The sequence below is a fragment of the Rhizobium pisi genome, from assembly GCF_003938655.1.
In the GTDB taxonomy this organism is placed as follows: Bacteria; Pseudomonadota; Alphaproteobacteria; order Rhizobiales; family Rhizobiaceae; genus Rhizobium; species Rhizobium pisi.
In genome coordinates this window covers 1-57276 of the sequence record NZ_RJJT01000018.1, presented here as the reverse complement: position 1 = coordinate 57276, position 57276 = coordinate 1, and the positions used below count along the sequence as shown (strand labels likewise).

Sequence of the window (57276 nt, the reverse complement as noted above, 5' to 3'; positions counted from 1 at the left end):
CTGGCGGCCAGATGTTCCTCGACGGCCGGCCGTACCGGCCGAAAAACCCTGGTGAAGCGATCGCCGCAGGTGTCGCCATGGCCGCCGAAGACCGTCATTGTTCCTCGCTGATGCCGCCGGCATGGCCGGGCCATTCGCTATCGGCGACGATCAGCCTGCCGCATCTTGGCAAATGGTATCCCAGTGGTTTCCTTGTCGGCGGGCGTGAAAGACGCGAGGCCGAACAGGCAATCGCCCGTCTCGGCATCAAGGCGGCCGGTCCCCTCGCCTCGGTCTGGTCGCTCTCCGGCGGCAACCAGCAGAAGGCGGTGATCGCGCGCTGGGAGGCGGAGCCGAGCCGGCTGCTGCTACTCGACGAACCCTTCCAGGGCGTCGACGTCGGCGCCCGTCACGATATCATCCGGGCAATCCGCGCTCGCACCGACCGGGCGACGCTGATTGCGACCTCCGATCCGGAGGAGGCCTATGAAGTGGCCGACCGCATCCTCGTCATCGACCACCACGTGTTGAGGCCGGCGGCAGACGGCGTCGCTTTTCATTCTGCCATCCAGGGAATATCTGCATGACGACGGTCGATAACGACACCCTTCCACAGGCAAGCGCCCGGCCAAAGGCACTGCAGCAATCAGGCAGCAGCCGTCTCGCCGCCCTCGGAGCGTTCCTCCGGGCTGGCGCGGTGTTTATCCTGCTTGCGGCTCTCGTCGTCGGCTTCACCATCGCCGAGCCCGCCTTCATCAATATCGCCAATCTGATGAGCATACTGCAGGCGGTGTCCGTCGTCGCCATCCTCGGCGCTGGCGTCACCGTCACGCTCGCCGTCGGCGGTTTTGACCTGTCGATCGGCGCGGTCGCCGCGTCGGGCGTGATGGCGGCGAGTTACGCCATGATCGTCTGGCACCTCGATGCCTATGCGACGGTGCCGCTGGTGCTCGCCTTCGGCGCGCTCGTCGGCCTCGTCAACGCCTTCCTGATCGTGCGCCTGAAGGTGCCGGATCTCCTGGCGACGCTGGCGATGATGTTCCTGCTTTCCGGCCTGCAGTTGATCCCGACCGCCGGCCGATCGATCTCGGCGGGCCTTACCCTGCCCGACGGATCGAAGGCGACCGGCGCCTACGACCCGGCCTTCCTGCTGATCGGGCGCTACAGCATCTTCGGCACCCTGCCCGTTTCCGTGGTGCTGATGGTGGCAGTCGCCGTTCTCCTCTTCATCCTCACCGAGCGCACGCGAATCGGCCGGCTGCTGTTTGCGACCGGCGGCAACGAGGTCGCCACCCGGCTTGCCGGCGCTTCGACCGTCAGGCTGAAAACGCTCGCCTATGTCCTGTCGGGCACGCTGGCATCGCTCGGTGGCATCGTCATTGCCGCCCGCGTCGGGCGTGGCGACGTCTCCTCCGGCGGTTCGCTGCTGATGGATTCGGTTGCGGCCGCACTGATCGGCTTCGCCGTCCTCAATCTCAGGCGTCCCAACGTGCTTGGCACGATTGCCGGCGCCGTCTTCGTGGGCGTGCTCTTGAACGGGCTCACCATGCTGAACGCCCCTTATTACACCCAGGATTTCGTCAAGGGCGCCGTGCTCGTCGGAGCCTTGGCGCTGACCTACGGCCTCGGCCGCAGCAATCCCTAATTCCAAGGAAGAAAACATGACCCGCCAAATCAGGCTGAACGCCTTCGACATGAATTGCGTCGGACACCAGTCGCCGGGGCTCTGGCGCCATCCGCGCGACAAATCCTGGACCTACAAGGATCTCGACTACTGGGTGCACCTGGCAAAGACGCTGGAACGCGGCAAATTCGACGGACTGTTCATTGCCGACGTGCTCGGCGTCTACGACGTGCTGAACGGCAATGTCGATGCCGCGCTTCGCCATTCGGCGCAAGTGCCGGTCAACGATCCGCTGCAGCTCATCCCGACCATGTCCTACGAAACCGAACATCTCGGCTTCGGCCTGACGGCATCGCTCTCCTTCGAGCATCCCTATACTTTCGCCCGCCGCATCTCGACGCTCGACCACCTGACCAAGGGCCGCGTTGGTTGGAATATCGTGACCTCCTATCTCAACAGCGGCGCGCTCAATATCGGCCAGCCGGCGCAGACGAAGCACGACGACCGCTATGATCTCGCCGAGGAATATCTCGAGGTCTGCTACAAGCTCTGGGAGGGAAGCTGGGAGGACGATGCCGTCGTCCGCGACCGGGAAACCGGCATCTTCACCCATCCCGATAAGGTCCACCCGATCCGCCATTCCGGCAAGCATTTCAACGTGCCCGGCATTCACTTGAGCGAACCTTCTCCACAGCGCACGCCGGTGCTTTACCAGGCCGGCGCTTCCAGCCGCGGCAAGGATTTCGCCGGCGCCCATGCCGAATGCATCTTCGTCGCGTCTCCGTCGAAAGCCGTGCTGAAGCGCTACGTCGCCAATGTCCGCGAGGCGGCCGAACGCGTCGGCCGCAACCCGCGCGAAATCCTCGCCTTTAACCTGCAGACCGTGGTGCTTGGTGAAACGGATGCGGAGGCGCAACGGAAGTTCAACGAATACCGCAAATATGCCTCCTTCGAGGGTGCGCTGACGCTGATCTCCGGCTGGACCGGCATCGATTTCGGCCAGTTCGGGCCGGATGAGGTGCTGCGGCACCGCCATACCAATGCGGTGCAATCGGCCGTCGAGACCTTCACGACCATCGATCCCACCAAGGAATGGACGGTGCGCGAGATGGCCGACTGGGTCGGCATCGGCGGTTTCGGCCCTGTCTTCGTCGGCTCGCCGCAGACGGTCGCCGATCTGATGCAGGAATGGGTCGAGGATACCGATGTCGACGGCTTCAATCTTGCCTATGCCGTTACACCTGAGAGTTTCGAGGATGCCGCCGATCTGCTCGTCCCGGAGCTGCAGAAACGCGGCGTCTACAAGACCGAATATGCCAAGGGCACGCTGCGCGAAAAGCTCGGGGGAGCCGGACCGCGGCTTACCGCGCCGCATCCGGGCGCCGGTTATCGCAATCTCTTCGCCGAGCCCAGGCGCCAAGCCGCCAACGGTTGAAAAAATAATGGCTGGGTGACAAAAAAGTGTCTCGCCCAGCCTGACCATTCGAATTTAATTTCTATGATTATCGGCATTTCGCCCTGAATATGGGCATTCGAATTTTCGGGCGATCAGGAGGGGTCATGACTATTCCAGAAATCTCGCGGCGCACGTTGATGAAGGGCACCGCCCTGCTGCTTGCCTCGACGGCGCTTGCCCGACAGGCGCTGGCGCAGGATGCGCCGAAAGGCGGCCGGTTGATCGTTGCGGCCGATTCCGAGCCAAAGAACCTCAATCCGGCCATCGTCGCTTCGAATGGGGTCTTCTTCGTTGCGAGCAAAGTAATCGAGCCGCTGGCCGAAGCCTCCTTCGACGGCAAGGACGGGCTCTCGCCGCGCCTTGCGACCTCCTGGGAGGGTTCGGCCGACGGCCTTTCCGTGACCTTCAAGCTGCGCGATGGCGTTACCTGGCACGACGGCAAGCCGTTCACTTCTGTCGATGTCGCCTTTTCCGCGCTCAACGTCTGGAAGCCGCTGCAGAATCTCGGCCGTCTGGTCTTCGCCAACCTCGAAGCCGTCGATACGCCTGACGATTACACCGCCATCTTCCGTTTCTCCAAGCCGACGCCGTTCCAGCTGATCCGCAATGCGCTGCCTGTCGTGACAAGCGTCGTTGCCAAGCATATTTTCGACGGCACCGATATCGCTACCAACCCGGCCAACAACACGCTGGTCGGCACCGGCCCGTTCAAGTTCGCCGAACATAAGCCCGGCGAATATTACCGGCTGACGCGCAACGAGAATTATTGGGACAAGGACCAGCCGAAACTCGACGAGATCGTCTTCCGGGTATTGCCCGATCGCGGATCGGCGGGTTCCGCGCTCGAAGCCGAGGAAATCCAGCTCGCCGCCTTCTCGGCCGTGCCGCTCGCCGATCTCGACCGCATCTCGAAGGTCGCTGGCATCAAGGTGATTTCGAAGGGCTATGAGGCCCTGACCTACCAACTCGTCGTCGAGATCAATCACCGACGCAAGGAACTGGCCGATCTGAGAGTCCGCCAGGCGATCGCGCATGCGATCGACAAGAAATTCGTGGTCGATACGATCTTCCTCGGCTACGCCGCCGCCTCGACAGGCCCGGTGCCGAAGAATGCGCCGGAGTTCTACACATCGGATGTCGCGACCTATGATTTCAATCCCGGCGCCGCCAACGACATCCTCGACAAAGCCGGATACACCAAGGGGCCTGATGGTAACCGCTTCACGCTGAAGCTCCGCCCCGCGCCCTATTTCAACGAGACTCGCCAGTTTGGCGACTACCTTCGTCAGGCGCTTGCCGCGATCGGCATCAATGCTGAGATCGTCAATGCCGATGCGGCCGCGCATCTGAAGGCGGTTTATACCGACCATGACTTCGACCTCGCGGTCGGCCCGCCGGTCTTCCGCGGCGATCCGGCGATCTCCACCACCATTCTCGTCCAGTCCGGCACCCCTGATGGTGTGCCCTTCTCCAACCAGGGTGGCTACGCCAATCCGGAGCTCGACAAGATCATCCAGCAGGCCTCGGAAACCATCGATACCGCGGCGCGCACCGAACTCTATCGCAAGTTCCAGCAGCTCGCGGTCGCCGACCTGCCGCTGATCAACGTTGCGGAATGGGGCTTTATTACTGTTGCGCGTGACACTGTGCTGAACGTCTCGAACAACCCGCGCTGGGCGGTTTCGAACTGGGGCGATACCGCGCTGCAATCATGATAGGATCGGCGGCAATTCTCTTCCAGAGGCCCTGTCCGGCGTGAAACGAGCCATCATCCTCCTGAGGCGCAGGGCGATCAGCAGCATTCCGGTGCTGCTGATCGTGGTGATTTTCACCTTTTTCCTGCTTGAGTCAGCCTCGGGTGATGCCGTCGACGCCTATCTCGGCTCGATCGGCGGTGGCGATGCGGCGCTGGTGCAGTCGCTGCGAGAGAGCTATGGCCTCGACCGCTCCATGTTTGCGCGCCTCTGGCTTTATCTCTCCTCGCTGGGGCGGCTCGATCTCGGCTGGTCGGTCGCCTTCAACAGGCCGGTCGGCGCGCTGATTGCCGAACGCCTGCCCAATACGCTGCTCCTGATGGGCAGCGCCACGGCACTCTCCTTCGGCCTCGGCTCGGCGCTTGGCATCCTTGCCGGCGCGCGGCCGGGTAGCCTGCGTGACCGGCTGCTCTCGATCGGCTCGCTGATCGTCTATGCCATTCCGAGCTTCTGGCTCGGCCTGGTTTTGAGCATCGTCTTTTCGGTGAAGTTGCGCTGGTTTCCAATTGCCGCTATCGAGACGATCGCTTCGGGAAAGACAGGATTTTCGCGCGCGCTCGACATTGCAGATCATCTCGTTCTGCCGGTCGGCGCTCTCGCGTTGATCTATCTCGCTCTATTCCTGCGCGTGATGCGCAGCGGCATGGCCGAGGCCTGGAAGCTCGATTTCGTGCTGTTTGCCCGCGCCAAGGGCCTGTCGCGGAGCCGGATCGTGCTGCGCCATGTGGCGCGCAACGCGCTGCTGCCCCTCGTCACCATGTTCGGGCTGCAATCGGCGGCCATGCTCGGCGGCAGCGTGGTGATCGAAAGCGTTTTTGCGATCCCGGGTTTTGGGCGGCTGGCGCAGGAGGCGGTCAATGGCCGCGATGCGCCTCTGCTGATGGGCATCGTCGTCACCAGCGCCGTCCTCGTCATCTCGGTCAATTTCCTCGTCGATCTCGTCTATGCCGCGCTCGACCCTCGCATCGGCGCTTCGGAGGGCAGCGTATGAGCCGCCTGCAGCGCCTGCTGAGCCAGCCGGAAGGCGCGGTCGGGCTTGCGATCCTTTTCATCCTGGTTGTGGCCGGTCTGCTCGCTCCGGTCATCTCACCGGGCGATCCGCTGAGGATTGCCGGCCGTGCCCTGCTTGCGCCGTTCACCGACCCGGCTTCACCGCTCGGCACTGACCGGCTCGGCCGCGACGTTCTGGCGGGACTGCTCTATGGCGCCAGAACCTCGCTTGCCGTCGGCCTCGCAGCGGCGTTTTCCGCCATGATCCTCGGCGTCTGCGTCGGCATGGTGGCCGGTTTTGCCGGCGGGCTCGTCGATGAGGCGCTGATGCGTGTGGTCGATGCGTTCCAGATCGTACCGGCCTTCCTGCTCGCTCTTGCCTTTGTCAGCACCATCGGCGTCTCGACGCCTGTTATCGTTCTTGCCATTGCGCTCGGCACCTGGGCTGACCCGGCGCGGCTGACGCGAGCGCAGGTACTGGCGATCCGCGAGCAGGATTACGTCGCCTCCGCAAGGGTGATCGGTATGCATCCAGCCGAGATCGCCTTCCGGGAGATCCTGCCGAACGCATTGCCGCCGGTGCTGGCGCTTTCGGCCACCATCGTCGCCGGGGCGATCCTGACCGAGGCAGCGCTGTCCTTCCTCGGCCTCGGCAATCCCAACATCGCCACCTGGGGTTCGATGATCGCCGAGGGCCGCAGCGTGCTGCGTTCGGCATCCTATCTCTCCGTCATACCGGGCGCAGCACTCGCCGTGACCGTGCTCGGCGTCCATCTCTTCAGCGAAGGCCTCGGCAAGGCGCTTGGCGATGACGGTGCGAGGGCGGCATGAGCGACATTTTCTGCAGCCTGCGGCAGCTTTCGGTCACCTACGGGCACGGCGCAGCCGCACTCGACCGCATCGATCTCGATATTGCCGCCGGCGAAAGGCTGGCGATCGTCGGCGAAAGCGGCTCCGGCAAGAGCACGTTCGCCCGCGCCCTCGCCGACCTGCTGCCTGAGAGGGCGAAGGTCGGCGGCGAGATGCTCTGGCCCGCACTCGGCCATCCGCCCCGCCCCGGCCGCGATTTCGGCTTCATCTTTCAGGACCCAGGTTCCAGCCTCAACCCCGTGCTCACGATCGGCGAGCAGATCGCCGAAGGCGCCAGGCGCCATCTCGGTCTTAACTGGAAACAGGCCTATGCCAGGGCCGAGGAATTGCTTGGACGGGTGCGGATGCCGCAGCCTGACAAGGTGATGAGGGCCTTTCCGCATCAGCTTTCCGGCGGCCAGCGCCAGCGCGTGGCCATCGCGGCGGCGATCGCTGCGAAACCTCAGCTGCTGATCGCCGACGAGGCGACCAGCGCACTCGATGTCGTCGTCCAGGCCGAGATCGTCCGCCTGCTCGACGGGCTGGTGCGCGAGGATGGCATGACGTTGCTCTTCATCACCCACGATATCGCGCTCGCCTCCGGCTTCGTCGATCGCATCGCGGTCTTCCGCGATGCAAGGCTGGTCGAGGCCGGCCCCGTCCGTTCGGTGCTGTCGGCGCCGCAGAGCGACTATACCGCCGAACTCATTGCCAGCCATCGTGATCTCAGAACGCCGCCGTTGATTGCGAAGGCGGCGTCATGAGCGATGTGCTGCTTTCCATCGACAACCTGTCGAAAGGTTTTTCCTCCTCCGGCCGCCGGGTCGCCGCCCTCGAGAATGTGTCGCTGACGATCGCGGCCGGCGAGACGCTCGGCATTGTCGGTGCCTCCGGCAGCGGAAAGTCGACCCTGTCGCGCATCCTGCTGCGCCTTCTTGCTGCCGATGCCGGCGCAATCCGCTTCGAAGGAGAGGATTGGCTTGCCCTGAGCGGCGCAGCGCTTCGCCGCAAACGGGCACAGATGCAGATGGTGTTCCAGGATCCGCTCGCCGCTTTCAATCCGCTGGCGACCGTGGGTGCTGTGCTGGACGATCCGCTGCGCATCCACGAGGTTGTCCCAAGGCACCGCCGCACCGGCGAGATCGCGATGCTTCTCGAACGCGTCGGCCTGTCTGCCGATTATGCCGGTCGTCCTGTGCGGTCGCTTTCCGGTGGCCAGCGCCAGCGTGTGGCGATCGCCCGGGCGATTGCAACGCGGCCGTCGCTGCTGGTGCTCGACGAAGCGGTTTCTGCCCTCGACGTGACCGTGCGCGGCAGGATTCTGGAGCTTCTGGTCGAGCTGCAAAGGGAACAGGGCATTGCCTGTCTCTTCATTTCGCACGATCTTGCCGTCGTCCGCGCCGTCTCCCACCGCATCGCCGTTATCGACAATGGGCGGATCGTCGAGACCGGTCCGGCGACATCGGTCGTTGTCGCGCCGCAATCCGATGCCGCCCGCGCGCTTGTTGCCGCCGTCCCCCGTCTCGTGACCGATCCGTTCTGAAGGAGCAGTCGTTATGCCCGATCCCGGTTGGAATCCCCTGCACGGCGCCCTCTCCTATCCCGCGGAGCGCTATGCCGCCCTTGCGACAAGGTCGGCAGGATATTGCTGAGCCGCAACGACATCGTATTCGTGCAGGCTGAGGCTGTGGTGGCGCTGGAAGCGGCAGCGGTCAGCCTTGCCCGCCCTGGCCTTTCGGCACTCAATATCGTCACCAGCCCCTATGGCAGCTGGTTCGGGCAATGGCTGCGGCGGGGTGGTGCGACGGTCCAGGATATCGTCGCCGAACCGGGCCTGCCGATCGCGATCGAGGTGGTCGCCCAGGCGTTGGGGACCAGTCGTCACATCGATGTACTCGCCGTGGTTCACGCGGAATCCGCGAGCGGCATTCTGAATCCCCTGCCCGAGATACTGGCGCTTGCGCGCGCTCGCCGCATCCTCACCGTCGTCGATGCGGTCGCCTCGGTCGGCGGCCATCGGCTCGATGTCGATGCTCTCGACATCGACATCGCGGTGATCGGCCCGCAGAAGGCGCTCGGCGGTCCGGCAGGGGTATCAGCGCTTTCCGTCAGCCGCCGCGCCTGGGAGCTGATCCTCAGGGATGGCGCACCGCGCGATTCCATCCTGTCGCTGGCCGATCTGAAAATGTGGCTCGATGGCGGCCGGCGCGCCCTGCCGGGAACGCCGGCGCCGCTGGAATTCTTCGCGCTGGAAACGGCACTCGACCGCATCGAGGCCGAAGGCTTGGAGAATATCATTGCCCGCCATGCGCTCGCGGCATCGGCGACACGAGCGGGGCTTGCCGCATTGGGCAGCGGGGCCTGGGTTCCGGCTGCAAAGGCTTCGAACCTGGCGACGGCTGTCCCGCTGCCGGAAGCGCTGGCGCCTGCCACGCTGATCGCAGCCGCTGGGCGGCTGGGGGTCGAGCTGACCGAAGGTGTCGGAACCGCGCCGGCCCGTCTTGTGCGGCTGAACCATACAGGTCCGCGCGCTGCATTCCAGACGGTGCTCTCGAATGTGGTGGCCTACGGGGCTGCTCTCAGGCAGGCCGGCCATCCCGCAGATATCGCTGCAGCGTCCGAGGCAATCTCCGCGGCCTACAGCCGATGAAGCCGTCTTCGGCCCTTGATAATCACGGCCCGTCAAGGCAGGAGAGTGGCATCATGGAGAGCTACTTGAGATGACGAGATTGCTGGATGCTCACGGCCTCGAGATTTTGCACGCGAGGCACCACACCCGCCTGAAATGGCACCGGCTGCGCAAGCGGTTTGCCGATCCGCTGTTTTCCGCCGAAGTGATGGCGGAGGGTTTTGCGGCTGGTGCATCGATGGAGCTCGATCTGCGGGTGCGTGCCGATGGCGGCTTCGTCGTGCTGCACGATAGGAAACTCGAAGGCGAAACGACGGGCCATGGACCGATCGCCGACAAGAGCATCGGTGACCTCAGGGGCGTGCTGATGAAGGACGGCGCCCGGCCGCTGATCCTTAGCGAGGATCTCGCCGCCATGATGCAGTCGACGCATCCGGCCGCACTGCTGCAATTCGACATGAAGGACGACTTTGAAGCGATCGGCGCCAAGGGCATTGAGCATCTTGCCGCGCATTTCCGGGATATCTCCGCCTCGGTGATCGTCAGCGGCGGCAGCCTCGACCTTATCGTCGCCGTCAAGGAGAAGCTGCCGCACCTGCAGCGCGGCATCGATCCCACGGACAAGCTTTACGATATCTGGAAGGCCAGCGGCTGGAACGCGGTCGAGACTGAGTTGCGCGCCGACCTCAGCGGCCCGACTGAGCCGGACACGATCTATCTCCACTGGCCACTGATCCTGAATGCCGCCAAAGAGGGGCTGGATATGATTGGGCTCTGCCAGGACCACGGCAAACGCGTCGATGCCTGGACCTTCACCCTGAAGAATCCGGAGACCGGCTTCAGCGAGGAGGAATGGCTGAATTTCTCGGCGCTGATGGCGCTCAAGCCGGACCAGATCACCACCGACGAGGCGCCGGCGACCGAACGCGCCTGGCGCAGGCGGACGGCAGATTAATCCGCGGAGCGCGCCAACCCCTCTACCTCGAGGATAAAGGCGAATTCGCCGGCAAGCCCGGGCGAATGGGCAATGACCGGCCCACCATCCGCAAGCAAACTGTCAACCGGGGGCATTGCCACCATTGCTCCCGCCTCTTCGGCGATCAGCGCGCCGGCGAGCATATCCCACGCGTTGAGATGGCGCTCGTAATAAAGGTCGGCCGTACCTTCGGCGACACGAACGAGATCGATGGCGGCCGCACCCATGCGGCGATAATCCATGCCGCGCTCGTGGAGCCGTTTGGAGAGCGCGAGATGATCGTCGAAACTCGTCTTGCGGGAATGACCGAGAATGACGAGCGCATTGGCCGGATCGGTTGTTGCGCCCGCATGAACCGGAAGCCCATCCTTGAAGGCGCCGCCGCCGCGCACGGCGTGGAAGACCTTGTCCTCGGCAGCGTCGTAGACGACGCCGATCTCGACCTTGCCGGCGACGACGAAGGCGATGGAGACGCCCCAGTGCCGGAAGCCCCTGATATAATTGGTCGTGCCGTCGATCGGATCGACGACCCACGTACCGGCTCCACCCGATCGCCCGCCGCTTTCTTCGCCCATGAAAGTATCTTCGGGAAAACGTGAGAGCAGCCCGTTGCGGATTGCTTCCTCGGCCCTTTTATCGGCAACTGTGACAAAATCCTGAAGCCCCTTGTTTTCGATGGCAAGCGTGCCGGGAGCGGACTCGCGCCGGAACCGTGCTGCCTCCCGCCCGACGTCGAGGGCAATGGCGATCGCGACCTCCGCCCGGGCGCGGATGGCGGCGGCATCGAATGGGGAGTTCATCAGGCAGTCCTTCTTTTGATCAATGTCACGGGCGTGAATTCGACACGCGCCATCAGGTCCGGTTCGGCCATGCGGCTTATCAGCAGGTCGACAGTCTGTTCGGCCTGGAGGTCGCAGGGCTGGCGAATGGTTGTCAGCTCATAGGCGCTCCAGCTCGCCTGCGGGATATCGTCATGGCCGATGATGGGAAGCGGTGGCGCATCCTCGCGGCCGCGGCCTTGCATGATGCGGTCAACGACGCCGCAGGCCATGTAGTCATTGGCGCAAAACAGCCCGTCGATGCCGGAGGCGGCAAGCTCGCCCGCCGCATCGTAGCCGCTCCGGTAGTCGTTGATTTTGACATGCAGAAACTCTGCTTCGACGCCAAGCTGCTTGCAGCGGGCGACGAAGGCCTCGCGGCGCCGGCGGGCCGTGTAAGATATGGCGGTTGCGGCCATGACGGCTGGCTTTCGCGCGCCGGCGTCGATCAGGTGGCTGGCGGCGAGATGGCCGGCCATGCGGTCGTCGGAGATGATGCGGTCGACGAAGGGGATGTCGTTGCCCTTGTTGATCAGCACGATCGGCACGCCTTCGGCGGCGCACTGCTCGCAGATCTCGGTCGGCGGCGCATCCGAGGTGACGATCACGCCCGATACGGCGTAATGCAGCAACTGACCGATGAAGGACGAGGTATCCGCCTCCTGTGAGGTCGGCAGCAGGATCGGGCGGAAATTGCGGGCGAGCAGCACCTTCGCCAGATGCTCGATCTGCAGCGTGCGAAACGGATTGTCGAGGCCGGCGGCAACGAGGCCGACGAGATCGGAGCGTTTGTTAGTGAGGCTTCGGGCAAGATAGTTCACCCGATAGCCGAGTTCCTTGGCGGCCTGATAGACTTTTTCGCGGGTCTTCGGGGAGACGCTGGCATCCGGCGTGAAGGCGCGCGACACCGCGGCGCGCGAGACGCCGGCCACGCGCGCCACGTCGAAGGAGGTTACCTTGCGGGGTCCCTTATCCCTATCTGCCAACTGCTTTTTCCCTCACCGCGGGCCCCCGCATCAGATCGGGCAGATCCGTGCAGATGCCAAGAACCGGAAGCTTCATGATGTCATTGAGAATGGTTTGCCGCTCCTCGTGCCAGAGCACGATTTCGCGGCCTGCCTCAAAGACGGGGCGCATGAGCGCCTCCGTCACCAGATCCTGCGGGCGTTCCCCTGCCCTCTCCCAGCAGAGATGCAGGATATCGGCGCCGGCCTCGTCGCCGAGGGCGTGCGGATCGTGGCCGACGCGGATCAGCACCGAGAGCGGGAAATCGCAGCCCGCGTCACGGAGTTCGCGCACCTGCGCCGTGTCGAAGGAACCAAGGCAGGCGAAACGCTGGTTCATCTCGGCAAGGTGGCGCCAGCAGAGCAAGCCGGTTCCGGGCGCCTTGAGCTCGACATAGAGGCCGGTTCCCGTCTTGCGGCCGAGAGCGGCGACCTCCGAAAAACTCGGCACGTCGACGCCGTCGAGGGCGGCGAGCTCAGCGGCCGTCATTTCGGAAATGCGGCGGTCGATGCCGAAGACCCGCTCGAGATGGTCGTCGTGCGAAACGACGACCACGCCGTCTTTGGTCAGTTGCGTGTCGAGCTCCCACATTTCGGCGCCGAGTTCGGCGGCGCGCCGGAATGCGGCGATCGTGTTCTCGCGTTCATGGCCGCTGGCGCCGCGATGGCCGATGCAGAAGGGCAACCGGCCCTTGGTTGCCGGCCAGCCATAACACTCGAAAAATGCGGAGAAATCGCGGCTCATCACAGCCTCCTGCCGTTTTCATCGAAGACGAACACGCCGCGGCTGTCGATCGCCCAGAAAACATCGTCGCCGACGTGGATATCGTTGCGCACCGGCTGGATCGAGCGCAACAGCGGCCCGCCTGATAGAAGCACGTCGTAGAGGTTTTCGCGGCCTTGCGTTTCGGCGAAGGTGACCTTGCCGGGAACGGCGATATCGCCCGCCGGGGTGAAATGTTCCGGGCGGACGCCGAGCATCAGTTTGGTGCCCTCGGCGACGGCGACAGTGTCAGGCAGCGGCACGCGGATCTCGCTTTCCGGGATGGTAAAAGCGCCCTTATCAAGGACGCCGCGCAGGAAGGTAATCGGTGGATTGCCGAGGAAGCCGGCGACGAAGGCGGTTTTCGGATCGTTGTACATCTCGGCCGGCGTGGCGATCTGGACGATTTCGCCTTCCTTCATGATGGCGATGCGGTCGCACATGCTCATCGCCTCCACCTGGTCATGGGTGACGAGGATGGCGGTGATGCCGGTTTCGCGCTGGATGCGGCGGATTTCCGAGCGCATTTCGAGGCGGAGCTTGGCGTCGAGATTGGCGAGCGGCTCGTCGAGAAGCAGCACGTCGGGTTTGCGGATCAATGCGCGCGCCAGCGCCACGCGCTGCTGCTGGCCGCCGGAAAGCTGCGCCGGCCGACGTTCCATGAGATTGCCGATCTGCACGAGGCCTGCGATGCGGTCAACCTCCTTGCGGATATCGGCGGTCGGCATGCCTTTCACCTTCAGCGGAAAGCCGATGTTTTCGGCAACCGTCATATGCGGATAGAGCGCGTAGGACTGGAAGACGACGCCGACGTTGCGAGCCTGGCTCGGCAGGTCGGTGACGTCGCGGTCGCCGAAGAGAATGCGCCCGCCTGTCGGCCTATGGATGCCACAGACCGCAAACAGTGTCGTCGACTTGCCGCAGCCGGAGGGGCCGAGAAGCGCCAGCATCTCGCCGTTACCGACTTCGAGCTGCATGTTCTCGATGACCTTGGTGGAGCCGAAGCTCTTCGAAAAATTGTCGAGAAGGATACGCATCAGCCTTTGTTCCCGCCGCCATAGATGTTCATGAGGTATTTGTTGAAGAGCGCGTAAGCGATCAGCACCGGAACGAGGTAGAAGAGGCCGACCGCCTTGAACATGTTGAAATCGTAATTGTTGTCGTCGGCGAGGAAGCCCGCGAGATAGACCGAAAGCACCTGCACCTCATTACCGGGCGCCAGCACCTGCGGCAGGATGAACTCGCCCCAGCCGGAGAGGAAGGAGAACAGGCCGAGCGCCATGATCCCGGGTTGGACCTGCGGCAGCACGAGGCTGCGCCAGACCCGGAAACGCGAGGCGCCATCGACGACACCGGCCATTTCGATTTCCCAGGGCACGGTGTCGTAGAAGCCCTTCATCAGCCAGATGCCGAGAGGCAGGTCGATCGCCGCCTTTACCAGGATGACGCCGATCAGCGAATTGTAGAGGCCGACCATCTGCAGCACGATGAAGATGGCGATGATCAGCGTCACCGACGGGAATGCATGCAGCACCATGACGCCGGCGAGGAAGAAGCCGCGCGCCGGCACGTTCAATCGCGAGAGAACGTAGCCCGCCATCGACGAGATGATGAGCACGAGACTGGTGGTGCAGGCCGAAAACAGCAGCGTGTTCACCGTCACCTGCCAGATGTTCGCCTTGCCCGCCGTCGTCTGCCACAGGAAGCGCCAGTGCTGGAGCGTCAGGCCGGAGGGCAGCAAGGCCTCCGGCTGCTTCACGGTCACGGTGTCGAGGAAGAGATAGACATACATCAGGAGCAGCGGGAGGCTAACGATGGTGAGCGCCGTCATAACGGGCCAGCTGCTGTAATTTGCCGAAGGCTGCGATCGTTCGGCCATGGTCAATCCTCGATCAGGGGCTTGGCGACAAGCGTGCCGTAGTTGAAGACGCGCAGATAGAGGAGCGACAGCGCCACGCCGATGACGACGAGCACGAGCGCCATGGCGGCACCCAGCCCGTATTCGAGATTGCCGGCGTAATTCCTGAGCGCTGTGTGATAGGCGGCGAGCGCCCAGACTTCGGTCGCGTTGCCCGGTCCGCCATTGGTGGCGAGCAGGATTTCATTGAAGGAGGCGAGCAGCGACAGCGTCTGATAGCAGGTGACGAAGAGGATCGGCCAACGCATCTGCGGCAGGATGATGTAGCGGATCTGCTGCCAGCGCGAGGCGCCGTCGACTTCGCTCGCATAGAACTGGCTCTTCGGAATGGCCTTCATCGCCGAGGAGAAGACCAGCATGCCCATCGAGGCGCCGATGAAGCCGTTGATCAGCACGACGAAGAACCAGGCATGATAGGCGGTGTCGAGCAGGTAGTTCTTCGGGGGATAGCCGAACTTGCCCATCAGGATCGAAATAAAGCCGGTATCCCAGGCAAGCCACTTCCACAGCATGACGTAGATGACGACGGGCGTAATGCGCGGCAGGAGCCAGATGCCGCGGAAGATCGAGGCTGGCGCCGGCGGCATGTAATGCGTCCAGATCGCAAGCAGCAGCGCATAGCCTACATTGAAGAGCGTCAACACCAGTGCGACATAGAGCGCGGTATTCAATAGCACGCGCGCCATGTCGGGCGAGGTGGCGATGCGCGAGAAATTGTCTGTTGTCCAGGTCCAGCCGGTATAGGTGGCCTTGGCGACTGTTTCCTTCTGTTCCGGCGTCAGCTTGAGGCCCAGCGTATCGAGAGCGGAAAAGAGCTGTTCCTTGCTGTCGAAGCGCGTGTTGACAACGGAGCGGTTGAACTGTTCGGAAATCTGCTTGACGTCGCGTGTCGAAGGCCGTTCGGCAAGATCCTTGATCATGCGCTCGGCATCGCGGCGCGTCGGAAAGACCTCGCCATTGTGTTTGGCGCGCAATTCCCCAGCGATGCCAGGCGCCAGCCCAAGGCCCTCGACGGCCTTGAGGCCGGTCTCGTCGATCGCATAGCGCGGTTCGGCCAATTCGGCGGCGATGTCGGGCATCACCGATTTCAGCGTGATCAGCGAATTAGGGGCGATCTGGTAGACCCCGCCTGATATGCCGGTCGCCGTCGTCATGCTGGTCATCGAGAAGACCGCCGTCAGAACGACCGGCAGCAGAAAGAAGAGAATGATCATGATCGCGGCAGGCGCGATCATCACCAGTCCGAGCGCTCTGGACGATTTCATGGAAGCCTCCTCGCGGACCGACCGGGCAGCGGGATTGCCGCCGCCCGGAAAAGTGCTTCGATCTTAACGGATGACGATCTTGTCGCCGAGCGTGCTCTTCAGCTCGCTCTCGGCATCGCCGATGGCGGCGTCGACGGTCTTGTCACCGGTCCAGGATGACTGGAGGTTCTTCCACATGATGTTCCAATAGGTGCCGAAATCGGAATTGTTCGGCATCGCACTGGCATGCGGCAGCAGGCGTTCGGTGGCTTCGCGGGTCCAGCGGTCGGCCGAGTAGAAATCGACTTCCGCTTCCGCCTCGGAAATGCCGAGATGGGCGGATTTGACCGCATGCAGCGCGTTGATGCGCGGCTCGGAGGCGATCGTGATCAGCTGGGCGGCGATATCGGTATCCTCCTTGTCGTGACCGGCGGTCAGGAGGTAGACGAGCGGGTGGGTCAGCGTGTTGGCCTTGCCGCCTTCGCCGGCCGGGATCAGCGTGAAGATCACGTTGCCGAAGAAGTCCTTGAGACCTTCCTGGTTGACGAGGCGGGCATAGTGCCAGGTGCCGCCGTCCCAGATGCCGGCCTTGCCGGTGGCGACTTCCTTCCACCACTGATCGCCCGGCATGCCGATATGGTTCTTCTTGGTGACACCTGCCTTAACGGCGTCGGCGAAGAACTGATAGGTGCGGGTCATGGCGGCCTTGTCGAAAACGAGCTTGCCGTTTTCTTCCATCGTGCCGCCGAAGCTGGTGTAGAACTGCCAATAGTCAGGGCCGTTGCTGGTGCGCGGATAGAAGCCGTAGCCCGGCTGGACGAGGCCCTTGTCCTGCATCTTCTTGGCGTCTTCGAGCAGGTTCTTCATGGTGTATTTGCCGTCCTGAACGCTCTGCGGCAGCGCGTCCAGATCGGCATCGCTGTAGCCGATCGCCTTCATATACGGCTTCCAGAAGAACATCGGGCGGGATTCGGCGTCCTGCGGAATGCCGTAGACGGTGCCGTTGTAGGAGGCGATCTTCAGCAGGTTCTCGTAGATGCCGTTGAGCGGCCAGGAGTCGAGATCGACGTAGTCCTCGATCGGAACGATGAGGCCGGCCTGCGACCACGGCGCAATGTCTTCATGGCCGCTGACGACGATATTCGGGGCGGTCTTGGCTTCGGCGGCAAGGGTCAGCGCCTGCTTGAAGTCGTCCCAGCCGGAATAGGCCTTCTTCTCGACGGTGATTTTCAGGTCTTCGCCCTTGAGGGCGGCTTGGCGCTGCAATTGCTGGGCGGCGATCTCGATGGCGTCGAGACGATAGACGTCGTTCGGGCCGGTGCCGCCGGCCCAGACGCTGATGTGAACGTCCTTGGCGAGTGCAAGAGCGGACGTCGAAGCCAGGATGGCGGCTGCGACGGTAAGGGATTTCAATGTCGGCAAAATGGTCATCTTCTTCGTCTCCCTGGAAGAGCGGTGTGAGGCCTCTTGGCGGGTCATCACCGGTATTGACGACCGTTCCGAAGACCCCGCGAAAACGTGGCGTATCTCGCTCTAGGGGGTGAACGTAACGACCGAGTGACAAAATTGAGCACGTGTGCAAAATTATTATGACGATGTTCTCGGCATGGTCAATTGCCGATGCAGCTGATGGCAATCTGAAGGCCTGAATGAGGTGCCCCTTGCCTCCGTTTTCCCAATCAGCTATTGGTAGTGCAGGAACAAACCAACAATGGAGGCGTGCAATGACAGATATTTCTTCGTCCAACGCCTCTTTGGCATAGGCTTCCGAAGCTCCCTACCCTCGATCATATCCGAGACCTTTCAAGCTTCACCATCCGAAGACGGCACGCGTTTCGCACGCAGCCTCTGCGCACGGCGACGTCCGCGCGACATGGCGCTGCGCTCTTCAGGTTTGAAAGAAGGGCGGTTCAGAATTCTGACCGCGATTGATCATGAACAATCAGCACCCCGGCGAGAGCCTGGCGACATCCATGAGCGAGCTTTGCTCGCGATTTAGCTTTCGAGAAATTCTCCTCGCAATCATCATTGCCCGGTGGAAACGACGTCGCATGGTGAACAGCTTCGACGCCTTTCCATCGTGGCTGCGGTGCGACCTCGCTTTGTCCGATGAATAGATCGGCGTCGTCGCTCATATTGGGGGAATATCCGGCCGGGGTGGCTTCAAGGCAAGACCATCCCGGCCGGCTCCGCCATGAAGGCAGATGATCTCCGGTCATGCCATTACGATCTCTGCATCGGCCACGGGATCCCTCTTTCAGATGGAATCCAAACCCACCATCGCTAAGCGACCGAGCCATGCTTTGATTGAAATATCTGGAACTTTAAGTTACTGAGTTAAACTTGGATTTCCGTATCCATCGCATCATCCATCCTCCGATCATCGTTTTTGCGCGTTCATCTCATGAGCCTTCAATCCGTCCGCGCCTTCCTCAGCACCCACGCACCCGATATCGAAATCATCGAAACCGCCGCGAGCTCCTCGACGGTGGCGCTTGCCGCCGAAGCGCATGGCGTCGAGCCCGCCCAGATCGCCAAGACGATTTGTCTGCGCGTCGGCGATCAGACGATGCTGGTCGTTGCATGCGGCACGGCGCGGCTCGACAACCGCAAGTTCAAGGATACGTTCGGCGGCAAGGGGCGCATGCTCGATGCGGAGGAAGTCGTGGCTGTCACGAGCCATCCGGTCGGCGGCGTCTGCCCGTTCGGCCTGCCCGCGCCGTTGCCCGTCTATTGCGATATCTCGCTCAAACGCTTCGATGAGGTCGTGCCGGCGGCCGGTTCGACGAATTCGGCCGTGCGTATCGCCACCGGACGGCTGGCCCAACTGACAGGCGCCAGCTGGGTCGACGTCTGTCAGTAAAGGGGCCGGAGAGCTTCACATGGCGGAAAGAGTACCTATATTGGATCTCGACATGCCGTGATTGCGCATGACAGGAGATCAGGAATGCCGAGTGCCGTTTCGCGTTTTGCCAAGATTGCGGCGATAGCCGTACTGACGAGCGCTACCGTTTTTGCCACCATCAGCGATGCCGATGCGCGCCGCGCCGGCAGCTTCGGTGGATTCGGAAGCCGCGGCACGCGTACTTTCAGCGCGCCTCCGGTCACCAGCACGGCACCTGCCCCGGTAGCCCCGATCGAACGCTCGATGACGCCGCGCCCGCAGACAACCGCACCCTATAACGCGCAGCAGCCCGGCTATGCCCAGCGTCCCGGCCTCTTCGGCGGCTTCGGCCGTTCGATGATCGGCGGCCTGATCGCCGGCGGCCTTCTCGGCATGCTGCTCGGTCATGGTTTTGGCGGCGGCTTCGGCTTCCTCGGCATGCTGCTGCAGATCGCCCTGATCGGCGGCGCCATCATGCTTGCCATGCGGTATTTCGCCAGCCGCCGCCAGCCTTCCTACGGCGTTGGCGGCCAGGGCCGCTCCTACGGGCAGTCCTACAACATGTCGCCCGCGAGCAATTCATCCTTCCAGATCCCGGCGATCGGTTCGGGTTTCGGCCGGCAGTCGAGCGTCAACCGCCCGAGCGACGAGATCGGGCTGGCGCAGGCCGACCTCGACCAGTTCGAGGAGCTGCTGACAAAGGTACAGACCGCTTATGGCGCGGAGGATTATGGTACTTTGCGCCGGCTGACGACGCCTGAGGCAATGTCCTATCTTGCCGAGGAACTCGGCGAAAACGCCACCAATGGCGTGCGCAACCGCGTCTCGGACGTCAAGCTGCTGCAGGGCGATATTGCCGAAGCCTGGCGCGAAGACGGCCAGGAATATGCGACGCTTGCCATGCGCTATTCATCGATCGACGCCATGGTCGAACGTGACAGCGGCCGCGTCGTCTCTGGAGATGACCGCCGTCCGAGCGAAAGCACCGAGGTCTGGACTTTCGTGCGCAGGCCCGGCGCCGACTGGAAGCTCGCCGCGATCCAGGGCACCGAGCAACGCGCCGCCTAGCACCTTCCCGTATCGGGTAAATCAACCGGCCCAGAACCGCCATGCGGTTCTGGGCCATCTGTTTCAGTTCACCGCGACCGGCTTGGAGCGCATGCGGGAAACGGTCTCGCGTTCCGCCCGCTTGCAGCGCATCGGCGGCAGGCCGCGGTCCATCAGGTCCATATCCTCGAGCACCATGTCGCCCATCTTCTTGAAGGCGCTGTCGAGCGCTCCGGCCCGGTGCGCCGAGCGGAGGAAGCCTTTCAGGCTGCGCACCGGATGGTTGGACGGCAGTGGCTCCTCAGGGTAGACGTCGCTCGCCGCAACGATATGGCCCGACGCGACGGCAGCCATCAACGCATCGAAATCGACGACATCGGCGCGGCTGAGCAGAATGAAGGCCGCCCCCCTGCGCATGCTGGCGAAGGCCTCAGTGCCGAGAAATCCCTTGTTTTCGCTGGTGACGGCTGCGACGACGAAGATGAAATCGCTCTTCGTCAGTACATCCTCCAGGCTTGCCGGCTCGACGCCGTTTTCCTCGAGGATCGAGCGCGGCAGCCAGGGATCGAACACCCTGATGTGCGCCCTGAAACCGGAAAGCACCCGGCGCAGCGCCCGGCCGAGATCGCCGAAGCCGACAATACCGATCTCGGAGCCGGCGATCAGGCGCGCACTCGCATTGCCCTCCCCGCCCCAGAATTCATTGCCCTGCCGGAAAGCGACATCCGCATCGACGATGCCGCGCGCCAACGCAAGCGCAAAGCCGAGGCCGATTTCGGCGACCGGCTCGGCAAACACCTGGCCTGTCGTCACGACATGGATACCGCGCTCAAAGAGCACCTCGTAAGGCATATTGTTGAGAAGATTGCTTTCGACGTTGAGGATCGAGCGCAAGGCCGGCATTCTGGCGAGCGTTTCCGCCGAAAGCGGCGGCTGGCCGATGATGTAGCGCGCGTGGCCGAGGATATCGTCGCCGAGGCCGGCGATATTGTCGGGATCGGCTTCGACGATCTCGTATTTCGCATGCAGTTCAGCGCGCGCCTTGTCGCTGAAGATCAGATCGAGCGTGCGCGGCTCGGGCGCGCTGATCGCCAGCGGCCGTTTGATATTCGTCATGGGCCTCTCCTCCATCGCGGCGGTCTGCGCCGTCTCGGCTCAGCGATTGATAGCTTTTGTGCGGGATGCTTTCCAGCTCAATGGTCCTTCGATGCGTCGATATCAATATGGCGACGCTGTCGAAAGTGGCATTTGCCTATCAGATAAGCAATTGAATTGCCTTGGTATTTCTGAGGGTTTTCGTTGACGGCGCAAACGCCTTGAACTAGCTTGTGCGCGCGACTTTGAACTATGCCTGGTGTTCGGCCGCCGCAGCATATCGAAAAACTCACGAGGGGATCGAACAATGAAATCAGCACTCAAGAGCGGCCTGCTTGCTTTGGCTGCCATAGCGCTCCCGGCCGCAGCCTCCGCCCATCCCGCCATCGGCGAAGCGGCGGGTTTCAGCCATGGTTTTGCCCATCCGATATCAGGTCTCGATCATATCCTCGCCATGGTGATGGTCGGCGTTTTCGCATTTCAGCTCGGCGGTCGCGCCACATGGCTCGTGCCGGCGACCTTCGTTCTGGTAATGGCGCTCGGTGGTGCCCTCGGCGTTGCCGGCATCAACGTTCCCTTCGTTGAAATCGGCATCGCGCTTTCCGTCGTCGTGCTCGGCGCCGTTGTTGCGTTCAATGTCAAGGCGCCGCTTGCGGCAGCGCTCGGCGTTGTCGGCCTCTTCGCCATCTTTCACGGCCATGCGCACGGCGCCGAAATGCCGGAGAATGCGACCGGCGCAGCCTATGCTGCCGGTTTCATGATCGCCACCGCATTGCTGCACGTCGCCGGCCTCGCTCTTGGCTATGTCGTCGGCCGTGCCGGTGAACGGCAAGGTGCCTTCGTGACGCGTGCGGCCGGCGGCATTGCCGCCTTATCAGGCATCGTCATCCTGGCCGGCTTGATCTGACCCTGGCGGCGTTCCAGCCGCCGTCAACAGCACCGAGACATCACAATCCAATCATGACGCCCGGCATGTGCGACGCATTGCCGGGCGTTTCCGCATCATCGCTGCAAAGTCGCGTGGACTTGATCCAAATCAAATCCGGCCGTGCCGTGTCGGGCTATATCGTGACGCACGATCAACGAACGGACATCCAAATTGACGCAGGGTCGCCTTGCCGATTGTCGGCGGGGTGCGAAAGTCTGTACAGTAATTTCAGAAATTTCTGAAATCACTGACGCAACGGAAACAGCAATGAATCTCCCGCCTCTAGTCCAATCCTTCGTTCTCCATTTCGGCGAAATGGGCTCTCGCTGGGGGATCAACCGCACAGTCGGCCAGATCTATGCCCTGCTTTTCGTCTCTCCCGCGCCGCTCTGCGCCGAGGAGATCGCCGATTCCCTCAGCATCTCGCGCTCCAATGTTTCGATGAGCCTGCGCGAATTGCAGGCATGGAACCTCGTCCTTCTCAAGCACAAGCCGGACGATCGCCGCGATTTCTTCACGACGCCCGACGATGTCTGGCAGATTTTGAGGACACTGGCAGAGGAACGAAAGAAGCGCGAGGTCGATCCGACGCTTTCCGTCCTGCGCGAAATCCTGATGCAGCGGCCGGCGAGCGATGCCGAACGTTACGCGCAGGAGCGTATGAGCGACATGCATACGCTGATCGAACAGCTGACGCATTGGTATGAAGACGTAAAACAACTTGAAACGGAAAGGCTCGCGACGCTACTCTCGCTGGGTGCGAAAGTGACCAAGCTTCTGGAGGCCAAGGACCGGGTCGTCTCTCTCGGCCGGAGCCGCCGGCCGAATCCTGCGAACAAGAGTTAGCGCCATGGGCACTGCTTTCTTCGACGCGACAGACAAGCCCGAAGCACGGCCGCCGAATGGCGAGGTCACTTCGTCCCGCGGTGACGCGACAAAAGGCCGCCTGCGCAGGGCGGCATTGCTGCAGGCATTGGCTGCTACCATATGGATCCCGCAGGCCGGGTTGCTGGCCGTTTCGGTCGGCCGTATCGCCGATGGCGGCGGGCTGCATGACGTTCTCTGGCCGGCCCTGGGCATCCTCGTCCTCGGATTGGCAAGAAGCTGTCTCGACGCGGCTGGCGGTCGCCTGGCCTTTCATGCCGCGCGCGCCGAACTCAGCCGCAGGCGCGAGATTGCCATAGCCGCTCTTTCCCTATCGTCGCCGGTCGATCGCGGCCGGCCCGCCTCCGGCAAAGCCGCAAGCATCATTGGCGAGCAGGCGGAACTCGTCGTGCCCTATCTCGCTCGTTTCCATCCCGCGCGGATGAAGGCGAGCCTCGTGCCGCTCGTCATCCTTGCCTTCATCCTTCCCGTCTCCTGGATTGCTGCGCTGGTTCTGCTGTTTGCCGCACCGCTGATCCCTGTTTTCATGGCGCTGATCGGCTGGCGCGCCCAGGCGGCCAGCGAAAAACAGCTCGTCGCGACCGGCGGCCTCAACGGCTTCCTGCTCGACCGCCTGCGTGGACTGGCGACGATCCGCGCGCTCAACGCAGTGGATGCGACCGCCCTCAGGCTGCGAGAGGAGGCGGAGTCGCTGCGCAAACGCACCATGGCGGTGCTGAAGATCGCGTTTCTCTCTTCTGCCGTGCTCGAACTCTTTGCCGCGCTCGGCGTGGCAATGATTGCCGTCTATGTCGGTTTCAGCCTGCTCGGCGAAATCCGCTTCGGCACTTGGGTTGGCCGGCTCGATTTGACCGAGGGACTGTTCATCCTGCTGCTGGCGCCGGCTTTCTTCGAGCCGCTGCGCGAGCTTTCGGCGGTCTGGCACGATCGGGCGGCCGGTGAAGCGGCGCTGAAAGCGCTGGACGCCCTTGCCGTCGGCAGCCTGCCCATCCGGGGATCGGCTGAACCGGCTGTTCCCGCCGGCACCGAGGCGCCGGATATCCGCCTTGAAAATCTCGCCTTTCGTTATGGCGCCGACGAGCCGTTGATCCTTGGTGGGTTCAATCTCGATGTCGCCGCCGGCGAACATCTGGCGCTCCTCGGCGCCAGCGGTTCCGGCAAGTCGACGCTTCTTTCGCTGATGTCGGGGTTGGCGCCCTGCACCGATGGCCGCATCGTCATCGGCGGCGTCGAACTAACGGATGAGACGGCGGCCAGCCTGCGTGGCGGCATGGCGTGGATCGGCCAGAACCCGCATATTTTCGCTGGCACCGTCGCGGGCAATATCGCGCTTGGAAGGCCCGGAATTCTGCGTGCCGAAGTCGCTGAAGCCCTTGATGCCGCCAGACTCCGAAAGGTTGCAGATGCCTATGGCAACCGGCCGCTCGGCGAAGGTGGAATCGGGCTTTCCGGCGGTGAGGCGCTCCGGCTGGCGATCGCGCGCGCGGCCTGCAATCCGCATCTGAAGGTGATCCTTGCCGACGAGCCGACCGCGCATCTCGACGCCGCCACCGCGGCTGAAGTGACCGAGAGCCTGCTTTCGCTCGCGCGGGGTCGAACCCTCGTCGTCGCGACCCACGATCCGCTGCTTGCCGCCCGCATGCATCGCACCATGCGTATCGACGCCGGTCTCATCCTGAGGGAGGCGGCCGAATGAGCGGATTTATAGCGGATATCAGGCCGATCCTGCACCTATTCCTCGCCGAGCGCCGGCGCGCGCTGCTGCTCGGCGCGGTGCTTTCGGCGGCGACGGTGACGGCGGGTATCGCGCTGCTCGGCCTCTCCGGCTGGTTCATCACCGCCACTTCGCTTGCCGGGCTTTCGGCCGCAGCCGCCGTCACCTTCGACGTCTTTGCGCCGGCAGCCGGCATTCGCCTGCTCGCCATCGTCAGGACAGCGGCACGCTATGGTGAAAGGCTTGCAACCCATGACGCAACGCTTGGCGTGCTTGCCGCCCTTCGCGAAAGGCTGTTTCGCGGCTTTGCCGAACGGGGTGCTGCCCGCACGCTACTGCGTCGTCCCGCAAGGCTCCTCTTCCGGCTGACGGCCGATATCGATGCGCTCGACTCCCTCTATCTCCGTATTCTCGTGCCGGCCGCGGTGGCGATCGGCGCGGCATTGGCCGCAAGCGTCGCGCTGGGGCTGATGCATCCCCAGTTCGGCCTGTGCTTTGGCCTCTTCCTCGCCATTGCCGGCCTCGGCCTGCCACTGATCGCAGCTCGGGCGGCGCGCAAACATGCCCGCAGACGCGCCCACGGCATTGAAGCGCTGCGGTCGCGGACGATCGATCTCGTCGCCGGCCAGACCGACCTGCTGATGGCCGGCCGCCTTGCCGCGCAAAGGAGCGCAATCGCCATGGCCGACAGCTACGCCGCCTGTGCCGACGACCGGTTGAACCGCGTCGAAACCGGGCTGACATTCGGCTTTGGCCTTGTTTCCACCCTCCTGTTGACGGGTTCGCTGCTTGCCGTCGCAGCCCTTGCGGAAACAATGGTGATTACCGCGCCTGTCGCAGCACTCGGGCTGCTCGTCGCCTTCGCGGCGGTCGAACCCTTCGCGGCGCTACGCCGCGGCGCCCTGGAACTCGGGCGAACGCTATTGGCGGCAAAGCGCACTGCGCCGCGGCTCGCCGCCGTGGCGGCACCCGAGCCGTTGGCGGCGCCGCGGCCGGGATATGCTTTTTCTCTGGCCGACGTGTCCGCCTTCCATGAAAATTCCACCGCGCCGGCGCTCGAAGGCATCGACCTCGAGCTCAAGAAGGGTGAACGCCTGGCCGTCGTCGGCAGCAGCGGCGCCGGTAAGTCGAGCCTGCTTGCCCTGCTTTCCGGCGAGTTGTCGGCAAGGACGGGAGGCGTTGCCGCAGTGCCGTCGACCCTGCTGACGCAGCGGACGGAACTCTTCGAGGACAATCTGAGCGGCAACCTGAGGCTGGCGAATCCTGATGCAGGCGAGGTCCGTCTCCGTGAAGCGCTCGCCGCCGCCGGTCTGCTTGCCGATATAGAGGCGATGCCGCGGGGGATCGACACAAGGCTCGGCGAAGGTGGTCTCGGCCTTTCCGGCGGCCAGTCGCGCCGGCTGGCGCTTGCCCGGCTCTTTCTGCGCGACACGCCGCTCTGGCTGCTCGACGAGCCGACCGAGGGCCTCGATGGCGCCACCGCCCGCGATGTGCTCAGCCGTCTATCGGCAATGGCGGCAGGCCGCTCGCTTGTCATCGCCACGCATATCCGCCGGGAGGCTGCGATCGCCGATCGCATCGCCATCATCGAAGGCGGCCGCATCACACAAGTTTCGCGCCGGGGAGAGGCGGCGTTCGAAAAGGCGCTCGACCGGCTTCGGCCGGACTGAGCCGTGCATTTGCATGCCCTCAGGAGCCAACCGGCGCTCGAGGAACGTTCTGTACCCCGTGGGACCGTGGGAGAAAGACAATGGAACTAGATATCGTAGCACTTTCGCGCTTCCAATTCGCATTGACGGCGCTTTACCACTTCCTGTTCGTGCCTCTGACGCTCGGCCTGTCCGTGCTCCTGGCGATCATGGAAACCGTTTATGTCATGACCGGCCGCCAGATCTGGCGGCAGATGACGAAATTCTGGGGCACGCTGTTCGGCATCAATTTCGTGCTCGGCGTTGCCACAGGCATCGTCATGGAATTCCAGTTCGGGATGAACTGGAGCTATTACAGCTACTATGTCGGTGACATCTTCGGCGCGCCGCTGGCGATCGAAGGCCTGATGGCCTTCTTCCTCGAGGCGACCTTCGTCGGGCTGTTCTTCTTCGGCTGGGACAAGATGTCGAAGGTCGGCCATCTCGTCGCCACCTGGGCGGTAGCGCTCGGCTCGAATTTTTCCGCGCTCTGGATCCTGATCGCCAATGGCTGGATGCAGAACCCTGTGGGATCGGCGCTCAATCCGCAGACGATGCGCATGGAGATCACGAGCTTTTTCGACGTGGTCTTCAATCCCGTCGCCCAAGCCAAATTCGTCCACACGGTGTCGGCGGGTTATGTCTGCGCCTCGGTTTTCGTGCTCGGCGTCTCGGCCTGGTATGTGCTGAAAGGCCGGCATATCGAGCTTGCCAAGCGCTCGATGACCGTGGCCGCCTCCTTCGGTCTTGCCTCGGCGCTCTCGGTCGTCGTGCTTGGCGACGAGAGCGGTTATCTCGCCACCGAAAACCAGAAGATGAAGCTTGCCGCCATCGAAGGCATGTGGAAGACGGAACCGGCGCCGGCGGCCTTCACCGCTTTCGGCTTTCCCGACCAGGAAGCGCGTGAAACGCATTTCGCCGTCCATATTCCCTGGGTCATGGGCCTGATCGGCACGCGGTCGCTGACGACTGAGATCCCTGGTATCGACAAGCTTGAGCAGCAGGCCGAAACCCGAATCCGCGACGGCATCAAGGCTTATGATGCGCTGATGCAGATCCGCGCCGCGCCGGCACAGGATCAGGTTGCGCAGGGAGTGCGCACTTCCTTCGAGGATCTCGGCCATGATCTCGGTTATGCTCTTCTTCTGAAGCGCTACGTCGACGACCCGCGCCAGGCGTCCGATGAGCAGATCGTCCAGGCCGCGCGCGATACGATCCCGCATGTGCCGACGCTCTTCTGGTCCTTCCGCATCATGGTCGGCCTCGGCATGTTCTTCATCCTGCTGATGACGACCTTCTTCTGGCTGTCGGCGCGACGCCAGCTCGACAAATTCCCGCTGCTCCTGAGGATCGCCGTCCTTGCTATTCCGCTGCCCTGGGTCGCCATCGAATTCGGCTGGGTCGTCGCCGAATTCGGCCGTCAGCCGTGGGTGATCGAAGGCGTGCTGCCGACGGCGGCAGCCGTCTCCAGTCTCGGCGCCAGCACCGTGCTTTTGACGATCATCGGTTTTGCCGCACTCTACACGGTGCTGATCGTCATCGAGATGAGCCTGATGATCAAGGCGATCAGGCAGGGACCGGAACCGGACGACGAGCCGGAAGCCCATCTCATTTCCGAAACCCTCGTCCCGGCCGCGGAGTGAACCGTCATGATCCTTCACGAACTCATCGACTATGAAACCCTACGCGTCATCTGGTGGCTGCTGCTCGGCGTTCTGCTGATCGCCTTTGCCACGACGGGTGGCTTCGACCTCGGCGTCGGTGCGCTTCTGCCTTTCGTCGCCAGGACCGATACGGAACGGCGGGTGACGATCAACACCATCGGCGCCACCTGGGAAGGCAACCAGGTCTGGCTGATCCTCGGCGGCGGCGCCATCTTCGCCGCCTGGCCGCCGCTTTATGCCGTCTCCTTCTCGGGCTTCTATCTGGCCATGTTTGCGATTCTTTTCGCTCTCATCCTGCGCCCGGTCGGCTTCAAATACCGGTCGAAGCGGGAGAGCGCCAATTGGCGCAACGGCTGGGACTGGGCACTCTTCATCGGCGGTTTCGTGCCGTCCCTGATCTTTGGCGTTGCCGTCGGCAACGTGCTGCAGGGCGTGCCTTTCCGATTTGCCGACGATATGCGGATATTTTACGAAGGCTCGTTCTTTGCCCTGCTCAACCCCTATGCGCTGCTCTGCGGCCTGCTTTCCCTCGCCATGCTGGTGATGCATGGTGCGGCTTGGCTGGTGTTGAAGTCGAGCGGCCCGGTTGCGGAACGGGCCAGAAGCTATGGCAGCATCGCCGCCCTTGCCGCGATCGTGCTCTTTGCCCTCGGCGGGCTCTTCCTGTGGATCGGCGTCGACGGCTACCGCATCACCAGCGACATCAGCCCGATCGGGCCTTCCAACCCGCTGTTGAAGACCGTGGCGATCGAAAAAGGCGCATGGCTTGCCAATTACGGCGCCCATTCGTGGATGATCGTCGCGCCCGTCCTCGGCTTTGCCGGCGCGGCCTTGGCCTTCATCGCCATGCGGGCAAGGCGCGAGGTGATGACGCTGCTCTTCAGCAAACTCGCAATCTTCGGGATTATCTCGACGGTCGGCCTCTCGATGTTCCCGTTCATCTTGCCCTCCTCGCTCGACCCGCGATCGAGCCTGACGGTCTGGGATGCGTCGTCGAGCCACCAGACGCTGTTCATCATGCTGGTTGTCTCAGCGATTTTCCTGCCGATGATCTTCGCCTACACGGCCTGGGTCTACAAGGTTCTGTGGGGAAAGGTCGACGAGAAATCCATCACCGACAAAAACAGCCACGCCTACTGAGGGAGACGAAACAATGTGGTATTTTGCATGGATCCTCGGCCTGCCGCTGGCAGCAGCCTTCGCTGTCCTCAACGCCATGTGGTATGAGCTGATGGATGACGCAGCCAGAAACAAGGCCTCCGAAACGCGCAAGTAGATATGAGAAGGGCGCGGTTCGAAACGCGCCCTCTCTCTTTTCCGTCAGCCTTCCAGCCACTTCACCTGATCGGGTGTCAGCTGGATGTCGAGCGCCGAGAGGCTGTCCTCCAGCTCGGCGACGGTGCGTGGCCCGATCAGCGGAATGACCGGGAAAGGCTGGGCGATCACATAGGCAAGTGCGATGTGGATCGGGTTGCGACCGAGCTTGTTGGCAAGCTCGATGGCGCGGTCGCGGCGTCCGAAATTGCGTTCGGAATACCAGACCCGAACGATCTCCTCATCGTCCCTCTTGTCGCGGCCGGCCCGATCGGTAAAGAAGCCGCGGCCCTGGCTCGACCAGGCAAAGTTCGGAATTTGCTTCTCATTCAGCCACTTCTTCCAGTCGTCATCGGAAGCGGCGACGCAGCCGGCCCAGATCGGGTCGAGCATCTCGGCAAGCGAGAAGTTGTTGGAGAGCGCCGCCGGCGCCGCCTTGCCTGATTTTTCGGCATAGGCGATCGCCTCGTCGAAACGCGCGCGCGTCCAGTTCGAGCCGCCGAAGATGCCGCGGATGCGGCCGCGTTTGACTTCGGCATCCATGGCATCGACGAACTCGCCGACAGGCACGTCGGTATTGTCGCGGTGCATGAAATAGACGTCGACATAGTCGGTCTTCAGCCGCGCGAGCGACTGGTCGAGCTGCTTTGCGATCATGTCGGGATAGCAGAGCGGCGAATGCGCGCCCTTGCCGATCAGCACGATCTCCTCGCGCGGCACCTTGCGGCTCGTGTGCCAGTCGCCGAAGATCGTCTCCGTCTTGCCGCCGCCATAGACATAGGCGGTGTCGAAGGCATTGCCCCCGGCCTCGTAGAAGGCATCAAGCGTCAGCGAGGCAGAGGCGAAATTCGGGAAGAACTCGAAGCCGAGTGTGACCACCGAGGCCGGCTTGGAAATACCGGGAATCTGACGCCGCGGAATGCTGCTGCCGCGCGTCACTGTGCCGCCGGCGATGTTCTTCGTGCGCTTGTCTGCTTTCTCGACACCGTATTCAAGGCCGATCGAGGCGCGCCACTGGTCGAGCACGCGCAGGTTTGCGATCGAATCCGCCCAGCTCATGCCGGGAGAGCTGAACTCGGTTCTGCCGGCGCGAATGGCGTCGCCCGCAGAGTCCGCCTCGAAGGAGTAGAGCCAGCGGTCTTCCCTGAGCTCGATCGTTTCCTGTTTGCCGCCCTTGAAGATCTCAATCTTGCCGACGCCGCCCTTGTGGCCGGAGGCGAACCAGAAGTCAGCGACCTCGATGCGGCCCTCGGAGCCGATGATGCGCAACACATTGTCCTGCTGCGCCATGATCGAGCAGGAGACTTCGGCGATGATCTCGTTCGGGAACTTGAGAACGGCGGATGCCCATTCATCGACGCCGCTCTGGCCAAGATGGGCGACGCCCGAAACCTTCTCCGGGTCGAGGAAGGCTTTGCCGTCCGCCGCACCGGCGATCAGTCTGGCCATCGAGACCGGATAACCGCCGACATCGAGAATTCCGCCGCCGGCTGTCTCATTGGCGAAAAGCCGGTGTTCCGGCTTGAAGCTGCCCATGTTGAAGCCGAAGCTGGAGCGGATGATCCGGACAGTGCCGATCACGCCGCTCTTGATGAGCTCGACCAGCTTCTCCGTCTGCGGATGCACGCGGTACATGAAGGCCTCGCCGGCAAAGACGCCGGCCTTCTTCGCTTCGTAATAGACGGCTTCGGCGTCATAGGCCGAAAGTGCGATCGGCTTTTCGATGAGGATATGCTTGCCGGCGCGTGCGGCCTTGATCGCCCACTCGGCATGGCCGGTGTGAGGAGTTGAGATATAGACCGCGTCGATTTCCTTGTCGGCGAGCAGCGCCTCGTAACCGTTGACGATGCGGGCGCCGGGGAAGTTTTCCTGAAGCCCCGGCTTCTCGGGATTGCGCGTGGCGATCGCCACAAGTTTGCCGGTGCGCGAATGGGCGACGCCGTCGGCAAAGGTACGAGCGATGGTGCCGGGGCCGATGATGCCCCAGCGGATCAGTTGATCGGAAGTCATGGAAAGTCCTCTTTCGTCTTTCTGCCTTGGGATTGGTTTAGCGAAGCCGTCTGCCGGCGCCGTCGAAAAGGAAGGTGTGGCTGGCGGGAAGACCGACGGTCAGGGTTTCGCGATTGCCGGCGCTGCGCGACTCCGGCCGTTCGATGATCAGCTGCTCGCTGCCGATGGCGGCGTAGATGTAGCTGGTATTGCCGAGATGTTCGGCGACGTCGATGCTGACGACGAGATCGGCGTCGCCCTCGCCCGCATCGACGAAATGTTCGGGACGAATGCCGAGCGTGACCTTTGCTCCGACTTCGACAGGATCGGCAATGGGCATCGCCAGGCGCGTATCGGCCTCGCTTTCCAGCGCAATCACCACCCTGCCCGGCTGGGTCTCGACCACCACGGCCTTGAGGAAATTCATCTTCGGCGAGCCGACGAAGCCGGCGACGAACTGGTTGGCGGGATCGTCGTAAAGATCGAGCGGCGCACCGATCTGCTCGATATTGCCGGCGCGCAGCACGACAATCCTGTCGGCGAGCGTCATCGCTTCCGTCTGGTCATGCGTGACGTAGATCATCGTCGTGCCGAGCTGCTTGTGCAGCCTGGAGATTTCGACGCGCATCTGTACGCGCAATTCGGCATCCAGGTTCGACAGCGGCTCGTCGAACAGGAAGACCTCGGGTTCGCGGACGATGGCGCGGCCGATCGCGACGCGCTGGCGCTGGCCGCCGGAAAGCTGCTTTGGCCGCCGCTTCATCAGCTCGGCGATCTGCAGGATCTCGGAGACATGGCGCACGCGCCGCTCTGTATCGGCCTTCGGATTGCCGTTCATGCGCAGGCCGAAGCTCAAATTCTCTTCGACGGTCAGGTGCGGATAAAGCGCATAGGACTGGAATACCATGGCGATGCCGCGGTCGGCGGGCTCGACGTCGTTAACGACCCTGCCGCCGATCCGAAGCTCGCCTGAGGTAATGTCCTCGAGGCCGGCGATCATTCGCAGCAAGGTGGATTTGCCGCAGCCGGATGGGCCGACGAAGACGACGAATTCGCCGTCCTTCACCTCCAGATTGGCGCCATGGATGATCTCAAAGCCGCCGAAGCGCTTGACGATATTGCTGAGTGAAAGCTCTGCCATGCGGCCTCCCGGATTATTTGATTGCGCCGGCCGCGATGCCGGCGATGAAGTGACGTTGCAAAGCCACGAAGACAACGAGGATCGGTGCCGTCAGCAGCACGGCCCCGGCCATGATGCCGCCCCATGACACCTTGGTGAGGCCGATCAGCGTTCCAAGTGCCACCGGCGCCGTCATCATTCCTGGTCTGGAGTTGATCAGCAGCGGCCAGAGGTAGTTGTTCCAAGAGGCGAGGAAGAGGATGATCGCGAGCGCCGCCATGGTCGGCCGCGCGAGCGGCAGGGCAATGCGCAGGAAGATCTGCCATTCCTTGACGCCCTCGACGCGGGCAGCATCGAAGAGTTCGCCCGGCATCATCGAGAAGGATTGCCGCATGAACAGCACGCCGAGCGAATTGAAGAGCGGCGGCACGATCAGCGCCACCCAGGTGTTCGCCAGCCGGAATTCGCGCGCCACCATGATGAATTGCGGGATGACGACCACGGAAAACGGCAAGGTGATCGTGCCGAGGATGATGGCGATGATGATCGAGCGGCCGACGAAACGGTAACGCGCCAGCGCCCAGCCCGCCATAGAGGTCAGAAATACGGACAGGAAGGTGTATATGATCGCGACGCCGATCGAGATCACCATCGCGCCGATGAAATCGGTATCGGCCTGCAGGTTCTTGAAATTTTCGACGAAGTTGGTCGACGGCCAGAGCACGATTTCGGGATTGAAGATGGCGTTGTCCGGCATGGTCGAGAAGACAAACATCATCCAGAGCGGAAACAGCCAGATGAGTGCAAGCGGCGCCAGCGCGGCGTGCAGCGCGATCTGCCGCAGCAGGAGGGATTGCGATTTGGATTTCATTTCGGATCTCTCCCGATCCAGAGATTGAGGAACGAGATCGTTACGGCAAGGGCCGCCATCGTATAGGCGATCGCCGAGGCATAGCCGAAATTGAGCGAAGTGAAGCCTTGACGGTAGAGAAAGAGGCCCATCGTTTCGGTGCCGCCGCCCGGACCACCGCGATTGGTGATGAGGAAGGGCTCGGTGAAGAGCTGCATGGTGCCGATGACCGAGAGGACCACACAGAAGAGGATGATCGGTTTCAGGAGCGGCAGGGTGATGTGGAAGAACTGCTGCACCTTGCTGACCCGGTCGAGCGTCGCCGCCTCGTAGACATCATCGGGAATCGCCTGCAGGCCGGCAAGGATGATGATGGCGTTATAGCCCGCCCAGCGCCAGGTGACCGCCAGGATGATGACCGCCATAGCGGCGTTGGCATTGTCGAACCATGACACCGGACTGAAGCCGGCGGCTGAAATCAGCTTGTTGATGACGCCGAAATCGAGGCTGAACATCAGCCGGAACACGGCGGCATAGGCAACCTCGCCGACGACGACGGGCGCAAAGAAGGCGAAGCGGAAGAGCGGGCGCGCTTTCAAGAGCGGCGAGTTGAGCAGGACCGCCATAACAGTCGCAAGTGCGATCATGACGGGCACCTGGATCACCAGGATGACCAGCGTGTTGTAAAGCGCGTTATAGAAAGCCGGATCGTAAAAGAGCCGACCCCAATTGGCCTGAAAACTATATTTCCACGGGTTGATGCGTGTGTTCTGAAAGGAAATCAGGAACGAATCGATAATCGGCCAGACCCAGAAGGCGGCGAAAACCAGCAGATAGGGAGCGAGGAACGCATAGGCGCTCCGGGTTCTGAACGGCATTCAGCCTCCTCCTTACGAAACGAACGAATGACCGGCCGCAAAGCCGGGGGAAGCCGGGCGCCTGAAGCGCCCGGCGTCATCATTCATTGCGCGATCGGAAGGCCGGTCGCAGAAGCGATCTGCTTGGCGGCATCGTCGAGAGCCGCCTTGGCATCGGGGTAGCCGCCGGCGAAGAACTTCGTCTGCGTCGCCCTGAAGATGGCTTCGGCATCGCTCTGGAAGGCGGTGCCGCGGCTCGGCACGATCTTCGGCAGCGTCGCCAGGATATCGGCCCAGACCTTCTGGCCGCCCCAATAGGGCTGTGCCTCATTGACGAAAGGATCTTTCTCGGCCGAAAGCAGCGACGGTACCAGGCCGAATTCCTTCAGCATCGTGACCTGACCCTCGTTGGTGCCGAGGGCGTAGTTGACGAATTTCCAGGCCGCTTCCTTGTTTGCGGACGTTGCCGAAATGGCGAGTGAAGAACCGCCGAGATTGGCGGCATGCGGCCCATCGGCTGTCAGGCTCGGCATTCTGTAGACGCCCCACTTGCCCTTGAGATCGGGTGATGTCGAGCGCACGGTGCCTTCATACCAGCCGCCATACATCTGGCTTGCGGCCTTGCCGGCGGTATTGGCCTGGATCTTTTCGTCCCAGTTGGCCGCCGTCAGCGTGCCGGCGTCCTTCATTTCCTTCACTTTTTGAAGCGAGGCGACGCAGGCCGGCTGGTTGATGGTGATATTCTGGCCGTCGGTCGAGAAATAGCCGCAGCCCTGCTCGTTGGCGATCATGCGGAACCATTCGCTGTCGCCGTTGAAATCCGCCTGCGCCATGATGACGCCGGGATTGGCAGCGGAAATCTTCTTGCCGGCGGCAATGAAATCGTCCCAGGTGCTGATCGTGCTCGGATCGACGCCGGCCTTTTCGTAGAGGTCGCGGCGGTAAAAGATGGCAACGGGGCCGGAATCCCACGGCATAGCGTAAGCGACATCGCCGACCTCAAGTTCGGTGCGCTTGAAGTCAGGGAATTTCGCCTGGATGTCGGGGGTGTAGCCGAGCTCCTTCAGGTTTGCGAAACAATCCGGGAAGCGGCTCCAGAAGATTTCAGCCTCGAAATTCTCGATGCTGACGATATCGGGCAAGCCGTCGCCGCCGGCAGCACACGCTGCGAGCGTTTTGTCGAAGACCTGGCCGTTTCCAAGGTCCTCGACGGTGATCTTGATATCGGGATATTGTTTGTTGAAGCCTGCAAGCGTGGACTTCAATGCCGATGCGGCGACATTCCAGCTCCAGATGGTGAGATTGGCCGACTGCGCGAATGCGGAGCCGGATGCGAGCAGTGCGACAGCAGTGGTCGCAGCAAGAAGTTTGAAGCGCATTGAAAATCCTCCCTTTTCAATTGCCGATCTTTCACGAACGGGCTTAAACTATCTGCAAGGGAGCGATTGTCTCCTAAAAAGGGAACATGGATTTGGCGGAAAGTAAGGTCGATACGCGTGCAATCTACCAGCCCGGCGCAAGCAGCATTGAGGGTTCGCCGACAGCGCTGCAGATGTTTCAAGCCCATCCGCCTATCATGGCCATGCCCCACTGGCTCGCTCAGGTTGAGGTCAACTATGTGATGCGCGGCACCGTGCATTACCTCATGAACGACCACGAATTCCGGCTGAACGCTGGTGAGATGTGCCTCTTCTGGGGAGGCCAGCCGCATCAGATGGATGAATCCTCGGATGATTCGCTCTATGCCGGTGCGCACCTGCCGCTCGTCTATTTCTTCCGGCTGCGGCTGCCGATCAACATCTCAAGCCGGCTGATGACGGGCGAGACGCTGCTGACCTCGGCAACGGATGCCGCCGACAACGAGAATTTCACCCGCTGGGTCCGATATGTGAACTCGGGTGATCCCGCCAAGGCCCAGCATGCCGTCGACGAGTTGCTGCTGCGCATCGAGCGCATCGCGCTCGAACCCTATTCGATGACGACGTCGAAGACGGCCGTCAGTCTCGAAAGCGATCAGCCGCAGCCGCATTCGTCGCGGAGCGTCGCGCGCATGTGCGATTTCATCGCCGCCAACTTCCTGCAGGATATCGATTCGGTCGATATCGCTCGCGCCGCCGACCTGCATCCGAAATATGCGATGAACCTGTTCAAGCGATCGACCGGCATGACGCTCAGCAAATATGTGACACTGCTGCGGCTCTCGCGTGCTCAGGCGATGCTGATGAGCGAAGGCGCCAACGTGCTGCAGGTGGCGATGGACAGCGGCTTCGGCTCGATCAGCGCCTTCAACAAGTCCTTCCGCCACATCGCCGGCATGTCGCCGTCGGATTTTCGCCGCGATATCAGGCTGGTGACGACCATCCCCGCCGGCGCTTTCCGGAACTAGCGCGAAGGCCGTTCGCAGATCGGCATTCTGATTTCTCTCTGCTCTCCTGGCTTTTGACGGAGCATAGGAGATCAGCGCCCAAGCTGATGGCATGAGGCGCACATTTTCTGTGCAAGTGCATGCACTGTGCGACTTCCCAAGGAATGAGACTGACTGTCCGCTCAATAAAATCAATGCTTTGTCATTTGGCACGCCTTTTGCTGCGATAGTTGCAGAGTTGGTGGCTAGGGTTCCGACGTCGCGAGGCGTGACTGGTCCGAGAGCTGCCGCCGGTGGGGAGACATCCCGCTGGATGCACGGCGGGACAAAAGCCCGGGAGACCTCGTAAGCCAAGGGATTGGCGGCGCGATGGTCTTTGCCGATCCCTTTTTGAGAAAAGCAAAAGGGGAATTTCAAATGCAGACTTTTTCGAAGCTTCTTTCCATCACCGCCTTGACTGCCTCCCTGATGCTGGGCTTGGGCACCTGGGCCGATGCAGCGCAGAGGACCGATTTCAAGGTCGCCTGGTCGATCTACGTCGGCTGGATGCCCTGGGGCTATGCGGCCGATCACGGCATCGTCAAGAAATGGGCCGACAAATACGGCATCAAGATCGAGGTCACCCAATTCAACGACTACGTCGAGTCGATGAACCAGTATACGGCAGGCGCGTTCGATGCCGTGACCCTCACCAATATGGACGGCCTGTCGATCCCGGCTGCCGGCGGCGTCGATACGACGGCCGTCATCGTCGGCGACTTCTCGAACGGCAATGATGCCGTCATCCTGAAGGACAAGGCGAGCCTTGCCGACATCAAGGGCCAGAACGTCAACCTCGTCGAATTCTCCGTCTCGCACTACCTGCTGGCCCGCGCGCTCGAAGGCATCAAGATGACTGAGCGCGATGTGAAGGTTGTGAACACCTCCGATGCCGATATGGTCGCCGCCTATAAGACGGCTGACGTGACCGCCGTCGTCACCTGGAACCCGCTGGTCTCGACCATTCTCGAAGATCCCACGGCCAAGAAAGTCTTCGACAGCTCGCAGGTGCCGGGCGAGATCATCGACCTGATGGTCGCCAATACGGGCGTGCTGAAGGACAATCCGAATTTCGGCAAGGCACTTGCCGGCATCTGGTATGAGACCGCAGCACTCCTGACGGCCGACAGCGCCGACGGCAAGGCTGCGCGGGAGGCAATGGGCTCGGCATCGGGCACGGATCTCAAGGGCTTCGAAGCCCAGCTTGCCGCCACCAAGCTGTTCGCCAAGCCGGCCGATGCCGTCGCATTTACTGCGTCGGGCAGCCTGCCGAAGACGATGGATCTCGTCCGCAACTTCCTGTTCGAAAAGGGTCTGCTCGGCAATGGCGCGCCGTCCGCTGATGTGATCGGCATCGAAATGCCGGACGGCAAAATTCTCGGCGACAGCGGCAACGTCAAGCTGCGCTTCACCGAGAGCTATATGAAGGCTGCCGCCGACGCTTCGCTCTGAGCGATGTTTAAGCAGCGGCGCGGCTTGCCCGCGCCGCCATCCTTTATAAGCGGAGCTTCCCTATGCGCTGGATCAATACGAGGCCGAGCCGGGGCGCGCAGCTTGCCCTGACGCTGCTGCCCTTCGTGCTGCTGATCGTTGCCTACACTTTCGGCTCGGCGGCGCGGCTGGCGGAAAACGCCAACGATAAGCTACTGCCCGGTTTTGCCGGTTTTGCCGATGCGATTGATCGCCTGGTCTTCGTCGCCGATCCGCGCACCGGCGAATATCTGCTCTGGTCCGACACTGGGGCGAGCTTGGTGCGCCTGTTTGCCGGCCTCGGCATCTCCACGATCACCGCGCTTGTCATCGGCATGCTGATCGGCATGTTGCCTTATATGAGGGCGCTGCTCTCGCCTTTCGTCGCTGTTATTTCCATGGTGCCGCCGCTGGCGCTGCTGCCGATCCTCTTCATCGCCATGGGACTTGGCGAAGCCTCCAAGATCACGCTCATCGTCATCGGCGTCGCACCGACAATGATCCGCGACCTCGCGTTGAAGGCGCTGGAACTGCCACGCGAACAGATCGTCAAGGCTGAAACACTCGGCGGCTCGTCCTGGCAGATCGGCCTTCGCGTCGTGCTCCCGCAGGTGCTGCCCCGACTGATCACCTGCCTCAGACTTCAGCTCGGCCCCGCCTGGCTGTTCCTGATCGCCGCCGAAGCGATCTCGTCGGATTCCGGTCTCGGCTACCGCATCTTCCTCGTCCGCCGCTATCTCTCGATGGATATCATCTTTCCCTATGTCGTCTGGATCACGCTGCTCGCCGTGGTCATGAACTACATCCTCGATCGCATCCGCATCGCCGTCTTCCCCTGGTCTGAGCTGGAGAAGCAGGCATGAGCGAATTGGTGATCGAAAAGGTCTGGAAGGAATATGGCAACCAGATCGTGCTCGAACAGGTGTCGCTGACGGTCGCCTCGCGGGCCTTCGTCGCCCTTGTGGGCCCGTCCGGCTGTGGCAAGACGACCTTCCTGCGCATGCTGCTCGGCCAGGAGCGGCCGACGCGGGGCACGATCCTGCTTGACGGCGAACCCCTGCCGGCCGAGCCGGGACCGGATCGTGGCGTCGTCTTCCAGCGCTATTCCGTTTTCCCGCACCTGACCGTGCTCGGCAATGTGCTGCTCGGGCGGGAATTCTCCGCCTCCCGCTACAAGGCGAAGCTTTTCGGCGCCGCTCGTCGCAGCGCGGTCGACGAGGCTCGGCGGCTGATTGCCGAAGTCGGCCTTTCCGGCGCCGAGGACAAATATCCGGCGCAACTATCCGGCGGCATGCAGCAGCGCCTGGCGCTGGCGCAGGCCCTGATCATGAAGCCGAAGGTGCTGTTGCTCGACGAACCCTTCGGTGCGCTCGATCCCGGCATTCGCGCCGAAATCCATACCTTGATGAAGCGGCTCTGGCACGAAACGCAGATGACCGTCGTCATGGTGACGCACGACATGCGCGAGGCCTTCACGCTGGCGACGCGCGTCGTCGCCTTCGAGCGGCGGCGTGACCGCCCGGAAGAGAAGGAGCGCTACGGCGCGACCATTACCAAGGACATTTCGATCTGGCCGCCGAGGCTTGCCGGCGCGCCCTCCGTCTTCAGCCCCGACCGGGACGGCCCGGTCATTTCTCTGGGCCTTCGCCGGGACGACCCGGCTTCCAGTCCGTCAGGAGAAAAACCATGATGCATGTCAGGCGTTCGCCCGAAGAAATCGCCGCCAACCGGCAGCGTTACGAGGAACATCAGAAGAAGGGGTTGGAATTCGCCCCGAAGGCCCTGCCGGCGCCGAGCCCCCTGCCCGCGCCCGCCATCGATGCGGCCGCGATCATCCACCAGGAAACCATCCCCGGCGGCTGGTACTGGTCGACCGCGCTGAAGTGCGGCGAGGCGCTCCGTATCGATCAGGGCGAAGGCGGATCGACCGTGGCGCTTGTCGCCTGGAACGCTGCCGACACCAGCGAAAGGCTCAATCTTGTCGATACGGTCAAGGTGCAGTGGACGACTGCTCTCGGCAAGGGCCGCGTTATCTTCTCGGATATGGGTCGGGTGATGTTTTCGCTGATCGAGGATAGTTCCGGTGCCCATGACTGCCTGATGGGCGGCTCGACGGCGGCTTCGAACGCCGCAAAATATCCCGGCGCCAAGACCCGCAACACCCGCGACAATCTCGTGCTCGTTGCCGGCAAGCTCGGTCTTGCCAGGCGCGACATTCCTGCGATTCTCAATCTCTTCGCTCCTGTCCGCGTCGACGATGACGGTGGCTTCCACTGGCGCGGCAAGCTCTCCAACAGCGGCGATTATGCCGAGCTGCGCGCCGAGATGGACATGATCGTCGGCTTCTCGAATTGCCCGCATCCCCTCGATCCCGACCCGGTCTATGCGCCGAAGCCTGTCATCGTCACGCGCTTTCGCGCATCCGTGCCCGCAGTCGACGATCTCGCACGCACGGCGACCGCCGAAGCCCTTCGAGGCTTCGAGAACAACGCCGCGATGCTGGCCTGAGGAGAGACGATGATGAACGATTTCATCAAGACTTCAGCTTCGCGCAGCCTCGAAAATGCCGTTCAGGATCATTTCATTCCGGCCGAAGCGCCATGGTCTGGCATCGTCCGCAAGGGCCAGACGATCCGCATCGAAGACAGCTATGGCCAGCAGGCGATCGACACGCTGTTCTATCGCGCCGATGATTTTGCCGAGCGTTATTCCAACCAGGATACGATGCGGGCACAAGGTGGCGCCTATATCGGCACCGGCACGAAGATTATCTCGAACGAAGGCAACGTCATGCTTGTCATGACAGCCGACAGCTGTGGCCGGCACGATACCTCAGCCGGCGCCTGCTCCTGCGAGAGCAACACCGTGCGCTTCGGTCACGGCACGAAATACCTGCATGCCTGCCGCGACAATTTCGTCCTTGAGGTGACCAGGCACGGCATGAGCAAGCGCGACATCGTGCCGAACATCAACTTCTTCATGAACGTGCCGATCAAGCCGAATGGCGAGATGACCATCGTCGACGGCATTTCTGCGCCTGGGGACTATGTCGAGCTGGTGGCTTACATGGATGTGCTCTGCGTTATCTCCAATTGCCCGCAGATCAACAATCCCTGCAACGGTTTCGATCCGACGCCGATCCGGGTGCTGATCTGGGACGGCGAGGACTGATTGATGTTCACCAAGGTCCTCATCGCCAATCGCGGCGAAATCGCCGTCCGGGTTATCCGGACATTGAGGCGGATGGGCATCGCTTCGGTTGCCGTCTATTCCGATGCCGATCGGTTTTCCAAGCCGGCGCTGACTGCCGATGAGGCCGTGCGCCTCGGCCCGGCGCCTGCCGCTGAGAGCTATCTCAATGTCGATGCCGTCATCGCCGCCTGCAAGGTGACGGGGGCTGAGGCCGTGCATCCAGGCTACGGCTTCCTCTCGGAGAATATCGGCTTTGCCGAGCGGCTCGCCGCCGAAGGCATCGCTTTCATCGGCCCGCGACCGGAGCATCTGTCGGCCTTCGGCCTGAAGCACACGGCGCGCGAACTGGCGAAAGCGAGCGGCGTGCCGCTGCTGCCCGGCACCGATCTCTTGCAGAACGTCGAAGAAGCGCTGTCGGCCGCAGAGACCGTCGGCTATCCCGTCATGCTGAAAAGCACGGCCGGCGGCGGCGGCATCGGCATGCAGCTCTGCGCCGATGCGGCAGGTCTCGAAGCCGCCTTCGAAAGCGTGCAGCGAACCGCACGAGCCAGCTTCGGCGATGCGCGTGTCTATATCGAGCGTTTCGTTGCGGAAGCGCGCCATGTCGAGGTGCAGATCTTCGGTGACGGCAGGGGCAGAGTGATCGCGCTCGCCGAGCGCGACTGTTCATTGCAGCGGCGAAACCAGAAGGTGGTCGAGGAGACCCCTGCCCCCGGCCTTTCCTCGGAAATACGGGTGCGGCTGCACAAGGCGGCGGTCGATCTGGGACGCTCGGTTTCCTATGAATCGGCCGGCACCGTCGAATTCATCTATGATCCCCTGCGCGAGGAATTTTATTTCCTCGAGGTCAATACCCGCCTGCAGGTCGAGCATCCCGTCACGGAAGCCGTCTTCGGCATCGATCTCGTCGAATGGATGATCCGGCAGGCGGCGGGCGAGGACGTACTCTCGGGTGCGGGAGCCCTGAAGCCGAAGGGTGCTGCGATCGAGATGCGGATCTATGCCGAGATGCCGCATGCCGATTTCCGCCCGAGTGCCGGCCTGTTGACCGAGGTCGTTTTCCCCAATGATGCCCGCGTCGACGGCTGGATCGAGACGGGAACCGAGGTGACGCCCTTCTATGACCCGATGCTTGCCAAGTTGATCGTGGCGGCGGAAGACCGGCCGGCGGCGATCGAGAAGCTGAAGGCAGCGTTTGCGGCGACATCGATTTCAGGCATCGAGACCAATCTCGACTATCTCAGGACCATCGCCGCGTCCGAACTTCTTGCCGGCGCCAAGGTCGCGACAACGGCGCTGCGCGACTTCGCCTTCGTTCCCGATGTCGTCGAGGTACTCGCTCCGGGTGCGCAATCGAGCATTCAGGAACTGCCGGGCCGGCTCGGCCTCTGGCATGTCGGCGTGCCGCCGAGCGGACCGATGGATGAGCGCTCCTTCCGCCATGCCAACCGGTTGGTCGGCAATACCGATGTGACGGCCGCACTGGAACTGACCGTTTCCGGCCCGACACTGCGGTTTTATGCCGATCAGACGATCGCGCTTGCGGGCGCCCGGATGTCAATGACATGCGATGGCGTAAAACTGCCGCACGGCGAACTAGTCACGATCCAGGCCGGCCAGGTTCTGTCGATCGGCACGATCGAAGGACCGGGACAGCGCGCTTATCTGGCCGTCGCCGGCGGTTTTGCAGCACCCGTCGTGCTTGGCTCGCGCGCGACATTCGGCCTCGGCCAGTTTGGCGGCAACGCCACCGGCACACTGAAGATGGGGCATGTGCTGCATTTTGCCCGGCAGGCGCCAGCCGAACCGGCTAACCCAGCTGTCGAGCCCGCCGCCTTGACGCGCGAATGGGATGTCGGCGTGGTCTACGGCCCGCATGGGGCGCCTGACTTCTTCGAGGACAGCGATATCGAGACGCTGTTTTCGACGGCCTACGAGGTGCATTTCAACAGCGCCCGCACCGGTGTTCGCCTCATCGGCCCGGCCCCGCAATGGGCGCGTAGGGATGGCGGCGAGGCCGGGCTGCACCCCTCCAACCTGCATGACAATGCCTATGCGATCGGGGCGATCGATTTCACCGGCGACATGCCCATCATCCTCGGTCCGGATGGTCCGAGCCTTGGCGGCTTCGTCTGTCCGGCTGTGATCGCGCGTGAGGAGCAGTGGAAGATGGGCCAGTTCAAGCCCGGCGACCGCATCCGTTTCCATGCCGTGGCGCGTCCGGAAGACCCGATTGCCGGTCCGGCGGTGCGGCGGGCCGCAGAAGAGACGGGTTCGCCGATCGTCGGCGTCGGCGAAGACGGTCCGGTTTCCGTCGTCTATCGCCGCCAGGGCGACGACAATCTGCTCGTCGAATATGGCCCGATGACGCTCGATATCGCGCTGCGGCTGCGGGTGCACCTGCTGATGCAGGCAGTCATCGAGGCCCGCCTGTCCGGCGTCATCGACCTCACCCCCGGCATCCGCTCGCTGCAGATCCACTATGACGGCACGCAGCTGACGCGCCGTCGCCTGCTCGGCCTGCTCTCCGAGATCGAGGCGACGCTTCCCCCTGCACAGGAGGTCAAGGTGCCAAGCCGCATCGTGCATCTGCCGCTCTCCTGGAATGATCCGGATGCGGAGCTTGCGATGCGCAAGTATCAGGAACTCGTGCGCCCGAACGCGCCTTGGTGCCCGTCGAATATCGAGTTCATCCGCCGCATCAACGGTCTTCCCGACGAACAGGCCGTCCGCGATATCGTCTTTAATGCGAGCTATCTCGTACTCGGTCTCGGCGACGTCTATCTCGGAGCGCCGGTTGCGACCCCGACCGATCCGCGCCATCGCCTCGTGACGACGAAATACAATCCCGCCCGCACCTGGACGCCTGAGAACGCCGTCGGCATCGGCGGCGCCTATATGTGCATTTACGGCATGGAGGGACCGGGCGGCTATCAGCTCTTCGGCCGCACCATCCAGGTCTGGAACACATGGCGGGAGACGCCGGCTTTTGCCAGAGGAAAACCCTGGCTTCTCAACTTCTTCGACCAGATCCGTTTCTTCCCGGTCAGCAATCAGGAGCTGACGGAGGCGCGTGCCGCCTTCCCGCATGGCGGCTATCCTGTCAGGATCGAGGAGACGGAATTCTCCTATGCCGCCTATGAGAAAGAATTGCAGGCGAACGCGGCATCGATCGGCCGCTTCAAGGCAACCCAGCAGGCCGCCTTCGATGCCGAGCGCCAGCGCTGGAAGGAAGAAGGGCTCGACAGCTTCGTCACCGATGAAGGTACGGGTGAAAGCCCGGATGGGGATATTCCCGACGGCTGCTTCGGGGTTGCCAGCGCCGTGCCCGGCAATATCTGGAAATTGCTGGTCGAGCCGGGCGCCCCGGTTGCGGCCGGCGATACACTTGCCATCATCGAATCGATGAAAATGGAAATCAACGTCACCGCCCATGCGGCAGGCCGCGTCCGCGACCTGCGCGCTGGGCCGGGAAGAAACGTCAAAGCCGGCGATATCATCGTCGTCCTGGAGGAATGCTGACATGCTGCCGACCATTCTCGATCTCTCAAGCCTTCGCGCCGCCTATCAATCCGGCCTGACGCCGCTCGACGCCATCGAAGAGGTGATTGTCCGTCGCGCCGCCTCTAGAGATGCGGCAATTTTCATTACGCCGGTGCCCGACGAAGAACTGCGCGCTGCCGCGAAAGACTTGATGGCACGCGCGCCTGAGGCAAACAGCCTGCCGCTCTGGGGCGTACCCTTCGCGGTGAAGGACAATATCGACGCCGCAGGCCTGCCGACGACCGCCGCCTGCCCCGCCTATGCGTATCGGCCGAAGGCGGACTCCACCGTTGTCGCGCGGCTGAGAGCAGCCGGCGCCATCGTCATCGGCAAGACCAATCTCGACCAGTTCGCGACCGGCCTCAATGGCACGCGCTCACCCTATGGCGCGCCGCGCTCGGTCTTCGATGCGGCCTATATCTCGGGCGGATCAAGCTCCGGCTCGGCGGTCACGGTCGCCTCCGGCCTCGCCGCCTTCGCGCTCGGCACCGATACGGCGGGCTCCGGCCGCGTGCCGGCCGCCTTCAACAATCTGGTCGGCATCAAGCCGACGCCGGGTCTCCTGCCGAATACCGGCGCTGTCCCTGCCTGCAAGAGCGTCGACTGCATCACGATCTTTGCCGCGACCGTCGGCGACGGCGTCGCGATCCGCAAGGTCGCCGAAGGCTTCGATGCCGCCGATCCCTTCTCGCGCCGCGCCAAGCCGGCGAACTTGCCGGTATCGGGCCTGCGCATCGGCGTCCTGGCAGGCGCCGAGCGGGAATTCTTCGGCGACACGGAAGTGGAGGCGCTCTACGACCAGGCAATCGAGCGCGCAAAGGCGCTCGGGGCAACCATCGTTCCCTTCGACTACACCCCATTCCGCGAGGCTGCCGCTCTGCTCTACGACGGGCCGTGGGTCGCCGAGCGACTGGCCGCGGTCGAGGATTTCCTCGCCACCAACGCCGCCGATTTCGATCCGACCGTCAGAGGAATCATCGAAGGCGCCAAAGGCAAGACCGCGGTCGAGGCCTTCGACGGCCGCTACCGGCTGGAGGAGCTGCGCCGCAAGACCGAAGCCGAATGGGAAAAGGCGGATGTGCTTCTTCTGCCGACCGCACCAACCACCTACACCGTCGCCGATATGCTCGCCAATCCCGTCGTGCTCAACGGCCGCCTCGGCCGTTACACCAATTTCGTCAACCTGCTTGATTGCGCCGCGATTGCCGTTCCGGCCGGGTTCGGCAAAGGCGGCTTGCCGGGCGGCGTCACCGTCATCGCACCCGCCTTCACCGATGACGCGCTGGCGCCGCTTGCCGATGCGCTGCATCGCGCCGCAAGCTCCGGCATGGGCATCGACCGGCGGGCTGTTATCCCCGAGACGAGCCGTGTTGCGCCTGGCGATGACGGTTTCGTCGAAATCGCAGTCGTTGGCGCGCATCTGACCGGCATGCCGCTCAATCATGAGCTGACCGGCGCTGGTGCCCGCCTAGTCAAGACCTGCAACACATCAGGCGAATACCGTCTCTTCGTGCTGCCGGACACCGTGCCGCCAAAGCCCGGTCTTGTCCGTGAGCCGGGCTACAAGGGCCGCGGGCTGGAGGTCGAGGTCTGGGCGCTGCCCGCCGATGCTTTCGGCCGCTTCGTCCAGAAGATCCCGGCGCCGCTCGGCATCGGAAAAGTGGCGCTCGATGACGGCACGAGCGTTTCCGGTTTTCTCTGTGAGGTCCATGCGGTGAAAGATGCCGAGGAAATCACGGCGCTTGGCGGCTGGCGCAACTATATCAGCGCCAAGCGGGCAAGCTGAAGGGAGCTGTCGATGACAGCAAAGCTCATCCGGCGCCTGATCAATCTGCTGCGGGACGGTCTGACCGCCCGCGGCGAAGCGATCGGCAGGACCTGCGTCAACCCTGGCGGCTCTGAGAGCGTTCGGCAAGCTCGACGATGATGCCGTCGGGATCGCGAACGAAGGCGATCTTGTTCAGCATCTCGGAATGGACGGCGAGCCGCGGACGCTCCTTGATCTCGACGCCCGCCTGTTCAAGTCGGGCGAAGGTCTCGTCGACATTGTCGAAATGGAAGGTAAGGTGCCGGACGCCGGCCGTATCTTCAGGCACGTCGACCGCCCTCGATGCACCGCCGAGTGGGGCGAATACCTCCAGCATGCCGCCGCCTGCATCGAGGAACGCCACCTGCATGCCATTCGCCATCGTCTTGCGCAGCACGAGGCTGAGACCAAGCAGGCCGCAGTAAAAATCGATGGCGCGGTCCATGTCGCCGACCGTCATGCCGACATGCTCGAAGGATTTCAGCATAGGAGGGCCCTCCCCTGCTCAGACGCTGCGTTCCTCTTCGGGGAGCCAGGAGCGGTAGAGCGGATGATCGGCGGCGATCGGCATCGACGTCGGCCGGCCGGTGCGCTGCGAGAAATAGGCTGCGGTTACCAGCTCCAGCGAATTGCGGGCATCCTGCAAAGTCACCGGTGGTTCCTTGTCCTCAACGATCGCCTTGTGGAAGAGTTCGAACTGACGGGTGTAGCCATCCTCGCCGGGCACGTAGGTGGCGAGCGCCTCGTCGATCCGCGCCCGATGTTCCTCTGTCCCCGCGACGAACGTCCACGGATCGCGTCCCATCGTATAGGGTTCGATGATACTTTCGGCGACGAGATCGTTGAAGCAGAAGCGCAGTCGCGAGATCTCCTTGCGTGACCCGAGCGTCATCGACAGCGTCGCCAGCGAGCCGTTCTGCATCTTCACCGAAAGGGCGGCCGTATCTTCGACCTGGATCGGATTGACCAGCGTGGCGCCATAGGAAAACACCTCGGCGCAGGGGCCATGCACATAGTTCAGCATGTCATGGGCGTGGATGGCATGGCCGAGAAGGCCGCCGCCGAGCTCGGTTGCCCACTTGCCGCGCCACGGAACGGCATAATAATCCGGGCCGCGCCACCAATGGGTCTCGATCGTCGTCAGGAACGGCTTGCCGGCGAGGCCGCGCTCGATCAGCAGCTTCAGCTTCTGCAGGCCGGAGCCGTAGCGATACTGGAAGATCGGCATCAGCTTCCTGCCGGGGAAGCGCGCAAGGATGCGTTCCATCTCGTCGACCTCGGCGATCGAGCCGAAGAGCGGCTTCTCGCAGATCACGTGCTTGCCGGATTCGATACCCTTGCGGCAGAGTTCGAAATGCGAGCTCGGCGGCGTTGAAATGTCGATAATGTCGAGGTCGTCGCGAGCAAACAGCGAATCGGCATCCTGCGTGTATTCGACGATCCCGAATTCCTCGCACAGCGCCTTGCCGCGCTCCTCGTCGAGCGAGCAGAGGACCGGAACCTCGAAGAGCTCCTTGTTCCAGCCGAAGCCGGTCAGATGCCGCGCAGCGATGCCTGCGCCGATGACCCCGACGCGCAATTTCCTGGTCATGATATCCTCCTCAGCGAGCGCCGATGCGCGCGGCTTTCGCCTGGGCTTCGAGCGAAAGGCGGCAGACTTCGAACACGTGCTCGTGCGTCATCGCCGTCTGGGTGCGATTGCCGACGTCGGCAGTGAAAGCATCGAAATAGTCGAGTTTTTCACCGCTGCAGTCGATGTGGGTCATTTCCTTGCCGTTGACGAGGAAGAGGTGATCCTTGCCCGGCCGGCCGGCGATATCGATATATTTGCGCAGCTCGATATAGCCTTCGGTGCCAAGGATGGTGAGGCGTCCGTCGCCCCAGGTCGGTAGCGCCTCCGGTGTGAACCAGTCGACACGGACATAGCCCGCTGCCCTATCGGAGCGCAGCAGCACCTCGCCGAAATCCTGGAAGGCGGGCTTGTCGGGCATGCCGAAATTGCCGATCGAGCTGGCGATGACCTCGCCCGACGTCGAGCCGGTGTAGAACAGGAACTGGTCGACCTGGTGGGAAGCGATATCGACGATAATGCCGCCGAAGGCTTCCGGATCGAAGAACCAGTCCGGCCGGGTCGGCAACTGCAGCCGGTGCGGACCGACGCCGAGCGTCTGGATCACCTTGCCGATCGCGCCCTCGGCGACGAGTTTGCCGGCCTTGACGGCAGAGCGCACACAATGGCGCTCGGAAAAGCAGATGGAGAAGATCTTGCCGGTCTCGGCAACGGTCTTCTTGACTTCCTCAAGCTGGGCGAAGGTTGTCACGCCAGGCTTGTCGGTCATCACGTCCTTGCCCGCCTTCATCGCGCGGATGGCAAGACCGGCGCGGTCGCGCGGGATTGCGGCAATGCAGATAACGTCGATCGACGGATCGGCAAACAGCTTCTCCCGGTCGATCTGCGGCACATCGGGATAAGTCTTCTCGAAGGCCTCGCGCAACGCCGGCACCGAGGTCTGAGGGCAATAGCCGACAAACTCGCCGCCTGAGGCGAGCAATCCCTTCACGTGATCGAACGTATGCCCATGGTCGATTCCGACGACGGCAAATCTCAACATCGCTGCAATATCCTCCCGGGATTGTCTTGGCGCCGGCCGACGCCGGCATCATCCATGTCGGCCAAAACAGATAACGAAAGTTGGCTCCTGTCAAGGCAAGGTGAGAGGTGAAATCGCTAGTGTGTGTATCTAACCATCTGTAAAACAATGATTATTATGTATCTAAATAGTTATTTACGCCTTTCGCTCACTGGAATTCCGATCGCCGACCACCCATTCGATCCGATCCGGCGAAAGTCTTTTTCCCCGACCTACCTTGCTCCATCTCCGTGAATGTGATCGATTTCGACCGCTGCCGGGCTGGAGGGCGGCAACGACCTCAAAATTTATAAAGAGCGCTCCCCCGCTCGCCTGCGACGGAAGATCACCATGTCTCATTCTCTTCTCGATGCCGCTGCTTGGGCCGGTCTTTTTGTCGGCCGTGTCTGGAACCCCGAGATTGCCGGCCCGAGCATCGTTACGCTTCGGGAGGGAATGCTCATCGATATCACGTCGCGCGAAACGCCGACGCTGAGCGTCCTGCTGGAGAGGCAGGATGCCGCCGGATTCGCCCGAGCCGCAAATGGCAAGGCGATCGGTTCGCTGGAGGAGATCGCCGCCAACAGCACAGGAGCGCCGGATGCGGCGCATCCCCACCTGCTTGCACCCGCCGACCTGCAGGCGGTCAAGGCCTGCGGCGTCACCTTCGCGCAGTCGATGATCGAGCGCGTCATCGAGGAGAAGGCAGCCGGCAATCCCGATCGCGCCGCCTCGATCCGCGAGCGCGTCAGTGCGCTGATCGGCGGTAGCCTCACCAATCTCAAGGCCGGTTCGCCCGAGGCGGCCAAGGTCAAGCAGGCCCTGATCGACGAGGGCATGTGGTCGCAATATCTCGAAGTCGGCATCGGTCCTGATGCCGAGGTCTTCACCAAGGCGCCGGTGCTCTCCTCAGTCGGGTGGGGCGCGGATGTCGGCCTGCATCCGATCTCGACCTGGAACAACCCGGAGCCGGAAGTCGTGCTCGCGGTCAACAGCCGCGGCGAGATCAAGGGCGTGACGCTCGGCAACGACGTCAATCTGCGCGACGTCGAGGGCCGCTCGGCGCTCTTGCTCGGCAAGGCCAAGGACAACAATGCTTCCTGCTCGATCGGCCCCTTCATCCGCCTGTTCGATGCCGGTTACGGCCTGGATGACGTGCGCAAGGCCGAGCTCGACCTGAAGGTCACCGGGCAGGATGGTTTCGTGCTGCATGGCAAGAGTTCGATGTCGCAGATCAGCCGTGACCCGACCGATCTCGTCAAACAGACGCTCGGCCCCCACCACCAGTATCCTGACGGTTTCATGCTGTTTCTCGGCACGCTGTTTGCGCCGACGCAGGATCGCGACGCGCCGAAACAGGGCTTTACGCACAAGATCGGCGACGTAGTCGAGATTTCTTCGGCGGGGCTCGGTACGCTCGTCAACACGGTGCGCCTCTCCACCGAATGCCCGCCCTGGACCTTCGGCATTTCGGCGCTGATGAGCAACCTCGCGAAGCGCGGGCTGCTCTAAGCAATTCCGCAAAAGTGCGCAGCGGTTTTGCGTCCGGAATTGCGCAAATGTTATGAGCTATTGGTTTCGCCGCCTGCCCTGCAGCAGGTCGAGGACGGAGTTCGCCGCTTCGAGAACGTTCGTCCCCGGCCCGAATACGGCCGCAACGCCGTGTTCGTGCAGGAATTCATAGTCCTGCCGGGGGATGACGCCGCCGCAGACGACGATGATATCGCCGCCGCCCTGCTCCTTCAGTCTGTCGATCAACTGCGGCAACAGCGTCTTGTGGCCTGCCGCAAGCGATGAAACACCGATGACATTGACTGTTTCGCCGATCGCCATCCTGGCTGCTTCGTCGGGCGTCTGGAACAGCGGTCCGGCGAGCACGTCAAAGCCGATATCGCCGAAGGCCGATGCGATCACCTTGGCGCCCCGGTCGTGTCCGTCCTGGCCGAGTTTGGCGACCATGATCTTCGGCCGATGCCCCATCGTCTCCGTCACCTCCGCCATGCGGGTTTTCAACACGGCAAGCTCCGGCTCGTTGCGATAGGCCTCGCCATAGACGTCCTTGATGACCTCAGGCGTTGCGGCGTGATCGCCAAAGGCCTGCCGCATCGCATCCGATATCTCGCCGACGGTAGCGCGTGCGCGTGCCGCCTCGACGGCAGCGGCGAGCAGATTGCCCCGCCCGCTGCGGGCGACGTCCGAAAGAGCGTGAAGCATTTCGGCCGCTTTCGCGCCATCGCGGCGACGCTTCGTTTCTTCGATCCGCCTGATCTGGGCGCCGCGTACCGCCGCATTGTCGATCGCCAGGATGTCGATCTCTTCCTCGGTCTCCAGGCGATACTTGTTGACGCCAACAATGACTTCTTCGCCCTTGTCGATCGCCGCCTGGCGGCGGGTCGCGGCCTCTTCGATCAACCGCTTCGGCAGCCCCTCATTGACGGCTTTCGTCATGCCGCCGAGCGCCTCGACCTCTTCGATCAGCGCCCAGGCCGTGTCAGCCAGTTCCTTCGTCAGGCTTTCGACGTAGTAGGAGCCGGCAAGTGGATCGACCACCTTGGTGACGCCGGTTTCATGCTGCAGAATGAGCTGGGTGTTGCGGGCGACGCGGGCTGAAAATTCCGTCGGCAGCGCAATCGCCTCGTCGAAGGAATTGGTATGCAGCGACTGCGTGCCGCCGAGCACTGCCGACATCGCCTCGAAAGCGGTGCGGATAATGTTGTTATAAGGGTCCTGTTCCTGCAGCGAGACACCCGACGTCTGGCAATGGGTGCGCAGCATCAGCGAGGAAGCCTTCTTCGGCTGGAACTCCTCCATGATGCGGGTCCAAAGCAGCCGGGCGGCGCGCAGCTTGGCCGCCTCCATGAAGAAATTCATGCCAATCGCAAAGAAGAAGGAGAGCCTTCCGGCGAAGTCATCGACATGGAGGCCCTTGGCGATCGCCGCGCGGACATATTCGCGGCCGTCCGCAAGCGTGAAGGCGAGCTCCTGCACCAGCGTCGCGCCGGCCTCCTGCATGTGATAGCCGGAGATCGAGATCGAGTTGAATTTCGGCATCTCCCTTGCGGTATATTCGATGATGTCGGCGACGATCCGCATCGAGGGTTCGGGCGGATAGATATAGGTATTGCGGACCATGAACTCCTTGAGGATGTCGTTCTGGATGGTTCCGGACAGTTCGGCCTTCGGGACACCCTGTTCCTCGCCCGCCACGATGAAGGAAGCGAGGATCGGGATGACGGCGCCGTTCATCGTCATGGAGACGGAAATCATCTCCAGCGGAATGCCGTCGAACAGGATCTTCATGTCCTCGACACTGTCGATTGCCACACCGGCCTTGCCGACATCACCCTCGACGCGGGGATGGTCGCTGTCATAGCCGCGGTGGGTCGCGAGATCGAAGGCTACGGAGACACCCTGCTGCCCGGCAGCAAGCGCCTTGCGGTAGAACGCATTCGACGCCTCGGCGGTGGAGAAGCCGGCGTATTGGCGGATCGTCCAGGGTCGGCCGGCATACATCGTTGCGCGCGGCCCACGGGTAAAGGGCGCAAAACCGGGAAGCGAACCAAGGTGCTCGGCGCCCTCGAGATCCTCGGCCGTATAGAGCGGCTTGACGGCAATGCCTTCCGGCGTGCGCCAGGTGAGTGTCTCGGGCGCGGCATGCAGTTCCTTCTGCGCAAGTTCCTCCCAATCCGACAGCGTCTTCTTCGTCATGCGTTTCCTCCGGCTTTTTTCATCCGTAGCCTACCATTTCACAAGCACCTCGTGCGATACAGACTTAGGATAAATAAAGCAGCAAATCATTGATTTCTATCGCCGGCCTTAGGACCTGCCGCATGAAGACAATGCAGATCTATGCCTTCGACATGAATTGCGTCGGGCATATCAATCACGGCCTCTGGACGCATCCGAGCGACCGTTCGATGCACTATACCGATCTCGCTTATTGGACGGAGTTTGCCGAGACCGCTGAGCGCGGCAAGCTCGACGGCATCTTCCTGGCCGATATTGTCGGCGTTTATGACGTCTACAAGGGCAGTCCGGCGCCGGTCATCGAGGCGGCTGCACAGATTCCCGTCAACGATCCGCTGATCCCGATTTCGGCGATGGCCTATGTAACGAAACATCTGGGCTTCGGCGTCACCGTCAACACCACCTATGAGCCACCTTTCCTGCTGGCGCGGCGCATGTCGACGCTCGATCACCTGACCAAGGGACGGATCGGCTGGAACATTGTCACCGGTTATCTCGATAGTGCTGCTCGCAGCATGGGTTTCGACAGGTTGCCGGAACATGATGCGCGTTACGACGCAGCCGAGGAATATCTCGAGATCGTCTACAAGCTCTGGGAGGGCAGTTGGGACGACGACGCGGTCTTGCGCGACAGGGCGAGCGGCATCTATGCCGATCCGTCGAAGGTGCGCGCCGTTCGTCACGACGGCAAATATTACAGGATGGAGGGCATCCATCTTTCCGAACCCTCTCCGCAGCGCACCCCCCTGCTCTTCCAGGCCGGCGCCTCGGCGCGCGGGCAGGATTTTGCCGCTCGCCACGCCGAATGCGTCTTCATCGCCGCCCCGAACCCCAAGGCGGTTCGGCCAACCGTCGACGCGCTGCGGGCGAAAGCGGAGACATTCGGCCGCGGCGCCGGCGCTTTGAAGATCCTGAACCTAATCACCGCCGTCGTCGGGCGGACGGAGAGGCAGGCACAGGAGAAGCTGGAGGACTATCGACGCCATGCCAGCGTCGAAGCTTCACTTGCGCATTACTCCGCTTCCGTCGGTATCGATTTTTCAAAATATGGTCCGGACGACGTCATCGACCAGAGTTCGACGAACGCCAACCAATCGGCGCTCGCGGCAATTACCAAGCGTGCGGCAAAGCCGGTGACGAAGCGTGACATCATCGACCAGATGGTGCTCGGGAGCCGGATGAAGCCGATCGTGGGCTCGCCGGAGCAGATTGCCGATCATCTCAGGACTTGGATCGAGGAGGGCGACATCGACGGTTTCAATCTTGCGCGGACGGTGGCGCCGGAGAGCCTGCGCGATTTCGTCGACCTGGTGGTGCCTGTGCTGCAGGAGCGCGGCGTCTATAAGGCGGATTACAGCGAAGGGCCGCTGCGGCAAAAGCTCTTCGGCGGCGAGAGCGGCAGGTTGCCCGCCGCTCATCCCGCCGCCAGATTCCGGCGCTGACTATTTGTGGTCGAGCCCGGCGACCAGCTGGTCGCCGAGCCACTGGATGCCGCAGACCAGAACGATGAGAACGGCCACGACCGCGATCATCACATTGGTTTCGAAGCGCTGATAGCCGTAGCGAATGGCGAGATCGCCGAGGCCGCCGGCGCCGATCGCGCCCGCCATGGCAGAGGCGCCGATCAGAGTCACCAACGTCACCGTAAAACCGGCGACAATGCCAGGCAGCGCTTCGGGTACGAGCACCTCACGAATGATCGTCCAGCGATTGCCGCCCATGGCGCGCACGGCGTCGATCAGTCCGCGGTCGACTTCGCGCAGCGATACTTCGGCGATGCGCGCGTAGTAGGGCGTTGCGGCGATGGCGAGCGGCACGATGGCCGCCCATGTGCCGAGCGCGGTGCCGACGATCAGCCGCGTCAGCGGGATCAGCGCAACCAGCAGGATGATGAAGGGCACCGAGCGGAAACCGTTGATGACAGCGCCGAGGGCGCGATTGATCGAAAGGTTTTCGGCGATGCCGCCGCGCGCCGTTACAACGAGGGCAAGCCCGAGCGGCAGGCCGGCAACGAGCGAGATCACACCCGAGGCGACGGTCATCAGGACCGTCTCCCAAAGCGAGCGAAGAAGCAGTTCAAACATGATCGGTGTCATAACCAAGCACCTCCACCCGGGCGGACCGGGCTGTCAGAAATTGCTCGACCTTTCCGGCAAGCCCGGAGTCGCGCGTGGGAATGGCGATGAAGAACCGCGCCACCGGCTGGTTCTGAATGTGATCGATGCCTCCATGGACGAGGCGGAAGGAATGCGGCAGAGCCGCCGAGAGCTCGGCAAAGAGCGCACCTTGCGCTTCTGGTCCGGCAAGATCGACGCTGAGAATGGCTTCGGTTCCTGCGATTGTCGAAAGCCGACGGGCGATGTGGTCGGGAAGCTGTGGGCGGATGCCGCCGAGCAAGCTCCTGGTGATATCAGCCTGCGGGTCGGCGAAGACCGACCAGACCTGCCCTTCCTCGACGATCCGTCCGGCATCGATGACGGCGACGCGATCGGCAATGCCGCGCACAACTTCCATCTCGTGCGTGATCAGCAGAATGGTCAGGCCAAGTTTACTGTTGATGTCCTTGAGCAGCGCCAGAATCGACCGGGTCGTCTCGGGATCGAGCGCCGACGTTGCCTCGTCGGAGAGCAGCAGCGCCGGGCGCGCGGCGAGCGCGCGGGCAATGCCGACACGCTGTTTCTGGCCGCCGGAGAGCGACGCGGGATAGGCCTTGGCCTTATCGGCAAGGCCGACGAGATCGAGCAGTTCATGCGCCCGCTTCAAGCGCTCGTTCTTTGAAACGCCCTCGATCTTCAGCGGCAGAGCGACGTTTTCCTCGACGGTTTTGGCGGAAAGCAGATTGAAATGTTGGAAGATCATGCCAATGCGACGGCGCAGCGGCTGCAGCTCCTGTTCTGCAAGTCCCGTGATGTCGCGGCCTTCGATGAAGATCTCGCCGCTGTCGGCGCGCTCCAGGCCGTTCAGGCAGCGGATCAGAGTCGATTTGCCGGCGCCGCTGCGGCCGATGATGCCGAGGATCTCGCCCCTTTTCACAGTCAGTGAAATGCCGTCGAGCGCTGCGGTGACTCCGAACCGCCGCTTGACGTCGGTAAGTCTCACCACCTCTTCGGCCGCGACGGCTTGCTGCTGTCCCTCGATCGCCGTGGTGGAAACAAACGAATTCATGTGCTTTTCCTTACAAACACTGAAGGCGGTCCGGGCAAGGAACGCCCGGACCGCCTCTTGGCAGGCCTTAACCCCGGCCTTCTCTTGGATCAATAAGCGCTGAGGCCCGTTCCCTTGTAGACCTTTTCGAATTCGGCCTTCACGGTGTCGTTCTGATAGGAAGAGACAAGCGTCTTGACCCAGTCGGCATCCTTGTTCTCGTCCTTGACGGCGATGAAGTTGCGGTACGGATTGTCGGCGACCGGCTCCTGCGCAATGCGCTCGGCCGGCGAAAGACCGCTCTTCAGCGCCCAGTCGGTGTTGACGATACCGGCATCCAGATCGTCGATCGAGCGGCCGACGATACCGGCGTCAAGTTCCTTGATCTCGATCTTCTTCGGGTTATCGGTGACATCGGCAACGGTCGCCAGAATGCCGGTGCCGTCTTTCAGCTTGATCAGGCCTTCCTTCTGGAGAACGCGCAGCGCTCGGCCTTCGTTCGAGGGGTCATTCGGCACACCGATGACCGCCCCTTCCGGGATCTCGGCAACGGACTTGTGCTTCTTGGTGTAGAGGCCGATCGGCCAGACCCCGGTATAACCGACGCGAACGATGTGATAGCCGTGCTGCTTGATCTGGTTGTCGAGATAGGGCTGGTGCTGGAAGGCGTTGGCATCGATTTCGCCGCGCTCCAGCGCTTCATTCGGCTGAGTGTAGTCGTTGAAGGTGATGGTCTCGATCTTGAGGCCCTTCTTGGCCGCCTCGCTGGTGACCACACGCCATACATCCTCCTCTTCGCCGGCCATGATGCCGACCTTGATCGACTTGTCCTCGGCAAAGGAAGGCGCGGGTGCCGCAAAATTAAAAAGCGCGGCAGCAGAAACGGCGACGGCAGCAAGAGCCGCGCGACGCGAAAGGTGGAAGCCGTGAAGATTTTTGTTCTTGGTCATTGTTATATCCCGTCTGACTGAATGAGGCCGAACGCCCCGAGCAGGCTGATCATGGCAAATGGGCGGACTGCGAGCGAAGTACGAAAGTCTGATGTGGGGGAAAGGTCGGGAAAACTCTTGCCTTGCCATCCATATAGGCAGGATAAATTTCTATCAAATTTATGGATTAATCGCGGCATGTGAGTATCTGCTAAAAACGAAAAACGGCGCCTCAGGGGCGCCGTCAGACTGCTGACAAACCCCTGGCACCGTCCAGGGGTTTATGATTCATTGGGACATGTTGAAGAAACCTGCCCCCACCCAGACGGCTCTTGAGATGGTGACGCTCGATAGCCTGGTGCCGAAGGATC

Annotated in this window: 49 protein-coding genes, 1 pseudogene and 1 riboswitch (1 of these 51 only partly in view); of the genes and pseudogenes, 29 read left to right on the top strand and 21 right to left on the bottom strand. The window is 62.6% G+C overall.

Annotated features, from left to right (window positions below; all coding sequences use genetic code 11):
- From EFD55_RS23415 to EFD55_RS23370, 10 genes and pseudogenes are all read left to right on the top strand, one after another.
- On the top strand, positions 1 to 566 hold the 3' portion of the coding sequence (locus tag EFD55_RS23415; RefSeq protein ID WP_125847884.1) for a sugar ABC transporter ATP-binding protein. The gene continues 919 nt to the left of window position 1, outside the view; the window shows 566 of its 1485 coding nt (coding positions 920-1485); its start codon lies off the left edge, out of view; its stop codon occupies positions 564 to 566.
- Positions 563 to 1624: an ABC transporter permease gene (locus EFD55_RS23410; RefSeq protein ID WP_125847882.1), complete on the top strand. Its 1062-nt coding sequence runs from the start codon at positions 563 to 565 to the stop codon at positions 1622 to 1624. Before EFD55_RS23415 ends, EFD55_RS23410 begins: the two co-directional genes overlap by 4 nt.
- Positions 1625 to 1640: 16 nt before the next feature.
- Entirely contained in the window at positions 1641 to 3038 is a 1398-nt protein-coding gene (locus tag EFD55_RS23405; RefSeq protein ID WP_125847881.1) for an LLM class flavin-dependent oxidoreductase, read from the top strand.
- A 125-nt stretch (positions 3039 to 3163) separates the two neighbouring features.
- On the top strand, positions 3164 to 4774 hold the full coding sequence (locus EFD55_RS23400; protein WP_125847879.1) for an ABC transporter substrate-binding protein: 1611 nt from the start codon (positions 3164 to 3166) through the stop codon (positions 4772 to 4774).
- 40 nt (positions 4775 to 4814) lie between these two features.
- A complete protein-coding gene (locus EFD55_RS23395; RefSeq protein ID WP_125847877.1) occupies positions 4815 to 5804 on the top strand; it encodes an ABC transporter permease in 990 nt (329 codons plus the stop codon).
- Positions 5801 to 6634, top strand: a complete 834-nt coding sequence (locus EFD55_RS23390) for an ABC transporter permease (RefSeq protein WP_125847875.1) — start codon at positions 5801 to 5803, stop codon at positions 6632 to 6634. The genes EFD55_RS23395 and EFD55_RS23390 overlap by 4 nt, the downstream gene beginning before the upstream one ends.
- Entirely contained in the window at positions 6631 to 7416 is a 786-nt protein-coding gene (locus EFD55_RS23385) for an ABC transporter ATP-binding protein (protein ID WP_125847871.1), read from the top strand. Before EFD55_RS23390 ends, EFD55_RS23385 begins: the two co-directional genes overlap by 4 nt.
- A complete protein-coding gene (locus EFD55_RS23380; protein WP_125847869.1) occupies positions 7413 to 8195 on the top strand; it encodes an ABC transporter ATP-binding protein in 783 nt (260 codons plus the stop codon). The genes EFD55_RS23385 and EFD55_RS23380 overlap by 4 nt, the downstream gene beginning before the upstream one ends.
- 13 nt (positions 8196 to 8208) lie before the next feature.
- Positions 8209 to 9302, top strand: a pseudogene (locus EFD55_RS23375) (pyridoxal-phosphate-dependent aminotransferase family protein).
- Between the two features lie 70 nt (positions 9303 to 9372).
- A complete protein-coding gene (locus EFD55_RS23370; RefSeq protein WP_125847867.1) occupies positions 9373 to 10236 on the top strand; it encodes a glycerophosphodiester phosphodiesterase in 864 nt (287 codons plus the stop codon).
- On the opposite strand, the gene EFD55_RS23365 is transcribed toward EFD55_RS23370, so the two are convergent.
- The 8 genes from EFD55_RS23365 to EFD55_RS23330 form a co-directional block, all read right to left on the bottom strand.
- Positions 10233 to 11057 carry an inositol monophosphatase family protein gene (locus EFD55_RS23365; protein ID WP_125847865.1) on the bottom strand — a complete coding sequence of 275 codons (825 nt, stop codon included), beginning with the start codon at positions 11055 to 11057 and terminating at the stop codon, positions 10233 to 10235. The genes EFD55_RS23370 and EFD55_RS23365 overlap by 4 nt on opposite strands.
- The gene (locus EFD55_RS23360; protein WP_125847863.1) at positions 11057 to 12061 is read right to left on the bottom strand and encodes a LacI family DNA-binding transcriptional regulator; all 1005 of its coding nucleotides are present in this window, start codon (positions 12059 to 12061) and stop codon (positions 11057 to 11059) included. Before EFD55_RS23360 ends, EFD55_RS23365 begins: the two co-directional genes overlap by 1 nt.
- The gene (locus tag EFD55_RS23355) at positions 12051 to 12824 is read right to left on the bottom strand and encodes a glycerophosphodiester phosphodiesterase (protein WP_125847861.1); all 774 of its coding nucleotides are present in this window, start codon (positions 12822 to 12824) and stop codon (positions 12051 to 12053) included. The genes EFD55_RS23360 and EFD55_RS23355 overlap by 11 nt, the downstream gene beginning before the upstream one ends.
- Complete coding sequence (locus tag EFD55_RS23350; RefSeq protein WP_125847859.1) at positions 12824 to 13879, bottom strand: ABC transporter ATP-binding protein; 1056 nt, start codon at positions 13877 to 13879, stop codon at positions 12824 to 12826. The genes EFD55_RS23355 and EFD55_RS23350 overlap by 1 nt, the downstream gene beginning before the upstream one ends.
- Complete coding sequence (locus EFD55_RS23345) at positions 13879 to 14721, bottom strand: carbohydrate ABC transporter permease (protein ID WP_125847857.1); 843 nt, start codon at positions 14719 to 14721, stop codon at positions 13879 to 13881. Before EFD55_RS23345 ends, EFD55_RS23350 begins: the two co-directional genes overlap by 1 nt.
- Before the next feature lie 2 nt (positions 14722 to 14723).
- The gene (locus EFD55_RS23340; RefSeq protein ID WP_125847855.1) at positions 14724 to 16025 is read right to left on the bottom strand and encodes a carbohydrate ABC transporter permease; all 1302 of its coding nucleotides are present in this window, start codon (positions 16023 to 16025) and stop codon (positions 14724 to 14726) included.
- A gap of 63 nt (positions 16026 to 16088) precedes the next feature.
- On the bottom strand, positions 16089 to 17435 hold the full coding sequence (locus EFD55_RS23335; protein WP_125847853.1) for an extracellular solute-binding protein: 1347 nt from the start codon (positions 17433 to 17435) through the stop codon (positions 16089 to 16091).
- A gap of 479 nt (positions 17436 to 17914) precedes the next feature.
- Positions 17915 to 18139: a hypothetical protein gene (locus EFD55_RS23330; protein ID WP_125847851.1), complete on the bottom strand. Its 225-nt coding sequence runs from the start codon at positions 18137 to 18139 to the stop codon at positions 17915 to 17917.
- Positions 18140 to 18408: 269 nt separating this feature from the next.
- Between EFD55_RS23330 and EFD55_RS23325 the strand changes: the two genes are divergently transcribed.
- Positions 18409 to 18867 carry a YbaK/EbsC family protein gene (locus EFD55_RS23325; RefSeq protein ID WP_125847849.1) on the top strand — a complete coding sequence of 153 codons (459 nt, stop codon included), beginning with the start codon at positions 18409 to 18411 and terminating at the stop codon, positions 18865 to 18867.
- 84 nt (positions 18868 to 18951) lie between these two features.
- Positions 18952 to 19956, top strand: coding sequence for a Tim44 domain-containing protein (locus EFD55_RS23320; RefSeq protein ID WP_125847847.1), 1005 nt, complete (start codon positions 18952 to 18954; stop codon positions 19954 to 19956).
- Positions 19957 to 20019: 63 nt separating this feature from the next.
- Here EFD55_RS23320 and EFD55_RS23315 read toward each other — a convergent pair whose 3' ends face one another.
- Positions 20020 to 21051 carry a hydroxyacid dehydrogenase gene (locus EFD55_RS23315; RefSeq protein ID WP_125847845.1) on the bottom strand — a complete coding sequence of 344 codons (1032 nt, stop codon included), beginning with the start codon at positions 21049 to 21051 and terminating at the stop codon, positions 20020 to 20022.
- A gap of 286 nt (positions 21052 to 21337) precedes the next feature.
- Here EFD55_RS23315 and EFD55_RS23310 point away from each other — a divergent pair, with 286 nt between their 5' ends.
- The 7 genes from EFD55_RS23310 (at position 21338) to cydX (ending at position 29185) form a co-directional block, all read left to right on the top strand.
- The gene (locus EFD55_RS23310; RefSeq protein ID WP_125847842.1) at positions 21338 to 21937 is read left to right on the top strand and encodes a HupE/UreJ family protein; all 600 of its coding nucleotides are present in this window, start codon (positions 21338 to 21340) and stop codon (positions 21935 to 21937) included.
- A gap of 288 nt (positions 21938 to 22225) precedes the next feature.
- Entirely contained in the window at positions 22226 to 22804 is a 579-nt protein-coding gene (locus EFD55_RS23305) for a GbsR/MarR family transcriptional regulator (protein WP_125847840.1), read from the top strand.
- 4 nt (positions 22805 to 22808) lie between these two features.
- Positions 22809 to 24539, top strand: coding sequence for a thiol reductant ABC exporter subunit CydD (gene cydD / locus EFD55_RS23300; RefSeq protein WP_125847838.1), 1731 nt, complete (start codon positions 22809 to 22811; stop codon positions 24537 to 24539).
- A complete protein-coding gene (locus tag EFD55_RS23295) occupies positions 24536 to 26227 on the top strand; it encodes an amino acid ABC transporter ATP-binding/permease protein (RefSeq protein WP_125847836.1) in 1692 nt (563 codons plus the stop codon). Before cydD ends, EFD55_RS23295 begins: the two co-directional genes overlap by 4 nt.
- A gap of 80 nt (positions 26228 to 26307) precedes the next feature.
- A complete protein-coding gene (locus EFD55_RS23290) occupies positions 26308 to 27888 on the top strand; it encodes a cytochrome ubiquinol oxidase subunit I (RefSeq protein ID WP_125847834.1) in 1581 nt (526 codons plus the stop codon).
- A 6-nt stretch (positions 27889 to 27894) separates the two neighbouring features.
- Complete coding sequence (cydB, locus tag EFD55_RS23285) at positions 27895 to 29049, top strand: cytochrome d ubiquinol oxidase subunit II (protein WP_125847832.1); 1155 nt, start codon at positions 27895 to 27897, stop codon at positions 29047 to 29049.
- A gap of 13 nt (positions 29050 to 29062) precedes the next feature.
- A complete protein-coding gene (gene cydX, locus EFD55_RS23280; protein ID WP_125847830.1) occupies positions 29063 to 29185 on the top strand; it encodes a cytochrome bd-I oxidase subunit CydX in 123 nt (40 codons plus the stop codon).
- A gap of 44 nt (positions 29186 to 29229) precedes the next feature.
- On the opposite strand, the gene EFD55_RS23275 is transcribed toward cydX, so the two are convergent.
- The 5 genes from EFD55_RS23275 to EFD55_RS23255 form a co-directional block, all read right to left on the bottom strand.
- Positions 29230 to 31233 (bottom strand): aldo/keto reductase, encoded by a 2004-nt coding sequence (locus EFD55_RS23275; protein ID WP_125847829.1) that lies wholly within the window; start codon positions 31231 to 31233, stop codon positions 29230 to 29232.
- A gap of 37 nt (positions 31234 to 31270) precedes the next feature.
- Positions 31271 to 32353 (bottom strand): ABC transporter ATP-binding protein, encoded by a 1083-nt coding sequence (locus tag EFD55_RS23270; RefSeq protein WP_125847827.1) that lies wholly within the window; start codon positions 32351 to 32353, stop codon positions 31271 to 31273.
- A gap of 13 nt (positions 32354 to 32366) precedes the next feature.
- Positions 32367 to 33203, bottom strand: a complete 837-nt coding sequence (locus EFD55_RS23265; protein WP_125847825.1) for a carbohydrate ABC transporter permease — start codon at positions 33201 to 33203, stop codon at positions 32367 to 32369.
- Positions 33200 to 34060, bottom strand: coding sequence for a carbohydrate ABC transporter permease (locus tag EFD55_RS23260; RefSeq protein ID WP_125847823.1), 861 nt, complete (start codon positions 34058 to 34060; stop codon positions 33200 to 33202). The genes EFD55_RS23265 and EFD55_RS23260 overlap by 4 nt, the downstream gene beginning before the upstream one ends.
- Before the next feature lie 83 nt (positions 34061 to 34143).
- The gene (locus EFD55_RS23255; protein ID WP_125847821.1) at positions 34144 to 35418 is read right to left on the bottom strand and encodes an extracellular solute-binding protein; all 1275 of its coding nucleotides are present in this window, start codon (positions 35416 to 35418) and stop codon (positions 34144 to 34146) included.
- Positions 35419 to 35504: 86 nt separating this feature from the next.
- Here EFD55_RS23255 and EFD55_RS23250 point away from each other — a divergent pair, with 86 nt between their 5' ends.
- The 8 genes from EFD55_RS23250 to atzF all read left to right on the top strand — a co-directional run bounded on the left by EFD55_RS23250 (position 35505) and on the right by atzF (position 46434).
- Complete coding sequence (locus EFD55_RS23250; RefSeq protein WP_125847819.1) at positions 35505 to 36425, top strand: helix-turn-helix domain-containing protein; 921 nt, start codon at positions 35505 to 35507, stop codon at positions 36423 to 36425.
- Positions 36426 to 36638: 213 nt separating this feature from the next.
- Positions 36639 to 36746, top strand: a riboswitch (guanidine-I (ykkC/yxkD leader).
- A gap of 75 nt (positions 36747 to 36821) precedes the next feature.
- Entirely contained in the window at positions 36822 to 37895 is a 1074-nt protein-coding gene (locus EFD55_RS23245) for a putative urea ABC transporter substrate-binding protein (protein WP_125847817.1), read from the top strand.
- 62 nt (positions 37896 to 37957) lie between these two features.
- Positions 37958 to 38776, top strand: coding sequence for an ABC transporter permease (locus EFD55_RS23240; RefSeq protein ID WP_125847815.1), 819 nt, complete (start codon positions 37958 to 37960; stop codon positions 38774 to 38776).
- The gene (locus tag EFD55_RS23235) at positions 38773 to 39603 is read left to right on the top strand and encodes an ABC transporter ATP-binding protein (protein ID WP_125847813.1); all 831 of its coding nucleotides are present in this window, start codon (positions 38773 to 38775) and stop codon (positions 39601 to 39603) included. The genes EFD55_RS23240 and EFD55_RS23235 overlap by 4 nt, the downstream gene beginning before the upstream one ends.
- Positions 39600 to 40421, top strand: coding sequence for an urea amidolyase associated protein UAAP1 (locus tag EFD55_RS23230; RefSeq protein ID WP_125847811.1), 822 nt, complete (start codon positions 39600 to 39602; stop codon positions 40419 to 40421). The genes EFD55_RS23235 and EFD55_RS23230 overlap by 4 nt, the downstream gene beginning before the upstream one ends.
- 12 nt (positions 40422 to 40433) lie before the next feature.
- The gene (locus EFD55_RS23225) at positions 40434 to 41084 is read left to right on the top strand and encodes an urea amidolyase associated protein UAAP2 (protein ID WP_125848011.1); all 651 of its coding nucleotides are present in this window, start codon (positions 40434 to 40436) and stop codon (positions 41082 to 41084) included.
- A gap of 3 nt (positions 41085 to 41087) precedes the next feature.
- A complete protein-coding gene (uca, locus tag EFD55_RS23220; protein ID WP_125847809.1) occupies positions 41088 to 44627 on the top strand; it encodes an urea carboxylase in 3540 nt (1179 codons plus the stop codon).
- A gap of 1 nt (position 44628) precedes the next feature.
- Positions 44629 to 46434 carry an allophanate hydrolase gene (atzF, locus tag EFD55_RS23215; RefSeq protein ID WP_125847807.1) on the top strand — a complete coding sequence of 602 codons (1806 nt, stop codon included), beginning with the start codon at positions 44629 to 44631 and terminating at the stop codon, positions 46432 to 46434.
- A gap of 97 nt (positions 46435 to 46531) precedes the next feature.
- Here atzF and EFD55_RS23210 read toward each other — a convergent pair whose 3' ends face one another.
- From EFD55_RS23210 to EFD55_RS23200, 3 genes are read right to left on the bottom strand one after another with little or no spacing between them, the layout of a single operon-like run.
- A complete protein-coding gene (locus EFD55_RS23210) occupies positions 46532 to 46942 on the bottom strand; it encodes a VOC family protein (protein ID WP_125847805.1) in 411 nt (136 codons plus the stop codon).
- 18 nt (positions 46943 to 46960) lie between these two features.
- Complete coding sequence (locus EFD55_RS23205; RefSeq protein ID WP_125847803.1) at positions 46961 to 48046, bottom strand: Gfo/Idh/MocA family protein; 1086 nt, start codon at positions 48044 to 48046, stop codon at positions 46961 to 46963.
- 10 nt (positions 48047 to 48056) lie between these two features.
- Complete coding sequence (locus EFD55_RS23200; protein WP_125847801.1) at positions 48057 to 49067, bottom strand: Gfo/Idh/MocA family protein; 1011 nt, start codon at positions 49065 to 49067, stop codon at positions 48057 to 48059.
- 369 nt (positions 49068 to 49436) lie between these two features.
- Here EFD55_RS23200 and EFD55_RS23195 point away from each other — a divergent pair, with 369 nt between their 5' ends.
- On the top strand, positions 49437 to 50597 hold the full coding sequence (locus EFD55_RS23195; protein ID WP_125847799.1) for a fumarylacetoacetate hydrolase family protein: 1161 nt from the start codon (positions 49437 to 49439) through the stop codon (positions 50595 to 50597).
- 57 nt (positions 50598 to 50654) lie between these two features.
- On the opposite strand, the gene scpA is transcribed toward EFD55_RS23195, so the two are convergent.
- The gene (scpA, locus tag EFD55_RS23190; protein ID WP_125847793.1) at positions 50655 to 52793 is read right to left on the bottom strand and encodes a methylmalonyl-CoA mutase; all 2139 of its coding nucleotides are present in this window, start codon (positions 52791 to 52793) and stop codon (positions 50655 to 50657) included.
- A gap of 122 nt (positions 52794 to 52915) precedes the next feature.
- Between scpA and EFD55_RS23185 the strand changes: the two genes are divergently transcribed.
- Positions 52916 to 54274 carry an LLM class flavin-dependent oxidoreductase gene (locus EFD55_RS23185; RefSeq protein WP_125847791.1) on the top strand — a complete coding sequence of 453 codons (1359 nt, stop codon included), beginning with the start codon at positions 52916 to 52918 and terminating at the stop codon, positions 54272 to 54274.
- Here EFD55_RS23185 and EFD55_RS23180 read toward each other — a convergent pair whose 3' ends face one another.
- From EFD55_RS23180 to EFD55_RS23170, 3 genes are all read right to left on the bottom strand, one after another.
- Positions 54275 to 54928 carry a methionine ABC transporter permease gene (locus EFD55_RS23180; RefSeq protein ID WP_125847789.1) on the bottom strand — a complete coding sequence of 218 codons (654 nt, stop codon included), beginning with the start codon at positions 54926 to 54928 and terminating at the stop codon, positions 54275 to 54277. It abuts the gene before it with no gap.
- A complete protein-coding gene (locus EFD55_RS23175; RefSeq protein ID WP_125847788.1) occupies positions 54909 to 55997 on the bottom strand; it encodes a methionine ABC transporter ATP-binding protein in 1089 nt (362 codons plus the stop codon). Before EFD55_RS23175 ends, EFD55_RS23180 begins: the two co-directional genes overlap by 20 nt.
- 89 nt (positions 55998 to 56086) lie before the next feature.
- Positions 56087 to 56926, bottom strand: a complete 840-nt coding sequence (locus tag EFD55_RS23170) for a MetQ/NlpA family lipoprotein (protein ID WP_125847786.1) — start codon at positions 56924 to 56926, stop codon at positions 56087 to 56089.
- Positions 56927 to 57276 lie beyond the last annotated feature (350 nt).

Excerpts from the sequence above, each read along its gene's own strand:
- EFD55_RS23410 (WP_125847882.1), top strand. The coding sequence starts at position 563 with ATGACGACGGTCGATAACGACACCCTTCCACAGGCAAGCGCCCGGCCA.
- EFD55_RS23405 (WP_125847881.1), top strand. The coding sequence starts at position 1,641 with ATGACCCGCCAAATCAGGCTGAACGCCTTCGACATGAATTGCGTCGGA.
- EFD55_RS23400 (WP_125847879.1), top strand. The coding sequence starts at position 3,164 with ATGACTATTCCAGAAATCTCGCGGCGCACGTTGATGAAGGGCACCGCC.
- EFD55_RS23390 (WP_125847875.1), top strand. The coding sequence starts at position 5,801 with ATGAGCCGCCTGCAGCGCCTGCTGAGCCAGCCGGAAGGCGCGGTCGGG.
- EFD55_RS23385 (WP_125847871.1), top strand. The coding sequence starts at position 6,631 with ATGAGCGACATTTTCTGCAGCCTGCGGCAGCTTTCGGTCACCTACGGG.
- EFD55_RS23380 (WP_125847869.1), top strand. The coding sequence starts at position 7,413 with ATGAGCGATGTGCTGCTTTCCATCGACAACCTGTCGAAAGGTTTTTCC.
- EFD55_RS23370 (WP_125847867.1), top strand. The coding sequence starts at position 9,373 with ATGACGAGATTGCTGGATGCTCACGGCCTCGAGATTTTGCACGCGAGG.
- EFD55_RS23365 (WP_125847865.1), bottom strand. The coding sequence starts at position 11,057 with ATGAACTCCCCATTCGATGCCGCCGCCATCCGCGCCCGGGCGGAGGTC.
- EFD55_RS23355 (WP_125847861.1), bottom strand. The coding sequence starts at position 12,824 with ATGAGCCGCGATTTCTCCGCATTTTTCGAGTGTTATGGCTGGCCGGCA.
- EFD55_RS23350 (WP_125847859.1), bottom strand. The coding sequence starts at position 13,879 with ATGCGTATCCTTCTCGACAATTTTTCGAAGAGCTTCGGCTCCACCAAG.
- EFD55_RS23345 (WP_125847857.1), bottom strand. The coding sequence starts at position 14,721 with ATGGCCGAACGATCGCAGCCTTCGGCAAATTACAGCAGCTGGCCCGTT.
- EFD55_RS23340 (WP_125847855.1), bottom strand. The coding sequence starts at position 16,025 with ATGAAATCGTCCAGAGCGCTCGGACTGGTGATGATCGCGCCTGCCGCG.
- EFD55_RS23335 (WP_125847853.1), bottom strand. The coding sequence starts at position 17,435 with ATGACCATTTTGCCGACATTGAAATCCCTTACCGTCGCAGCCGCCATC.
- EFD55_RS23330 (WP_125847851.1), bottom strand. The coding sequence starts at position 18,139 with ATGAGCGACGACGCCGATCTATTCATCGGACAAAGCGAGGTCGCACCG.
- EFD55_RS23325 (WP_125847849.1), top strand. The coding sequence starts at position 18,409 with ATGAGCCTTCAATCCGTCCGCGCCTTCCTCAGCACCCACGCACCCGAT.
- EFD55_RS23320 (WP_125847847.1), top strand. The coding sequence starts at position 18,952 with ATGCCGAGTGCCGTTTCGCGTTTTGCCAAGATTGCGGCGATAGCCGTA.
- EFD55_RS23315 (WP_125847845.1), bottom strand. The coding sequence starts at position 21,051 with ATGACGAATATCAAACGGCCGCTGGCGATCAGCGCGCCCGAGCCGCGC.
- EFD55_RS23310 (WP_125847842.1), top strand. The coding sequence starts at position 21,338 with ATGAAATCAGCACTCAAGAGCGGCCTGCTTGCTTTGGCTGCCATAGCG.
- EFD55_RS23305 (WP_125847840.1), top strand. The coding sequence starts at position 22,226 with ATGAATCTCCCGCCTCTAGTCCAATCCTTCGTTCTCCATTTCGGCGAA.
- cydD (WP_125847838.1), top strand. The coding sequence starts at position 22,809 with ATGGGCACTGCTTTCTTCGACGCGACAGACAAGCCCGAAGCACGGCCG.
- EFD55_RS23295 (WP_125847836.1), top strand. The coding sequence starts at position 24,536 with ATGAGCGGATTTATAGCGGATATCAGGCCGATCCTGCACCTATTCCTC.
- EFD55_RS23290 (WP_125847834.1), top strand. The coding sequence starts at position 26,308 with ATGGAACTAGATATCGTAGCACTTTCGCGCTTCCAATTCGCATTGACG.
- cydB (WP_125847832.1), top strand. The coding sequence starts at position 27,895 with ATGATCCTTCACGAACTCATCGACTATGAAACCCTACGCGTCATCTGG.
- cydX (WP_125847830.1), top strand. The coding sequence starts at position 29,063 with ATGTGGTATTTTGCATGGATCCTCGGCCTGCCGCTGGCAGCAGCCTTC.
- EFD55_RS23275 (WP_125847829.1), bottom strand. The coding sequence starts at position 31,233 with ATGACTTCCGATCAACTGATCCGCTGGGGCATCATCGGCCCCGGCACC.
- EFD55_RS23270 (WP_125847827.1), bottom strand. The coding sequence starts at position 32,353 with ATGGCAGAGCTTTCACTCAGCAATATCGTCAAGCGCTTCGGCGGCTTT.
- EFD55_RS23265 (WP_125847825.1), bottom strand. The coding sequence starts at position 33,203 with ATGAAATCCAAATCGCAATCCCTCCTGCTGCGGCAGATCGCGCTGCAC.
- EFD55_RS23260 (WP_125847823.1), bottom strand. The coding sequence starts at position 34,060 with ATGCCGTTCAGAACCCGGAGCGCCTATGCGTTCCTCGCTCCCTATCTG.
- EFD55_RS23255 (WP_125847821.1), bottom strand. The coding sequence starts at position 35,418 with ATGCGCTTCAAACTTCTTGCTGCGACCACTGCTGTCGCACTGCTCGCA.
- EFD55_RS23250 (WP_125847819.1), top strand. The coding sequence starts at position 35,505 with ATGGATTTGGCGGAAAGTAAGGTCGATACGCGTGCAATCTACCAGCCC.
- EFD55_RS23245 (WP_125847817.1), top strand. The coding sequence starts at position 36,822 with ATGCAGACTTTTTCGAAGCTTCTTTCCATCACCGCCTTGACTGCCTCC.
- EFD55_RS23240 (WP_125847815.1), top strand. The coding sequence starts at position 37,958 with ATGCGCTGGATCAATACGAGGCCGAGCCGGGGCGCGCAGCTTGCCCTG.
- EFD55_RS23235 (WP_125847813.1), top strand. The coding sequence starts at position 38,773 with ATGAGCGAATTGGTGATCGAAAAGGTCTGGAAGGAATATGGCAACCAG.
- EFD55_RS23230 (WP_125847811.1), top strand. The coding sequence starts at position 39,600 with ATGATGCATGTCAGGCGTTCGCCCGAAGAAATCGCCGCCAACCGGCAG.
- EFD55_RS23225 (WP_125848011.1), top strand. The coding sequence starts at position 40,434 with ATGAACGATTTCATCAAGACTTCAGCTTCGCGCAGCCTCGAAAATGCC.
- uca (WP_125847809.1), top strand. The coding sequence starts at position 41,088 with ATGTTCACCAAGGTCCTCATCGCCAATCGCGGCGAAATCGCCGTCCGG.
- atzF (WP_125847807.1), top strand. The coding sequence starts at position 44,629 with ATGCTGCCGACCATTCTCGATCTCTCAAGCCTTCGCGCCGCCTATCAA.
- EFD55_RS23210 (WP_125847805.1), bottom strand. The coding sequence starts at position 46,942 with ATGCTGAAATCCTTCGAGCATGTCGGCATGACGGTCGGCGACATGGAC.
- EFD55_RS23205 (WP_125847803.1), bottom strand. The coding sequence starts at position 48,046 with ATGACCAGGAAATTGCGCGTCGGGGTCATCGGCGCAGGCATCGCTGCG.
- EFD55_RS23200 (WP_125847801.1), bottom strand. The coding sequence starts at position 49,067 with ATGTTGAGATTTGCCGTCGTCGGAATCGACCATGGGCATACGTTCGAT.
- EFD55_RS23195 (WP_125847799.1), top strand. The coding sequence starts at position 49,437 with ATGTCTCATTCTCTTCTCGATGCCGCTGCTTGGGCCGGTCTTTTTGTC.
- scpA (WP_125847793.1), bottom strand. The coding sequence starts at position 52,793 with ATGACGAAGAAGACGCTGTCGGATTGGGAGGAACTTGCGCAGAAGGAA.
- EFD55_RS23185 (WP_125847791.1), top strand. The coding sequence starts at position 52,916 with ATGAAGACAATGCAGATCTATGCCTTCGACATGAATTGCGTCGGGCAT.
- EFD55_RS23180 (WP_125847789.1), bottom strand. The coding sequence starts at position 54,928 with ATGACACCGATCATGTTTGAACTGCTTCTTCGCTCGCTTTGGGAGACG.
- EFD55_RS23175 (WP_125847788.1), bottom strand. The coding sequence starts at position 55,997 with ATGAATTCGTTTGTTTCCACCACGGCGATCGAGGGACAGCAGCAAGCC.
- EFD55_RS23170 (WP_125847786.1), bottom strand. The coding sequence starts at position 56,926 with ATGACCAAGAACAAAAATCTTCACGGCTTCCACCTTTCGCGTCGCGCG.